The 57671-nt window shown below is 57.2% G+C and carries 52 protein-coding genes, 3 tRNA genes and 1 pseudogene (1 of these 56 running past the window's edge); 42 read left to right on the forward strand and 14 right to left on the reverse strand.

The window, feature by feature from the left end; genetic code table 11:
- Position 1: 1 nt before the first annotated feature.
- The 7 genes from K5E40_RS26370 (at position 2) to K5E40_RS26400 (ending at position 8051) form a co-directional block, all read left to right on the forward strand.
- Positions 2-78 (forward strand) — tRNA-Asp (locus K5E40_RS26370).
- Positions 79-605: 527 nt separating this feature from the next.
- Positions 606-1178: a TetR/AcrR family transcriptional regulator gene (locus K5E40_RS26375; protein ID WP_221733312.1), complete on the forward strand. Its 573-nt coding sequence runs from the start codon at positions 606-608 to the stop codon at positions 1176-1178.
- Positions 1175-2143 carry a DMT family transporter gene (locus K5E40_RS26380; RefSeq protein ID WP_221733313.1) on the forward strand — a complete coding sequence of 323 codons (969 nt, stop codon included), beginning with the start codon at positions 1175-1177 and terminating at the stop codon, positions 2141-2143. The genes K5E40_RS26375 and K5E40_RS26380 overlap by 4 nt, the downstream gene beginning before the upstream one ends.
- A 333-nt stretch (positions 2144-2476) precedes the next feature.
- Positions 2477-5308, forward strand: coding sequence for a xanthine dehydrogenase family protein molybdopterin-binding subunit (locus K5E40_RS26385; protein WP_221733314.1), 2832 nt, complete (start codon positions 2477-2479; stop codon positions 5306-5308).
- Complete coding sequence (locus tag K5E40_RS26390; RefSeq protein WP_221733315.1) at positions 5301-5840, forward strand: (2Fe-2S)-binding protein; 540 nt, start codon at positions 5301-5303, stop codon at positions 5838-5840. The genes K5E40_RS26385 and K5E40_RS26390 overlap by 8 nt, the downstream gene beginning before the upstream one ends.
- A 2-nt stretch (positions 5841-5842) precedes the next feature.
- Positions 5843-7078 (forward strand): cytochrome c, encoded by a 1236-nt coding sequence (locus K5E40_RS26395; RefSeq protein WP_221733316.1) that lies wholly within the window; start codon positions 5843-5845, stop codon positions 7076-7078.
- Between the two features lies 1 nt (position 7079).
- Complete coding sequence (locus tag K5E40_RS26400; protein ID WP_221733317.1) at positions 7080-8051, forward strand: XdhC family protein; 972 nt, start codon at positions 7080-7082, stop codon at positions 8049-8051.
- A gap of 113 nt (positions 8052-8164) precedes the next feature.
- Here the strand turns inward: K5E40_RS26400 and K5E40_RS26405 are convergent, their stop codons facing one another.
- Positions 8165-9448, reverse strand: coding sequence for an FAD-binding oxidoreductase (locus K5E40_RS26405; protein ID WP_221733318.1), 1284 nt, complete (start codon positions 9446-9448; stop codon positions 8165-8167).
- A gap of 182 nt (positions 9449-9630) precedes the next feature.
- Between K5E40_RS26405 and K5E40_RS26410 the strand changes: the two genes are divergently transcribed.
- Both K5E40_RS26410 and K5E40_RS26415 read left to right on the forward strand, forming a co-directional pair.
- Positions 9631-9707 (forward strand) — tRNA-Val (locus K5E40_RS26410).
- 546 nt (positions 9708-10253) lie between these two features.
- Complete coding sequence (locus K5E40_RS26415; protein WP_221733319.1) at positions 10254-10709, forward strand: DUF2214 family protein; 456 nt, start codon at positions 10254-10256, stop codon at positions 10707-10709.
- 226 nt (positions 10710-10935) lie between these two features.
- Here K5E40_RS26415 and csrA read toward each other — a convergent pair whose 3' ends face one another.
- Positions 10936-11130 carry a carbon storage regulator CsrA gene (csrA, locus tag K5E40_RS26420; protein ID WP_003179932.1) on the reverse strand — a complete coding sequence of 65 codons (195 nt, stop codon included), beginning with the start codon at positions 11128-11130 and terminating at the stop codon, positions 10936-10938.
- A gap of 250 nt (positions 11131-11380) precedes the next feature.
- On the opposite strand from csrA, the gene K5E40_RS26425 reads away from it, so the two are divergent.
- Entirely contained in the window at positions 11381-11749 is a 369-nt protein-coding gene (locus K5E40_RS26425) for an SPOR domain-containing protein (RefSeq protein WP_221733320.1), read from the forward strand.
- A gap of 238 nt (positions 11750-11987) precedes the next feature.
- Here K5E40_RS26425 and K5E40_RS26430 read toward each other — a convergent pair whose 3' ends face one another.
- The 3 genes from K5E40_RS26430 to K5E40_RS26440 all read right to left on the reverse strand — a co-directional run bounded on the left by K5E40_RS26430 (position 11988) and on the right by K5E40_RS26440 (position 14238).
- Positions 11988-12677 (reverse strand): endonuclease, encoded by a 690-nt coding sequence (locus tag K5E40_RS26430; RefSeq protein ID WP_221733321.1) that lies wholly within the window; start codon positions 12675-12677, stop codon positions 11988-11990.
- A gap of 4 nt (positions 12678-12681) precedes the next feature.
- Positions 12682-12972: a DUF1654 domain-containing protein gene (locus tag K5E40_RS26435; RefSeq protein WP_221733322.1), complete on the reverse strand. Its 291-nt coding sequence runs from the start codon at positions 12970-12972 to the stop codon at positions 12682-12684.
- Positions 12973-13149: 177 nt separating this feature from the next.
- Entirely contained in the window at positions 13150-14238 is a 1089-nt protein-coding gene (locus K5E40_RS26440) for an asparaginase (protein ID WP_221733323.1), read from the reverse strand.
- 349 nt (positions 14239-14587) lie between these two features.
- Between K5E40_RS26440 and K5E40_RS26445 the strand changes: the two genes are divergently transcribed.
- The 8 genes from K5E40_RS26445 (at position 14588) to K5E40_RS26480 (ending at position 22200) form a co-directional block, all read left to right on the forward strand.
- Positions 14588-15034: a hypothetical protein gene (locus K5E40_RS26445; protein WP_221733324.1), complete on the forward strand. Its 447-nt coding sequence runs from the start codon at positions 14588-14590 to the stop codon at positions 15032-15034.
- A 199-nt stretch (positions 15035-15233) separates the two neighbouring features.
- Positions 15234-16190, forward strand: a complete 957-nt coding sequence (locus K5E40_RS26450) for a sugar ABC transporter substrate-binding protein (protein WP_221733325.1) — start codon at positions 15234-15236, stop codon at positions 16188-16190.
- Positions 16191-16246: 56 nt separating this feature from the next.
- Positions 16247-17800 (forward strand): sugar ABC transporter ATP-binding protein, encoded by a 1554-nt coding sequence (locus tag K5E40_RS26455; protein WP_221733326.1) that lies wholly within the window; start codon positions 16247-16249, stop codon positions 17798-17800.
- Entirely contained in the window at positions 17797-18774 is a 978-nt protein-coding gene (locus K5E40_RS26460; RefSeq protein WP_221733327.1) for an ABC transporter permease, read from the forward strand. The genes K5E40_RS26455 and K5E40_RS26460 overlap by 4 nt, the downstream gene beginning before the upstream one ends.
- A 3-nt stretch (positions 18775-18777) precedes the next feature.
- Entirely contained in the window at positions 18778-19797 is a 1020-nt protein-coding gene (locus K5E40_RS26465) for a LacI family DNA-binding transcriptional regulator (RefSeq protein ID WP_221733328.1), read from the forward strand.
- Positions 19798-19821: 24 nt separating this feature from the next.
- Positions 19822-20739: a ribokinase gene (gene rbsK / locus K5E40_RS26470; RefSeq protein ID WP_221733329.1), complete on the forward strand. Its 918-nt coding sequence runs from the start codon at positions 19822-19824 to the stop codon at positions 20737-20739.
- Positions 20736-21140, forward strand: a complete 405-nt coding sequence (gene rbsD, locus K5E40_RS26475; protein ID WP_221733330.1) for a D-ribose pyranase — start codon at positions 20736-20738, stop codon at positions 21138-21140. Before rbsK ends, rbsD begins: the two co-directional genes overlap by 4 nt.
- A gap of 31 nt (positions 21141-21171) precedes the next feature.
- Entirely contained in the window at positions 21172-22200 is a 1029-nt protein-coding gene (locus tag K5E40_RS26480; protein WP_221733331.1) for a nucleoside hydrolase, read from the forward strand.
- A 33-nt stretch (positions 22201-22233) separates the two neighbouring features.
- Here the strand turns inward: K5E40_RS26480 and K5E40_RS26485 are convergent, their stop codons facing one another.
- Positions 22234-22446: a hypothetical protein gene (locus K5E40_RS26485; protein ID WP_221733332.1), complete on the reverse strand. Its 213-nt coding sequence runs from the start codon at positions 22444-22446 to the stop codon at positions 22234-22236.
- A 132-nt stretch (positions 22447-22578) separates the two neighbouring features.
- On the opposite strand from K5E40_RS26485, the gene K5E40_RS26490 reads away from it, so the two are divergent.
- Positions 22579-22884 (forward strand): hypothetical protein, encoded by a 306-nt coding sequence (locus K5E40_RS26490; RefSeq protein ID WP_221733333.1) that lies wholly within the window; start codon positions 22579-22581, stop codon positions 22882-22884.
- Between the two features lie 167 nt (positions 22885-23051).
- Entirely contained in the window at positions 23052-23369 is a 318-nt protein-coding gene (locus K5E40_RS26495) for an I78 family peptidase inhibitor (RefSeq protein ID WP_221733334.1), read from the forward strand.
- A gap of 72 nt (positions 23370-23441) precedes the next feature.
- Here K5E40_RS26495 and K5E40_RS26500 read toward each other — a convergent pair whose 3' ends face one another.
- Positions 23442-23654, reverse strand: a complete 213-nt coding sequence (locus K5E40_RS26500) for a cold-shock protein (RefSeq protein WP_003179963.1) — start codon at positions 23652-23654, stop codon at positions 23442-23444.
- A gap of 291 nt (positions 23655-23945) precedes the next feature.
- A complete protein-coding gene (locus K5E40_RS26505; protein WP_221733335.1) occupies positions 23946-24248 on the reverse strand; it encodes a hypothetical protein in 303 nt (100 codons plus the stop codon).
- Positions 24249-24619: 371 nt separating this feature from the next.
- On the opposite strand from K5E40_RS26505, the gene thrS reads away from it, so the two are divergent.
- From thrS to K5E40_RS26555, 10 genes are all read left to right on the forward strand, one after another.
- Positions 24620-26542: a threonine--tRNA ligase gene (gene thrS / locus K5E40_RS26510; protein ID WP_221733336.1), complete on the forward strand. Its 1923-nt coding sequence runs from the start codon at positions 24620-24622 to the stop codon at positions 26540-26542.
- Entirely contained in the window at positions 26542-27093 is a 552-nt protein-coding gene (gene infC / locus K5E40_RS26515) for a translation initiation factor IF-3 (RefSeq protein ID WP_221733351.1), read from the forward strand. The genes thrS and infC overlap by 1 nt, the downstream gene beginning before the upstream one ends.
- Before the next feature lie 59 nt (positions 27094-27152).
- The gene (gene rpmI / locus K5E40_RS26520; RefSeq protein WP_002553160.1) at positions 27153-27347 is read left to right on the forward strand and encodes a 50S ribosomal protein L35; all 195 of its coding nucleotides are present in this window, start codon (positions 27153-27155) and stop codon (positions 27345-27347) included.
- Between the two features lie 28 nt (positions 27348-27375).
- Positions 27376-27732 carry a 50S ribosomal protein L20 gene (rplT, locus tag K5E40_RS26525; protein WP_042558693.1) on the forward strand — a complete coding sequence of 119 codons (357 nt, stop codon included), beginning with the start codon at positions 27376-27378 and terminating at the stop codon, positions 27730-27732.
- 109 nt (positions 27733-27841) lie between these two features.
- A complete protein-coding gene (gene pheS / locus K5E40_RS26530) occupies positions 27842-28858 on the forward strand; it encodes a phenylalanine--tRNA ligase subunit alpha (RefSeq protein ID WP_003226365.1) in 1017 nt (338 codons plus the stop codon).
- A gap of 26 nt (positions 28859-28884) precedes the next feature.
- Positions 28885-31263 carry a phenylalanine--tRNA ligase subunit beta gene (gene pheT / locus K5E40_RS26535; RefSeq protein WP_221733337.1) on the forward strand — a complete coding sequence of 793 codons (2379 nt, stop codon included), beginning with the start codon at positions 28885-28887 and terminating at the stop codon, positions 31261-31263.
- A gap of 3 nt (positions 31264-31266) precedes the next feature.
- Complete coding sequence (ihfA, locus tag K5E40_RS26540; protein WP_002553164.1) at positions 31267-31569, forward strand: integration host factor subunit alpha; 303 nt, start codon at positions 31267-31269, stop codon at positions 31567-31569.
- Positions 31550-31906, forward strand: a complete 357-nt coding sequence (locus K5E40_RS26545) for a MerR family transcriptional regulator (protein WP_003179985.1) — start codon at positions 31550-31552, stop codon at positions 31904-31906. The genes ihfA and K5E40_RS26545 overlap by 20 nt, the downstream gene beginning before the upstream one ends.
- Positions 31907-31995: 89 nt before the next feature.
- Positions 31996-32072, forward strand: a tRNA-Pro gene (locus tag K5E40_RS26550).
- 383 nt (positions 32073-32455) lie between these two features.
- Positions 32456-33769: an integrase arm-type DNA-binding domain-containing protein gene (locus K5E40_RS26555; protein ID WP_221733338.1), complete on the forward strand. Its 1314-nt coding sequence runs from the start codon at positions 32456-32458 to the stop codon at positions 33767-33769.
- A gap of 415 nt (positions 33770-34184) precedes the next feature.
- Here K5E40_RS26555 and K5E40_RS26560 read toward each other — a convergent pair whose 3' ends face one another.
- From K5E40_RS26560 to K5E40_RS26570, 3 genes are read right to left on the reverse strand one after another with little or no spacing between them, the layout of a single operon-like run.
- Positions 34185-35609, reverse strand: a complete 1425-nt coding sequence (locus K5E40_RS26560) for an efflux transporter outer membrane subunit (RefSeq protein ID WP_057023563.1) — start codon at positions 35607-35609, stop codon at positions 34185-34187.
- Positions 35606-36757, reverse strand: a complete 1152-nt coding sequence (locus tag K5E40_RS26565) for an HlyD family secretion protein (protein WP_221733339.1) — start codon at positions 36755-36757, stop codon at positions 35606-35608. Before K5E40_RS26565 ends, K5E40_RS26560 begins: the two co-directional genes overlap by 4 nt.
- A 4-nt stretch (positions 36758-36761) precedes the next feature.
- Positions 36762-38360, reverse strand: a complete 1599-nt coding sequence (locus K5E40_RS26570; protein ID WP_060765601.1) for an MFS transporter — start codon at positions 38358-38360, stop codon at positions 36762-36764.
- Positions 38361-38553: 193 nt separating this feature from the next.
- On the opposite strand from K5E40_RS26570, the gene K5E40_RS26575 reads away from it, so the two are divergent.
- Positions 38554-39195 carry a TetR/AcrR family transcriptional regulator gene (locus K5E40_RS26575; protein ID WP_060765600.1) on the forward strand — a complete coding sequence of 214 codons (642 nt, stop codon included), beginning with the start codon at positions 38554-38556 and terminating at the stop codon, positions 39193-39195.
- Positions 39196-39382: 187 nt separating this feature from the next.
- On the opposite strand, the gene glgP is transcribed toward K5E40_RS26575, so the two are convergent.
- Both glgP and K5E40_RS26585 read right to left on the reverse strand, forming a co-directional pair.
- Positions 39383-41905 (reverse strand): alpha-glucan family phosphorylase, encoded by a 2523-nt coding sequence (gene glgP, locus K5E40_RS26580; RefSeq protein WP_184316118.1) that lies wholly within the window; start codon positions 41903-41905, stop codon positions 39383-39385.
- A 175-nt stretch (positions 41906-42080) separates the two neighbouring features.
- The gene (locus tag K5E40_RS26585) at positions 42081-42725 is read right to left on the reverse strand and encodes a TetR/AcrR family transcriptional regulator (RefSeq protein ID WP_221733340.1); all 645 of its coding nucleotides are present in this window, start codon (positions 42723-42725) and stop codon (positions 42081-42083) included.
- Positions 42726-43149: 424 nt separating this feature from the next.
- Here K5E40_RS26585 and K5E40_RS26590 point away from each other — a divergent pair, with 424 nt between their 5' ends.
- The 11 genes and pseudogenes from K5E40_RS26590 (at position 43150) to K5E40_RS26640 (ending at position 57486) form a co-directional block, all read left to right on the forward strand.
- Positions 43150-44220 (forward strand): HlyD family secretion protein, encoded by a 1071-nt coding sequence (locus tag K5E40_RS26590; RefSeq protein WP_060765597.1) that lies wholly within the window; start codon positions 43150-43152, stop codon positions 44218-44220.
- Complete coding sequence (rbbA, locus tag K5E40_RS26595; RefSeq protein WP_060765596.1) at positions 44217-46973, forward strand: ribosome-associated ATPase/putative transporter RbbA; 2757 nt, start codon at positions 44217-44219, stop codon at positions 46971-46973. Before K5E40_RS26590 ends, rbbA begins: the two co-directional genes overlap by 4 nt.
- 1 nt (position 46974) lies before the next feature.
- On the forward strand, positions 46975-48099 hold the full coding sequence (locus K5E40_RS26600) for an ABC transporter permease (protein ID WP_060765595.1): 1125 nt from the start codon (positions 46975-46977) through the stop codon (positions 48097-48099).
- 112 nt (positions 48100-48211) lie between these two features.
- Positions 48212-50101 carry a triacylglycerol lipase gene (locus tag K5E40_RS26605; RefSeq protein ID WP_221733341.1) on the forward strand — a complete coding sequence of 630 codons (1890 nt, stop codon included), beginning with the start codon at positions 48212-48214 and terminating at the stop codon, positions 50099-50101.
- Positions 50098-51102 (forward strand): DUF4105 domain-containing protein, encoded by a 1005-nt coding sequence (locus K5E40_RS26610; protein ID WP_060765594.1) that lies wholly within the window; start codon positions 50098-50100, stop codon positions 51100-51102. Before K5E40_RS26605 ends, K5E40_RS26610 begins: the two co-directional genes overlap by 4 nt.
- A gap of 142 nt (positions 51103-51244) precedes the next feature.
- Positions 51245-52282 (forward strand): zinc-dependent alcohol dehydrogenase family protein, encoded by a 1038-nt coding sequence (locus tag K5E40_RS26615; RefSeq protein ID WP_060765593.1) that lies wholly within the window; start codon positions 51245-51247, stop codon positions 52280-52282.
- A 32-nt stretch (positions 52283-52314) separates the two neighbouring features.
- On the forward strand, positions 52315-53547 hold the full coding sequence (locus K5E40_RS26620) for an acetate/propionate family kinase (protein WP_230961978.1): 1233 nt from the start codon (positions 52315-52317) through the stop codon (positions 53545-53547).
- Between the two features lie 59 nt (positions 53548-53606).
- On the forward strand, positions 53607-56102 hold the full coding sequence (locus tag K5E40_RS26625; protein ID WP_177081922.1) for a phosphoketolase: 2496 nt from the start codon (positions 53607-53609) through the stop codon (positions 56100-56102).
- Positions 56103-56151: 49 nt separating this feature from the next.
- Positions 56152-56883, forward strand: a pseudogene (locus K5E40_RS26630) (SLC13 family permease); the annotation flags it as partial.
- Positions 56884-56896: 13 nt separating this feature from the next.
- Positions 56897-57166, forward strand: coding sequence for an Rrf2 family transcriptional regulator (locus tag K5E40_RS35775; RefSeq protein WP_184316126.1), 270 nt, complete (start codon positions 56897-56899; stop codon positions 57164-57166).
- 164 nt (positions 57167-57330) lie between these two features.
- On the forward strand, positions 57331-57486 hold the full coding sequence (locus K5E40_RS26640; protein ID WP_155717229.1) for a hypothetical protein: 156 nt from the start codon (positions 57331-57333) through the stop codon (positions 57484-57486).
- A 139-nt stretch (positions 57487-57625) separates the two neighbouring features.
- On the opposite strand, the gene mobH is transcribed toward K5E40_RS26640, so the two are convergent.
- A protein-coding gene (mobH, locus tag K5E40_RS26645) for a MobH family relaxase (RefSeq protein ID WP_060765590.1) crosses the window boundary here: on the reverse strand, positions 57626-57671 show its 3' end. It continues 1676 nt past the right edge of the window; the window shows 46 of its 1722 coding nt (coding positions 1677-1722); its start codon lies off the right edge, out of view — the gene reads right to left on this strand; its stop codon occupies positions 57626-57628.

Genomic DNA, 57671 nt, shown 5'->3' on the forward strand with positions numbered 1-57671 from the left:
CGCAGCGGTAGTTCAGTCGGTTAGAATACCGGCCTGTCACGCCGGGGGTCGCGGGTTCGAGTCCCGTCCGCTGCGCCATATCTGCTTCAAGGACCACTGAACGCCTTGAAGCACCGAAAAAAGCCGCTGGCTGATTCGGAATCGATAGCAAATACCCTGGTCGAAAGACCGGGGTTTTTTGTGTCTGAAATTTGACCTTTCCCGTTTGACTTCTTTCAGTCGACCGATATTGAGCAAAGATCCCTGTGGCAGCGAGCCTGCTCGCGATAGCGCCAGTGCAGCCAATATCTTTGGAAGATGCACACCATCATCGTGAGCAGGCTGTAAGCGTACGGCCAGGTCGCCTTGCGAACTCCAGCATTCGCAACGTGCAAATGAAATTACTGAGTTGCTGTCGCATAAATGGGCGTCTGTTTAGCCATGCGGGGGCGGGGGGCGCTTATATAGCTTAGCGAAATTTCGGATAGGCCAAATCTTGCGATTTACTGCTGCGCTGGCATGTTGCGGTCTGTGTCGTAACGGCCATGATTCAGGTCGTATCTGGATGTGTCTCAACCTTACCGGTCAGTATAGTCAACTCCGTCCCGATGCCGGAGTACCTAAAATTGGACAATACCCGTGAGCGATTGATTGACTCAGCGCTGAAGCTGTTTCTGTCAGAAGGTATATACATTACTGGTGTGATGGCCATCGCCGCGATGGCGGGTGTTACCAAGATGACGCTCTACAGCCATTTCCCCTCAAAGGATGCGCTGATAGTGGCTTGCCTCGAGAAGCGTGACCTGCGCTGGCGTGAAGAGGTGGCGTGCACCTTGGCAAAACACCCTGATCCGGTCAGTGGGATGCTCGCTTTTTTCGATTTGTATCAACGCTTTCTTTTGAAAGATAGCGGGCGCGGATGTCTGTTCGTCAACAGTGCGGCTGAATTCCCCCAGTTTAGCCATCCTGTGCATTTGGCTGTAAGCAGGCATAAGCAAGGGGTGCGCGAAAATCTTGCTGCATTGGCCATGAGTGCCGGTCTAAGCGACCCTGACGTAGTTGCTGAGGGGTTGTTTATCTTGCTGGAGGGCAGTTTTGTCACCGGCGCCATGGGCCAGAACGCGCAGGTATTTGACACTGCACGGCACATAGCTCATTGCTGGATCCGGAAGCAGGCTGGGCAGGAGCAAAGCGTATGACGCTCGGCTTATTAGCAGCCATTACTGCCACTTTTTCTTGGTCGCTGCTCTACATCTTTCCGGGGCTTGTCGGCGATTACAGCCTTTTTGATCTGGCTGTGGTGAGCTATGCCTTTGCCGGTTTAGGTAGTCTGCTAGTGCTGTTTGTTTATCGTAGTGAAGTGCGGCAGTTGAGGCTGAGCGACTGGGCTTGCGCCGCACTGTTGGGCTTCTTGGGGTACATCGGTTACTTCTTTCTGATTACCACTGCGGTCTTGGCGGCTGGGCCGGTGATCCCTCCGGTGATGATGGGATCAGTCCCTATCGTGCTTGCGATTGCCGGCAACATGCGAAGCTCTAGCGTGCCTTGGCGCGCCATTTCCGGGCCTTTGTTGGTGGCGGCGTTAGGCATCAGTCTGGTCAACTTGAGCGTGTTTGATTTTAGTAGCGCCACGGTGGTGCTCCCGACAACCTCGATAATGTTTGGACTCCTGGCATCGTTGCTTGCAATCGGATTTTGGACGGGTTTTGGCCTGATAAATGAAAGTGCTTTGGCTCGACGCCCAAGTATGTCGCCGATGTTGTGGTCCGCCATGCTGATCTTCATGTGCAGCGTCGAAATGCTGGCCTTTATCCCCGCTGGGCTTTACTTGAAGTTGTCCCACTTCGCTAGCCATTCGGGCGGGTTGGCAGGTACTCAGGCGCTAATAGTCTGTGGGTTAATTCAGGGGTTGGGGGCCACCCTTGCAGGTGCTTGGGCGTGGTCAATCGCAACCCGGCGCCTACCTCTGGCGCTGAGCGGGCAATTGATCGCCAGCGGGACCATTTATGCGACTGCGATGGGTTTGCTCATCAACCAGCGCTGGCCCTCTCCTATGGAAGCGCTTGGGACAGGGTTGCTATTCGTTGGAGTGGTGTGGGCTATTCACGCCTTTTACCGCAGGAGAGCACATGTCGAGAGACATGGTTTAAAAACCAGCCTTTGAATAATGTGACTGCGCCGATACGGGTATTTCAGATACCTGCTTTGGATTGATTTGTACTGGGTGGACGATTACAGCAGGCTCACTCCTGCAGAAGCTGCACATCGATTTGTCCATTGACTTGCTGCGGTGCAATGCCGCAGTAATTTTGATTCTTTAGTCAGATTTTTGTAACTGCTTGTTTGCCGCAGCTACAGAAACCTTTAAAGTTAACCTTTCGGTCAGCTTTGCACTGTCAACACGGCTCTTGGCTTCGCCAGAAAGGGCTTCTGCAAGACTCGAGATTCCCAGTAGATAACCAGAAGGGTGGACTCATAACCGCCCAGAGGATGATCCATGTCCAACCGTGAAATATCCCGGCGCTCGTTCCTTCAGGGCGGGCTGGTGGCGGGGGTGAGCGTTACGCTCACGCCGCTCAGCAGTCAGGCGCTGGCTGCCTTGATGGAAAACAGCGTCACCGTGCCGTCCGAAAAGTGGCTCGGCAACAACGGCAAGGCGCGCCAGCGTAACGACGCTCTGTCCAAGGTCTGCGGCAGCAAGGTTTTTGCTCGCGACATCCGCTCCAAGGACATGCCGGGTTGGCCTGAGCAGCAAGGCCACGCCATGCTGCTCAAAACCATCAAGGCTGACCATATCTATAACGGATACGACCTGTCGTGGCTCGGCGCCGACTTGCAGCCTGACCGCATCGTCACCGCTGCCGATCTGGACAAGGACGGTATTGTCTTCCCTGAAGAGCACGCTCCAGACCCACTCTTGCCTGAGGGTAAAGTGCCGATGTTCATCGGCCACCCGGTCGCTATCTTGATCTGGAACGACTTCGAGCGTTTTCGTCAGGCCAAGAACAAGCTCAAATTCAATGACAAAGCGATTCGTTACGGCGCCAAGGTGCCGTACTACGAAGGCGACCCCTACGGCAGCTTCCGCTACGTACGTGTGGGTGGCCCGACGTCGGCAGACGAAGATGAATTCGCTAGCCTCAAGGACTCGATCCTGTTCCCGATGCTGAAAAACCGTCGTCCGGTGTGGAATTCCCAGCCGAACCTGCACGGCAACCTGAGCGAGCGCGGTTTGTTCTACGCCGACCGTATGAAGAAAGAGATCGATGCGCCGCCAGATAACTGGCTGGTGTTCGACGAGCGCTACAAGACCCCATCGATCGAGCCGGCCGCCATGGAGCCGGACAACGGTAACGGTTGGTACGACCCTGCCACCAAGACGCTGCACTTCGTGGTGGCGACCCAGTGCCCACTGGAAGCGGCGACCGAGACCGCGAAAATGATCGCGCCGTCGCGCTTCGGTCTGACGAACCTGAACATGCACCCCGGTTACACCGTCGGTTACGGCTCCAAAGACCACAACATCTTCGTTTACTACGCAGCACTCGCTGCGCTGTACGGCGCGGGTGTGCCGGTGCGCCTGGCCAACGACCGCTACGAGCAATTCCAGAGCGGCATCAAGCGCCACCCGTTCGACATCCGCTACCAACTGGCCGTGGACAAGAACGATTACACCTTCAAGATTTTCCGTGCCGAAATGAGTGTCGACGGTGGTGGGAGGGTCAACTACAGCCCATCCGTAGCGGCGGTTGGCGCCACGGCGGCGCAGTCGATCTATTACATGCCGCAGAACGACCTGCAGGTCACCGCCTATCATTCGCGCGCTGTTGAGGCGGGCTCGATGCGCGGTTACGGCACGCTGCAAAGCATGGCCTCGACCGAAATGATGGTTGACGAAATCGCCAATCGCCTCGGCGTTGATGCGATCGATTTGCGCCGCAAGAACGCTTTGCGTTCGGGTATGAAGAACACCCAGGGCGCGATCCCGGCCGGTGCTCTGCGCCTGCACGAGATTCTCGACAAAGCTGCGGTGCACGAAGTCTGGAAGAACCGCGACGCCATCAAGAAACAGCGCGAAGCAGCCGATCCGGACAACTGGTACGGCGTCGGTTTCGCCATTTGCCAGAAAGACTTCGGCACCGGCTCTGAAGCGCCGATGGCCAGTATCGAATTCACTGTCGACGGTCGCATCACCCTGCGTCATATCGGCATTGAAATCGGCACCGGCATGTCGACTTCGCAAGCTTTGGTCGTCGCTGATTTCCTCGGTAGCCCTGCCCATGAAGTGAAGACCGGCGAAACCGAATGGAAGGAAATGCAGCTGATTACCAGCGGCAACCCTTACATCATGAGCCAGGCCGAGCAGGACAATCTGCTGCGCAACCCGCGCTGGGTCGGCAAGTTGGCTTCGGCGTCATCTGCGACCAACTCGGCTTACTACTTCAGCCACGCAACCCGTGAGGCAGCGCGCGTGCTGTTCAACAACGGATTGTGGCCGGCGGCCATGGAAATCTGGCGTCAGGGGCCTTACGGCGGTCAAGCCAACCCTTACGTGGTGCGTCGTGAAGATGCGCATTGGGTCGACGGCAAACTCACTGCCAACGGCATGCAGCCGTTGAGCTTCGAAGAGCTGGCCAAGCGCGCTCATGAGCGCGGTCTGGTGACCGGCGCCACCGTTCATGCGTTCAACCGCTGGAGCTGGGCAGAGGCCGAATACAGCATCGACGGCGTGCGTGAGCGTCTGCCGCTTGACGGTTTGGCGGTGAAGTACGGCGATGGGGCGCCGAAGGCGAAGAAAGCGCTGATGAGCACGGCAGGTTTCCACCTGTTGGATCGCCAGAACATCAACTACCCGGTTGTTCAGTTGAACAACGCTGCTGTGACTTACTACAGCCCGGTCGCCACGTTGGTAGAGCTGAAAGTCAACAAGGGCACGGCGCAAGTCGAAGTGCTCAACCACCATTCTTGGGTCGAGTGCGGTCGGGTGTTGGTCGAAGAACTGGTCAAGGGACAGCTCGAAGGTGGGGTCGCCATGGGTATCGGTCATGCGCTGATGGAAGAGATGCCGCTTTACGAGGGCGGGCCGGGGGAGGGTGACTGGAACTTCAACCGTTATCGCCTGCCAATGGCCCGGCACGTCGCGGTGTGGAAACAGACGGCAGAGATTCTGCCGCCGCTGTCACCCAGCGACCCGTCCAAAGGCATCGCCGAAGTGGTGATGATTCCGGTGGTCGGTGCCATTGGTAACGCCGTGGCGCACGCCATCGGTAAACGTGTTCGCGATCTGCCTATCACTGCTGCGCGCATCAAGGAGGCCCTCAATGGCTAACCGTCCGCTTCAACTGACCCTCAATGGTCAATCCGTCGGCCCGGTGGAGATCCCTGATGACCTGCCGATGATCGACTACCTGCACGAATACAAAAACCTGACTGGCTCGCGTCTGGGCTGTGGTCAGGGTATCTGCCATGCCTGCGTGGTGATCGTCGACAACCCGGACGGCACCAGCGAAGAAGTGCGCACCTGCATCACCGGCGCGCATTACTTCGAAGGCAAAAAAGTCCGCACCATCGAAAGCCACGCCAAGCGTGATGAAAGTGGGCAGGTCACGGAACTGAATCCGATCCAGCAGCGCTTTGTTGATGAGTTCGCCTTCCAGTGCAGCTACTGCGCGCCTGGCTTCGTCAACGCCGCGACTGTGTTGGTGGAAAAGCTGCAACGCCAGCCGATCGTCCAAAGCAAGCTCGAACAAGTCATCGAGGACAGCCTCGGTCATCACATATGCCGTTGCACCGGGTACGTGCGTTATTACAACGCGACCCGCAACGTGCTGACCGATCTCGGCCTGGTCAAGGAGGGTTAAGCATGAAGCTATTAATGACCCGACTGACCTTGGCGGTCGGGCTGGCTGCGCCAGTGTTGTTTGCCCACGCCGATGATCAGGTCAAGCGCGGCGAATACCTCGCTCGCGCCGCCGACTGCATGGCCTGCCATACCGCGCCGGGTGGCGCGCCGTATGCGGGTGGCCTGCCGATTGTGTCGCCGTTCGGCACGATCTACGGCACCAATATCACGCCGAGCAAGGAGCACGGCATCGGTTTGTACAACGATGACGAGTTCTTCACTGCGCTGACCGCAGGCAAGCGTCGCGATGGCGCGAACCTGTATCCGGCGATGCCGTACACCTCGTATCACCTGGTGCCGCGCGAAGATTCGGATGCGATTCATGCGTACCTGAAAACCGTTGAGCCGATCGAGCGGGCAGCGCCGGTCACCAGCCTGAGTTTTCCGTTCAACGTGCGTCTGGGCCTGATGGGCTGGAACATGATGTACGGCAAAGACGTGAAACTGGAATCTGCCGACGGCAAAAGCGACGCCTGGAAGCGTGGCCAGTACATGGTCGACGTCCTCGGACACTGCGGCGAGTGCCATACGCCACGCGGGCTGTCGGGTGCAATGCAAATGGACAAGCGCCTGACTGGCGGTATTCTCAATGGCTATCTGGCGCCGAGCCTGCTGGCCACTGATCTGGCCGCTCGCGGCTGGAATCATCAGGACCTGAGCACATTCCTCAAGCTTGGCATGAGCGCGCAGGGCACGATGTTCAACGAGATGTTCCCGGTGTTCCACAACAGCACTCAGGGCTTGAACGATACCGATCTGGCAGCCATGGCGACCTTCCTGCTCGGCGATCAACCGCCGGCAGCCAAAGAGCTCGTCGCCGTGCCGGTCGACAAGCTCAGCGCGAGTGCCCAGCGTGGCCGTCAGGAATATTTGAATGTCTGCGCCGGTTGTCACGCGGCGGGTGGTGAAGGCAAGCCGCACATTGCTGTCGCGATGCGCGGCAACACCACGCTGCGTCTGGAAGATCCACGCAATCTGTTGCGGGTCATCGAGGACGGTATCGGCGAGCAGAAGTTCTCCGGGTTCGAACACATGCAACCGATGCCGGGTTTTGCCGACAAGCTCAGTCCTGAGCAACTGACCGATCTGCTCAACTACCTGCGTCAAGGGTGGGGCGGCCAGTCCGTTGAGTTGGCGGTAAGCGAGGTTCAGAAGCTGCAAGCTGACGCGCCGCCCATCGAGCACAAGGCGCACTGACATGCAGCATCTCGATCTGCAAGTGGTGCGGCGTGCATTGGAGTGGTCGGTGGCGGGGCAGTGCATCTGGCTTTGCACCGTGTTGACCACTTACGGCTCGGCGCCGCGTGCGCCGGGTTCGCTGCTGGCAGTGAATGACGGCGGGCAGTGGATCGGGTCGCTGTCTGGCGGCTGTGTCGAGGAGGATTTTCTCGAGCGCGTCGCCGAAGGTGCGTTTTTCGATGCGGTCAACGTCGTGCGTTATGGCGAAGGCGACGATCCGCGTTCGCGGGTCAGCCTGCCCTGTGGCGGTATTCTCGATGTACTGGTAGAGAAATTCGACGTTGGCTGCGACGTGCTGGCGCATCTGCGTGAACTGGAATCGGCGCTGCTTGGTCAGCGTCGGCTGATTCGTGAAGTCGATCTGGCCAGTGGTGCGCGCACCCTGTTTGCTGATCGAGAGCAGGGTGCTCGGATCGAGCGCGAGATTGATCGGGTGCGAATCCGTGTTGGCGCGGCTCAGCGTCTTTTGCTTGCCGGGTATTCCAGCGTGGCGCAGGCGTGTGCCGAGTTTGCGGTTGGCTTGGGTTTCGAAGTGATCCTCTGCGATCCGCGTGATGAGGTGCTCGAAGGCGTGGTACTCAATGGCGTAGAGATTCGTCGGCAATTGCCGTCGGTGTTCATTGCTGACGGTGGCTGCCATCGCGACACGGCGGTGGTGGCGCTGACGCATGATCCGCGTATCGATGATCTGGCAATGATGGAGGCCGTGCGCACCGAAGCGTTCTACATTGGCGTGATGGGCTCACAGCAGACGTCGCAGAAACGCTTTGAGCGTTTACGCCGGATTGGCGGATTAGGAGAGGGCGAGTTGGCGCGGATTCACGCGCCGATCGGGCTTAATCTTGGCAGCAAGACGCCGGCGGAGATTGCCCTGGCGGTACTGGCGGACATCCTGCGGATCCGTAGTGGGATTGCACGAGACCAGCTCTGACGCGCATTTCAAAATATGGAAGCGAGCTTGCTCGCGAAGGCGTCGTGTCAGTCAACTGAATCTTGAATGGCATACCGCATTCGCGAGCAAGCTCGCTCCCACTTGAGGGTTGTTTACATCCCGAATTTATCGCGCAACCCGTAATACCATGCACCCAGCGCAGCAAAAGGCGTACGCAGCATTTGCCCGCCCGGGAACGGGTAGTGCGGCAAGTCGGCAAACGCATCAAAACGCTCGGCCTGACCACGCAGTGCTTCGGCCAGTACCTTGCCTGCCAGATGCGTGTAAGTCACGCCATGGCCGCTGCAACCTTGCGAGTAATAGATGTTGTCGCCCAGGCGTCCAACTTGCGGCAAGCGCGACAGCGTCAGCAGGAAGTTGCCGGTCCAGGCGTAGTCGATTTTCACGTCCTTGAGCTGCGGGAAAGCCTTGAGCATTTTCGGGCGGATGATTGCTTCGATGTTCGCCGGATCCCGCGCGCCGTAAACCACGCCGCCGCCGAAAATCAGGCGTTTGTCGCCAGTCAGGCGGTAGTAATCGAGCAGGTAGTTACAGTCTTCGACGCAGTAATCCTGCGGCAATAGCGTTTTCGCCAGTTCATCACCCAGCGGTTCGGTGGTGATCACTTGCGTGCCGCATGGCATCGATTTGGCTGCCAGTTCCGGCACCAGATTGCCGAGGTAGGCATTGCCGGCAACGATGATGAACTTGGCCCTGACCTTGCCTTGCGGCGTATGCACGACCGGATTGGCGCCGCGTTCGATGCGCACGGCTGGCGACTGTTCATAGATGACGCCACCGAGGGATTCCACGGCAGCCGCTTCGCCCAGCGCGAGGTTCAATGGATGAATGTGGCCGCCGCTCATGTCGAGCATGCCGCCAATGTACTGATTACACGCGACGACTTCGTGGATGCGGCGTTGATCGAGTAGTTCGAGTTGTGAGTGCCCGAAGCGCTCCCACAGGCGCTTCTGCGATTCAAGATGCCCCATCTGTTTGGCCGTAAGGGCGGCGAATACACCGCCGTCCTTCAGGTCGCACTGGATGTTGTACCTGGCCACGCGCTCGCGAATGATCCGGCCGCCTTCGAAGGCCATCTCGCCGAGCAACTGCGCCTGTTTCGGGCCAACAGTACGCTCGATCACATCAATGTCGCGGCTATAGCTGTTAACGATTTGCCCGCCATTGCGTCCTGAAGCACCGAAGCCGACTTTAGCGGCCTCCAGCACTGTCACGCGAAAACCGTTCTCCAGAAGGAACAGGGCCGAGGACAGCCCGGTATACCCGGCGCCGATTACACAGACATCCGTCTCCACATCATCCTGCAAGGCTGGACGTGGCGGTACGGCATTGGCCGACGCAGCGTAATAAGACTCTGGGTAAAGGGTGTTCGCCATTCTGCCGCCTCTGTTTAATATATTTTACGAGTGCCCCGATCCTACCGGAGTTGAAAAACCTCCGCCAGCCACCGGAAAATCTTCTTCATTGGCCGCAAATTAAATATTTTGCATATTCATAGGGTTAGGTGAAAAAAGGTGTTGACACCCCTTCGGAATTCCGTAGAATGCCGCCTCACAGCAGGCACGTAGCTCAGTTGGTTAGAGCACCACCTTGACATGGTGGGGGTCGTTGGTTCGAGTCCAATCGCGCCTACCAAACAAAATCCGCTCTGCTGGGCGGTCTAGAAGGGCTCACCGAAAGGTGGGCCCTTTTTTGTTGTCTTCGATTTGCAAAGCCCAGCCTTAAGTCGCCAATTCGGCGCTCTCAAGGAGGGCTTTAATCCCTCTCGGGCGCATATGGGGGAGTGTGCAGAGCGGGCGTCCGGTCAGGCTCATTTTTTTGATGTCGAGTTTGAAATTTGCTGCATGGATCGCCTTTCGTCGCCAGCGGCCTTCTAAAATATGTGGATATTTAAGGGCTTACGATTTTATTTAACCAACCAGTTATCAAAAATACCTTGTGACAGGGTGGTAGTTTCAGTAACATTTGAGCCGCGTTCACCACCACGGTTTATGCATTTTTAAATCCCAAGCTTCCATCAGCTGCTTGGGATTTTTTTTGCCTGTAATTTGGCTTTTCGTGCTCTCTTTCTCCGTATTTTAGTCGCTCGATACGTCACCGGCGATGTCGCGCGAGCATGTCCTTTATTTTTCGACTACTACTGACTGGCGATTTCCATCTCTTTACAGAGGGAGTCTGGCGATGCTGGTTCACTGGTTTCTAGCGGCTGTTCACTTACTGGCTTTTGCGTTGGGTTTTTGGGCGGTTCTGACTCGTGGAGCGGCGTTTAGCCGCTTGGTTGCAGGCTCAGGGGATGCCAGGCGCGTTTTGCTCGCCGATAATCTATGGGGTATTTCTGCTTTGGTTCTGCTGGTGACGGGCGGGATGCGTGCCTTTGGTGGCTATGAAAAGGGCACTGACTACTACCTGCATCAGCCGCTCTTCCATTTGAAAATGACACTGTTTGTGCTGATTTTGCTGATAGAGCTCTCGCCGATGATCACGTTGGTCAAGTGGCGGATCTCATTAGTGCGAGGTGCGGCGCTCGATACTGGCCGTGCAAAGCTGTACGCACGAATCAGTCATGTCGAGGCGTTGTTGCTGGTGCTGATGGTGGTGGCGGCCACAGGTATGGCGCGTGGCGTGACGTTGTATTAGGCGGGCGAATTCTCTGCGCTCTATCGGAAACGTCCGACAGCCAGCCTTGGGAATGGCAGGTAGTATCGCTCGGCAACAGAGGATAGGGGCGGCAAGGAGTTGGAGTGAGGAGTTATGTGTCAGGCGCCGTGCCCAGCGAGTGGGGAGCGGATAGCAGTACGGCGCGTGAATCTTTAGCCAGTCATTACACGGGGCAAACGAACTGGCTACTGACTGCGAAAGCGGCTCAGGGCGTTTGTGGCTTGTCCGGGGCGGTCAGGCCAGCCTGGATACGCTGGTAAATCTCTTCGCGGTGCACCGCAACGTTTTTCGGGGCGTTGATGCCGATTCGGACTTGTTGGCCGCTAACGCCGAGGATGGTGATCGTAATGTCATCACCAATGTTTATGCTTTCACCGACTTTGCGGGTGAGTATCAGCATGGTCTTCTCCTTGATTGCTTTGTAGGGCACCTGATTCAGACAGTGCAGAGGTCGGTGGTACGTATAGATTAGTGCGAAGTCTCACGGTTTGGGTGCATCTTTCTGACGCGCAGATGCGGCATTAATTCCCAGGGCGTAACTATACAGAGGCTGCATTCATCAATCTCGTTGTTTTGTGCCCATTTTGCGGGGCTCGCGAAGTATTTATGAATGTTAAGATCGCCGCTTTGAGATTTTCGAGGAAGGCGTTGTGCGCAAATTGGTCTGGATGGTCGCGGCACTGGCATTGGCTGGATGTGGTGAAGGCAAAAGTGTGGACACACATAAGCCCAAAGTGGCAGTCGCAACAGCGCCTGCGGTGTCCTCTGCCCCTCAGTGGGATCTTGAGGTGCGCGGTGAAACACCTCAGGCCGTCAGCGATTTGAGTGGCTGGCTGATCGAGCACGCGTTCGTTCCGACGGTCATCAAGGACGGTAGCGGCAAAACGCGAATTCTGATTGGCCCTTTCAACTCCCAGGCCGAGGCTGAGGCGCGAAAGGTGCAGGTGGATGCTGCTTTGGTGAAGGCCAAAAAGCAGAACGTCGAGTCAGTGTTGGTTGAGCATCCTCTGACGCCTTAAACGATTGATTCGACGGAGCTGCTTGGCGGGCGACCGAGCTGGTTGATGTCGACATGGAAGAGGACAACCTTGGGGAAATCGTCGATGCCGGCACTGACGGGTTTTACGACGGAATTGCCTTGGGCTCTTTAATGGTGATGAGTTAATTTGATGGGGTCTTGGCGACACAGCAAGACTGCCGGTTAGCCATCAATAAAAAGGCTTCGAACATAACGTTCGAGGCCTTTCTACATTGCAATCAGCCGCAGGCTTTCATGTTTACGGGGCCGACAAATTCATTGCCACGCCCCATCACACACGCCACGCTCTGATTACGCTGGCGCTCCCAGTCCTGCACCGGGTAAGTCTTGTCCCAAGCCTCATACAGTTGCCGATCCTGTTTAGACAGGCGCAAGCCGTACTGCTTGCTCATGTAGAAATAGGTGCGTGCGATCATGCCGCGAATTGAAGGGCGGGGCATGACCTTCTTGGCCTTGAAGTCGACCTGGGTCAGGCATGAGCCGTATTGCCCGGATTGCGTCGGCAGCCATCCGTAGCTGAAGTTACTGCGGTCACCGTTGACCTCACCGATGCTCGGTACCAGGTTATGAAGATCCGCTTCGGCCTTCTGGTAGCTGGGGTCGTAGCGTGTGCAGTTCTTGCGTCCACCTTTCTGCCAGCATTGGCGCTGATGCCCGAACTGCCAGGCCGGCACAATGTGCTCCCACTCGATGCGCGAAGCGCGTTTGGCATTTTTGCGTGGTACGTAACCGCAAGCTTTCAAATCGACCTTGTTGCCGGTGTATTTGCAGCCGCAATAAAACTCAGTGGACTGCGGTGCGTAAAGCTTCCAGGCGACCTTTTTGGCTTCATTGAACGTACGAGGTGCGCCAGCCTGGGCACCCGTGGCGATGAGCAGCAACAGCAAAGCAAAACAGCGGACAATCATTGAATCAATCTTCCTTCGGCACAACCCAAAAAATCTGCACGCCGCCATCATCTCGATAGGCGAGGGTAACGTTATCGTTCTCGTCGATTTCCTCGAGCAAGCGCTCCCACTGATCCATCGGTTCGTCCGGCAAGCGGAAGATCAATGCGGCCTTGGCTTTTTGTGCGGTGGGAGAATTGATGATTTTCTGAACGCGCACGCCCATGCGTTCGTAAGTGTCAGGAGCGTCAAGAGAGGTGGCCACGAGGTTATCCTTATTAAGCTGTACGTGCATACAGTATTTAACTGTGGGCATTTTCGCAACTGCTTAAAATTCAAGAAAATCCTCTGACAGCGGTTTTCCGATTTTGGTGTGAGTCCTGTCGAATTTTTTGTAGGGAAAATGCAGGTGGGGTGTAGGCGACGTACCGCTCGCCAATCAGGCGAGTGGTACGAAGAGTGCCCGACGGAGAGTCGATCGGGCGAAGGTCGGTCAGTATTCCCAGAACATCCGTTGCAGTTCTTTGCTGTCGTTGGTTTTGGTCAGTGCAACCATCGCCAGGATGCGGGCTTTTTGTGGATTCAGGTCGTGAGCGACAACCCAGTCGTACTTGTCGTCAGGCTGTTCAGCGTTACGCAGCACGAAGCCACCGGCGTTGACGTGAGACGAGCGGATGATTTGCACGCCATCCTTGCGCAGAGCCTGAAGCGTCGGTACTACGCGGGACGACACGGAGCCGTTGCCGGTGCCTGCATGGATGATGGCCTTGGCGCCAGACTGGGCGAGTGCCTTGTAGGCGGTATCACTCACGTTGCCGTAGGAATAGGCGATTTCTACGTCAGGAAGGCTCTTGATGTTCTTGATGTCGAATTCCGAATCCATGGTGTGGCGCTTGGCGGGTAAACGGAACCAGTAGGATTTGCCTTCGACCACCATGCCCAATGGGCCCCAGGCGCTTTTGAACGCTTCGGTCTTGATGTTGATCATTTTGCTGACGTCGCGACCAGACTGGATTTCATCGTTCATGGTCACCAGTACACCTTTGCCACGCGCTTCTTTGCTGCTGGCCACAGCTACGGCGTTGTACAGGTTGAGCATGCCGTCCGCCGACATCGCTGTGCCCGGACGCATGGAACCTACGACGATGATCGGTTTGTCGGTCTTCTCGACCAGGTTCAGGAAGTAAGCGGTCTCTTCCAGGGTGTCGGTACCGTGGGTGATGACGATGCCGTCGACATCCTTGCTGTCGGCCAGTTCTGAGACGCGACGGCCCAGTTGCAGCAGGTTGTCGTTGGTGATGCTTTCCGAGGCAATCTGCATGACTTGTTCGCCGCGCACATTGGCGAGCTTGTTCAACTCAGGGATGCCAGCAATCAATTGCTCGACGCCCACTTTTGCGGCCTGATACGTCGCGCTATTGGCGGCACTGGCGCCAGCGCCGGCGATGGTGCCGCCCGTGGCGAGAACCACGACATTGGCAAGTTTGGTCTGGGTTTCGACTTCTTTTGCCTGAAGGGCGGTCGGCAGTAGCAGGAGGAGGGCCAAAGCGCCCGGAACCAAAGTGTTGAAAGCAGATTTCATTATTTTTCTCTCTAGTAGTGAGACGGTGCTGATGCAGGTTCATCTAGATGCGCCCCAGGCCGATCTGGATGCCCGGGGTGTGGTGAAGGGAGCAGGATCTATACCAGACGTACCTTGCGTTAGAAAAATGTTTAACCTTTTGATTTACATAAGTATTTTTCGAAAAAAAAGGGAGTGTGGCGAACCCTGTATCCGGGTTTCCGAACAAAAGAAACTTTCGCGTTCGGCTCTCCGAAAAGTACTACCGCTTCTGTCTTATGGATCGGGTTGTCAGTTTCGGGTTTTGTGCTAAAGAAACCCGCGCATAGGCCGATGCGTGTTCAATGAAACGAAATTCGAGGGAGTTCACATGTCACTCACGGTCGGTTTTTCCAATCCTGCTGCTGTCACCATCGGTGGCAAATCTGCAGCAACGATCAATGCATTGAGCGAGGCGTCAGAGGAAGCTGCTACCGAGGCGCTGGGCAAAGATGAGGGTGATGGCAATCAGGTCAGAACCGGTGGTGCCGCTCAGGAAGACAGCAAAGCTGATAGCAGCGACAGCCTGAGCATCGCCGCCAAGATGCTACTGAAGCGGATGCAGGAATTGCAGAAGCAATTGCAGGAGCAGCAACAGCAACTGGCGGCGGCACAGGCTGCGAGCTATCCCACTCCCGAGGCCAAGGCACAGGCAGTCATGTCCATTCAGGGGCAGGTCGCTGATACCAACGCCGCGCTGGCGGAGGTTTCGAACGCGTTGGTCAAAGAACTGGAAAAAAATCCTTCTGGTGGCAACCTGGTCAACACCACGGCATAGGCATCAAAGTGCGACTCTCGAGTTTTGCCCTGCAATAAATGACGGTTTCTGATTGTTGACAAATGTCGGCGGGATTCGCATAGTTCGATCTACGCAAACGTTTGCGCGGCTTCCCCGATGTGTTATCAGTCGGTCGGGGCGACGTAGCTTACGCCAGCGCAAGCGTTGCTCACAATAATCATAAGATCGGAGTGAACCCATGAAGCTGCCATTCGCTGGACGTCTTCTTGCTGTCGCTATGCTGGCTGCCACAGCCGCTGCACTGCCTGTCTCTTCGGCGTTCGCCGAATCCCCTGAAAAACCCAAAGTCGCGCTGGTCATGAAATCTCTGGCCAACGAATTCTTCCTGACCATGGAAGACGGCGCCAAGGCCTACCAGAAAGAACACTCCGCCGATTTCGACCTGATCTCCAACGGCATCAAGGACGAAACCGACACTGCGGGCCAGACGCGTATCGTCGAGCAAATGATCCTTGCAAAGGTCAATGCGCTGGTCATCGCACCTTCCGACTCCAAGGCCATGGTGCCGGTGATCAAGAAAGCCGTCGATGCCGGTATTACCGTGATCAACATCGACAACCAACTCGATCCGCAAATCGTCAAAAGCAAAAACATCAGCGTCCCCTTCGTAGGTCCGGATAACCGTAAAGGCGCGCGTCTGGTCGGTGAGTACCTGGCCAAGCAGCTCAAGGCGGGTGACGAAGTCGGCATCATTGAAGGCGTGTCCACGACGACCAACGCCCAGCAGCGTACCGCTGGCTTCAAGGATGCGATGGACGCGGCGCAGATCAAGGTGGTTTCCCTGCAGTCCGGTGATTGGGAGATCGATAAGGGCAACAAGGTAGCCGCTTCGATTCTCAGCGAATACCCGGATGTCAAAGCGTTGCTGGCAGGCAACGACAGCATGGCCGTTGGTGCTGTTTCCGCCGTGCGTGCTGCCGGCAAAGCTGGGCAAGTGCAGGTGGTTGGTTACGACAATATCAACGCCATCAAGCCCATGCTCAAGGATGGTCGCATTCTGGCGACTGCCGATCAGTTCGCTGCCAAGCAAGCTGTATTTGGTATCGAAACTGCGCTGAAAATCATCAAGGGCGAGAAAGTCGACAGTGGTGCCAATGGTGTGATTGAAACGCCGGTCGAACTGGTCACCCAGTAAATCCTCTGACGACACAATGGCGCTCGTCCGACCGGGCGAGCGCATGGAGAGTTTTTATGTCAGTTTCCGCCCCGAACGCTGTCCTCTCGGTCAGCGGTATCGGTAAGACCTATGCGCAACCGGTGCTCACAGGCATCGAATTGACGCTGATGCGCGGTGAAGTACTGGCGCTGACCGGCGAGAATGGCGCCGGTAAAAGCACCTTGTCGAAGATTATTGGCGGACTGGTCACGCCGACCACCGGCCAGATGCAATTCCAGGGCAAGGACTATCGTCCGGGCAGTCGTACCCAGGCTGAAGAGCTCGGCGTGCGTATGGTCATGCAAGAACTCAATTTGTTGCCGACACTGTCAGTGGCGGAGAACCTGTTTCTCGACAATTTGCCGAGCAACGGTGGCTGGATCAGTCGCAAACAGCTGCGTAAAGCGGCTATCGAGGCGATGGCTCAGGTCGGTCTTGATGCGATCGACCCGGACACGTTGGTCGGCGAGTTGGGCATCGGGCATCAGCAGATGGTTGAAATCGCCCGCAACCTGATTGGCGATTGCCATGTGCTGATTCTTGACGAACCGACCGCGATGCTCACCGCGCGGGAAGTCGAAATGCTCTTCGAGCAAATCACCCGTTTGCAGGCGCGTGGCGTCTCTATCATCTACATCTCGCATCGCCTCGAAGAGCTGGCCAGAGTGGCACAGCGCATTGCCGTGCTGCGTGACGGCAATCTGGTCTGCGTCGAGCCGATAGCCAACTACAACAGCGAGCAACTGGTCACGTTGATGGTCGGTCGTGAGCTGGGCGAGCACATCGACATGGGGCCGCGCAATATTGGCGCCCCGGCGTTGACGGTCAAGGGGTTGACTCGCTCCGATAAGGTACAGGACGTTTCGTTCGAAGTGCGCGCCGGGGAGATCTTCGGGATTTCCGGGCTGATCGGCGCCGGGCGTACAGAATTGCTGCGTTTGATTTTCGGGGCGGATGTCGCCGACAGCGGCACGATTGCACTCGGCTCGCCGGCGCAAGTGGTAAGTGTGCGTTCGCCTGTCGATGCAGTGCGTAATGGTATCGCGCTGATCACCGAAGACCGCAAGGGCGAGGGTTTGCTGCTTAGCCAGTCGATCAGCGCCAACATCGCCTTGGGCAACATGCCGGAAATTTCCAGTGGTGGTTTCGTCAACAATGGCGCTGAAATCTCTTTGGCGCAGCGCCAGATCGATGCCATGCGTATTCGCAGTTCGAGCCCCACACAGCTTGTGTCAGAACTGTCCGGTGGTAACCAGCAAAAGGTTGTGATCGGTCGCTGGCTGGAGCGTGATTGTTCGGTGCTGCTGTTCGATGAGCCAACCCGGGGTATCGACGTCGGCGCCAAGTTCGACATCTATGCCTTGCTCGGTGAGTTGACTCGTCAGGGCAAAGCGCTGGTGGTGGTGTCCAGTGACCTGCGTGAGCTGATGCTGATCTGCGATCGGATCGGCGTACTGTCGGCGGGGCGTCTGATCGAGACCTTCGAGCGCGACAGTTGGACCCAGGATGATTTGCTTGCCGCCGCGTTCGCCGGCTACCAAAAACGTGATGCGCGGCTCAACGAAGCCGCGCCTAGGGATCTCCCATGAAAACAGCATCTTCTGCCGGCAAACGTAGTGGCAACTTTTATGGGTTGGGCACTTATCTGGGGCTGGCCGGTGCTTTGCTGGCAATGGTCGCGCTGTTCTCGGTCTTGAGCAGCCACTTTCTGTCCTATAACACTTTCAGTACGCTGGCCAACCAGATCCCCGATCTGATGGTTCTGGCGGTCGGCATGACCTTTGTGCTGATCATCGGTGGCATCGACCTCTCGGTCGGTTCGGTGCTGGCGCTGGCGGCATCGACGGTCAGCGTCGCCATTCTTGGTTGGGGCTGGAGCGTGTTGCCAGCGGCGTTGCTCGGGATGGCGGTATCGGCGCTGGCTGGCACGATCACGGGTTCGATTACCGTAGCGTGGCGGATTCCGTCGTTCATTGTTTCCCTAGGCGTGCTGGAAATGGCTCGCGGGCTGGCCTATCAGATGACCGGGTCACGCACCGCCTATATTGGTGACGCTTTTTCCTGGTTGTCGAATCCGATCGCTTTCGGTATTTCGCCGTCATTCATCATCGCCTTGCTGGTGATTTTCATTGCGCAGGCCGTTTTGACTCGCACCGTATTCGGTCGCTATCTGATCGGCATCGGCACCAACGAAGAGGCTGTGCGGCTGGCGGGTATCAATCCGAAACCTTACAAGATCCTGGTGTTCAGTCTCATGGGGCTGCTGGCCGGTGTCGCCGCGCTGTTTCAGATTTCTCGCCTGGAGGCTGCTGATCCGAATGCCGGCTCCGGCCTTGAACTGCAAGTGATCGCTGCTGTTGTGATCGGCGGAACCAGTCTGATGGGTGGGCGTGGTTCGGTGATCAGCACTTTCTTCGGTGTATTGATCATCTCCGTACTTGCGGCGGGGCTGGCACAGATCGGTGCAACTGAGCCGACCAAACGCATCATTACCGGTGCGGTAATCGTCATCGCGGTCGTACTCGATACTTATCGCAGTCAACGCGCTAGTCGACGGGGCTGAGACATGGCAACGATCAAGGATGTGGCTGCCCTTGCAGGGATTTCCTACACGACCGTGTCGCATGTGGTGAATAACACCCGGCCGGTCAGTCAGGAGGTTCGGCTCAAGGTCGAGGCGGCAATCAAGAGCCTCGACTACGTACCCAGCGCAGTGGCGCGCTCATTGAAGGCCAAGACTACTGCAACCATTGGCTTGTTGGTGCCCAACAGTCTCAACCCGTACTTTGCTGAACTGGCACGGGGTATAGAAGATTACTGCGAGCGTAACGGCTACTGCGTCATCCTCTGCAACTCTGATGACAATCCGGAAAAACAACGCAGCTATTTGCGTGTGCTGCTGGAAAAGCGCATTGACGGTTTGATCGTTGCCTCGGCTGGCGGTGACAGTGGTTTGGCGCAGGGGCTGGCGGGTGTGAAAACGCCAATGGTCATCGTCGACCGTGGTCTGGATGGCGTGAACGCTGATCTGGTGCGTATCGATCATGAATACGGCGCTTACCTCGCTACCCGTCATCTGCTGGAATTGGGCCACCGCGACATCGCGACCATCGGCGGCCCGGCGAGCACTAGCGTGGCGCAGATGCGTCGTGCCGGATATTGCCGGGCGTTGAAAGAGGCCGGTATCGAGGTGCAAGAGGCGCGCATGCTGGAAAGTGACTTCACCAGCACCGGCGGCTACAACGCTGCGGCGATCCTCCTTGAGCGCAATCCGCCGAGCGCCATTTTTGCCGGTAACGACATGATCGGTATCGGTGTTTTGCGCGCGGCGGCAGAACGCAACGTGCGGGTGCCGACCGAACTGTCGGTGATTGGCTTCGACGATATTCAGATGAGCCGTTACGTGTACCCGGCGCTGACCACCGTCGGCCAGTCGATTCTGCAGTTGGGCGAAATGGCGGCTGAGGTGCTGCTGCGAAGGATTGCTACCCCGAATCTGGGCACTGATCAGCGGATCGTGACCCCGAGTATTGTTTTGCGCGAGTCGACTGCGCCGTTGTCCGGCGTGTTCACCGAATACCGCTGAAACCGAATTGACGAGTAGTGATGTATGCCAGCAAATGTAGTGGTAATAGGCAGCCTGAACATGGATCTGGTGACCCGGGCGCCTCGGCTGCCCCGGGGCGGTGAAACGCTGATCGGACATTCCTTCAAGACCGTGTCCGGCGGCAAGGGCGCCAATCAGGCCGTGGCTGCGGCGAGATTGGGTGCACAAGTGGCAATGGTTGGCTGTGTCGGTAATGACGACTATGGCGTGCAATTGCGTGACGCCTTGCTGGCCGAACAGATCGATTGTCAGGCGGTGAGCGTTGTCGAGGATTCAAGTGGTGTGGCGTTGATCGTAGTCGATGACAACAGTCAGAACGCCATTGTGATCGTTGCTGGAGCCAACGGCGCAATGACGCCAGCGGTGATCGATCGGTTCGATGCTGTAATGCAAGCGGCTGACGTTGTCATCTGCCAGCTTGAGATCCCGGATGCGACGGTCGGTCATGCGCTCAAGCGTGCGCGAGCGTTGGGCAAGACCGTTATTCTCAATCCAGCGCCGGCCAGTCGTCCTTTGCCGGCAGACTGGTTTGGGGCGATCGATTACCTGATTCCCAATGAGAGCGAAGCTGCCGCGTTGAGTGGCTTGCCGGTTGACTCGCTGGAAACCGCAGAACATGCGGCAAGTCACTTGATGGCAATGGGGGCGGGCAAAGTCATCATCACCCTGGGTGCCGAGGGGTCGTTATTCGCTAACGGTAAAGGTTTCGAACATTTCCCAGCGCCGAAAGTGAAAGCTGTCGACACCACGGCGGCGGGTGACACCTTCGTCGGTGGTTTTGCCGCCGCGCTGGCTGATGGCAAGTCCGAGGCCGAAGCGATTCGATACGGGCAAATTGCTGCGGCATTGTCGGTCACTCGGGCCGGCGCCCAGCCATCCATTCCAATAATGTCCGACGTACAGGCCTTTAAACCCGCATGAAAAAGACTCCTCTACTCAACGTCGCGCTGTCACGACTGATCGCGTCTCTGGGCCATGGCGACATGGTCGTGATTGGTGATGCCGGGCTGCCGGTGCCGCCGGGTGTTGAACTGATTGATCTGGCGCTGACCCACGGCGTTCCGGATTTCGTCAGCACCTTGAAGGTCGTGCTCAGTGAGATGCAGGTGGAAAGCCATGCGCTGGCCAAGGAAATCTTCGACAAGCAGCCGACTGCGCTGAACACGCTGGACGAGCTGAATGAAGAAGGCGCGCTGGGGCGTCGCGATCTGCTCAGTCACGAGCAATTCAAAGTACTTAGCCGACAGGCACGGGCGATTGTTCGTACGGGAGAATGTCAGCCGTACTGCAACATCGTGTTGGTCGCCGGAGTAACGTTCTAATTTTCGTTTTCACAAGCACAAGGAATGCGCCATGCAACGCTATGCTCAGAAACTGCATCAATTCATCCGGAGTCTGCTGCTTTTGTCCGTGATAACCGCAACCGGCGCTCAGGCGGCGGAAAAAATCGACCTGATCATCGACACCGATCCGGGCGCTGACGACGTGGTCGCGTTGCTGTTCGCTCTGGCTTCGCCGGACGAACTGAGTATTCGTGCGTTGACCACCGTGGCTGGCAATGTGCGACTCGACAAAACGTCGCGTAATGCGCGTCTGGCTCGCGAGTGGGCAGGGCGCGAGGAGGTGCCGGTTTACGCCGGTGCGCCGAAGCCACTGATGCGCACACCGATCTACGCCGAGAACATCCATGGCAAGGAAGGCCTGTCGGGTGTCAGCGTGCACGAACCGAAAAAAGGTCTGGCAGAAGGTAATGCGGTCAACTACCTGATCGACACCCTGAAAAAAGCCAAGCCACACAGCATCACTATCGCCATGCTCGGCCCGCAAACCAACTTGGCGCTGGCGCTGATCCAAGAGCCCGAAATTGTTCAGGGCATCAAGGAAGTGGTGGTGATGGGCGGTGCGCACTTCAATGGTGGCAACATCACCCCTGTGGCTGAATTCAATCTGTTTGCGGATCCGCAAGCGGCTGAAGTTGTGCTCAAAAGCGGCGTGAAACTGACCTATCTGCCACTGGACGTTACCCACAAGATTCTCACCAGTGACGCGCGCCTGAAGCAGATTGCTGCGCTCAACAATAATGCGAGCAAAATTGTTGGTGACATCCTCAACGAGTACATCAAAGGGGATATGGAACACTACGGCATTCCGGGCGGCCCGGTGCATGACGCCACTGTCGTGGCTTATCTGCTCAAACCGGAACTGTTCACCGGTCGTTCGGTGAATGTTGTGGTCGATAGCCGTGAAGGGCCGACTTTCGGTCAGACCATTGTCGACTGGTATGACGGCCTCAAGGCACCGAAGAACGCGTTCTGGGTCGAAAATGGCGATGCTCAGGGTTTCTTCGATCTGCTGACCGAGCGCCTGAAGCGCCTGAAGTAAATGATTGGCCCGCAGGTGCCAGCCTGCGGGTTTCTATTCCCTCTCGGCGTTTTCATGCTTGACCTGTTCGGTTGGGTAGCGCTCGAAAATCTGCTTGATGAATTGCTGGGCTGCTTCCGTTCCCAGTTCCTTGATCAATAGATCGATACCAATAAGCGCCAACTCTTCGGTGGTTCCCGGACTGTAAGAGCTATGTCCGTCTGCCCATTTGGCTTTGATATCGGCGTCGATGCTTACACTGGTCATGATCAGGCTCGAAAAGTCGGGAGGTCTGTGCGTCGAGTTAACCATTTTGTCGGGCGTTTGGCACTGCGACTTAGGCATGAGCGCAGCGCTATGCGACACTTGGTCTTTTCCGGCTTATCCAAGGATCGTGTTGTGCAGATCGATTTGAATACTCCTGATGGCCTCACGCTCGACGCTGTACGCCATTTGTTGGCATCGGCCAGCGATGATGAACACACGCAGTTGCGCGTGACCAAAGGCGGTATTGCCTACATCTCTTCGGGAGTAACTGGCGGGCAGGATATTGACGGCCTGCTGTTTCGACTTGAAACCTGGGCCAAGGGCTCGGGTTATGTGGGAAATATTGCGGCCAGCGACGAGGTGTGGGTGATGCAGATTTTCAATGCGCTCAAGGACAACTGGCCGAATCCGCCGTATGACTACATCGACGTCTACTGAGCTTCGTTAATATTAAGTCACGATTGATTGATGAGCAGGCTGAGCGTCGCTCAGGCACACTCGGCGTTTTCCTGTCGTGTGGCAGGGTGATGGCTGTTGTCATGAAACCAAACGCTGGATTGGCGGTCGCACGATCTCAGTTAACTATTTGAAAACAAGGAGGCTTCATGTCTTTGAAGTTCGCGTCACTGGGTGCACTTATGGCCGTTGCCCTGTTGGCCGGTTGCAGTACAACCTCCAGCGAGTCGGCAAAGGAGTCCGTGGAGACCGCAACCGGTCACAGCCGATGTGAAGCGACAGCGGCGGAGTTCGCCATTGGCAAGAAAGCTTCGCCAGAGTTGCTGGAGCAGGCCCGCGCCAAGGCAGGTGCGCAGAATGCGCGCTTCCTCAAACCCAATGACATGATTACGCTGGAATACCGCTCCGATCGGCTGAACCTGAACACCGACAGCAACCTGGTAATCACTCGCGTCAACTGCGGCTGATTACAAGCGGCTTTTGTTACAGGCATAAAAAACCCCGTCACATGGACGGGGTTTTTTTAGTGCGCCGAGAAATTACTCTGGGCGAACCTGTGCAGCTTGCATACCCTTTTGGCCTTTCTCAGCCACGAAGGAAACGGTCTGGCCTTCTTTCAGGCTTTTGAAACCGTCGGATTCGATAGCTTTGAAGTGTACGAACAGGTCGTCACCGCCACCTTGAGGAGTGATGAAGCCGAAGCCTTTTTCATCGTTGAACCATTTAACGGTGCCGGTTTGGCGATTAGACATGGTGTATCTCCAAGAAACATATATTTTCAGTAGTGCTGTGCTGCTCAGGCCAACTGGGCACACCCGGGTATCATAGTCGAAATGTTCGCTTTGGTAGCCCCCTGGACGTGCTGTTTGCCAATAAGTCGTGATTTCTTTAGTGTCCTTTTCGGCTGAAAGCCCCGGTTTAAAAGGCTTTTCGCGGAAAGTAAAGACAATAAAAAAACCTGTAAAACCTGCAAAAAAACGTCTAAAAAGGCTCAGATTCAGCCTTTTTTGCCAGTGTTGAACCGAGTCGGAACGTTTTTTTACTTACTTTTTCGCCGGGGTATTGGCTTTGCATTTGGCAATCAGGCCGAGTGCTTTCTGTTGCAGTTCAGGGGTCGCCTTGTTGTCCATTAGTGCCTGAATGTCGCTCGCCGGGTACGACTTGATTGCATCAGCACCACAGGCACAGTGAGATTTGGCCGCAGCGGCGCCGATCTGTGGGGTGGCTGCCTCGGTGCACTGCTTCATGTACTTCTGACGCTCGCCCTTCGGCCAGTCAGCGTGAGCACTCAATGGCAGCAGCAAAACAATGGGGGCGACTACAGCGAATAAGGTATTCAGACGCATGCGAGGATGCTCCTTGTGGGTCAATGTCTTTTTATCTGAGGGCTGAAGGGCCTATCAAGTTCAGCACTCTGGCATAAATACAGACGATATGCCTTCTGATGAAACAGAGGCATAAGTGACCGCTCATCTGTGCTAGCATGCCTGGCTCAAGCGTTCTCAGGCTCCGGATGACCTTTAGTCCCGGCAGCGGTCAACGTGCGAATATCCTGATTTGAATCCCAGTCACTCTGGTTCGGTTTTCCGGTTGGCCGCAAGGCTCCTGCCGCTGTAAGGCAGGCGTTCGTCATTGAATGGCCTGGATCGGATCTTGTACTGGCTCATCCCAACCCACGTGACCTTTGGTAGGGGTCACCACTAGGAGAGGAGGCGCCATGCCAACTATTACTCTTCCCGACGGCAGTCAACGTTCATTCGATCATCCGGTTTCGGTAGCCGAAGTTGCCGCATCTATTGGTGCAGGTCTGGCCAAGGCGACTCTGGCCGGTAAGGTCAATGGTCAACTGGTCGACGCCAGCGATATCATCAGCAGCGACGCGACCCTGCAAATCATCACGCCTAAGGATGAAGAGGGGCTGGAGATCATTCGCCACTCTTGCGCCCACCTGGTTGGCCATGCGGTCAAGCAGTTGTACCCGACTGCCAAAATGGTGATCGGGCCAGTCATTGATGAAGGTTTCTACTACGACATCGCCTTCGAGCGTCCTTTTACTCCGGACGACATGGCCGCTATCGAACAGCGCATGCAGCAGCTGATCGAAAAAGATTACGACGTCATCAAGAAGGTTACTCCGCGTGCCGAAGTGATCGAAGTGTTCAAGGCTCGCGGCGAAGACTATAAGCTGCGTCTTGTCGAGGACATGCCGAACGAGCAGGCCATGGGCCTGTACTACCACGAAGAATACGTTGACATGTGCCGCGGTCCGCACGTGCCTAATACACGTTTCCTGAAGTCCTTCAAGCTGACCAAGCTGTCCGGTGCCTACTGGCGCGGCGATGCCAAGAACGAGCAATTGCAGCGTGTTTATGGCACCGCTTGGGCAGACAAGAAGCAACTGGCAGCTTACATTCAGCGTATCGAAGAAGCTGAAAAGCGCGATCATCGCAAGATCGGCAAGCGCTTGGGCCTGTTCCACACCCAGGAAGAAGCGCCGGGCATGGTGTTCTGGCACCCGAATGGCTGGACTCTGTACCAAGTACTTGAGCAGTACATGCGCAAGGTTCAGCGCGATAATGGCTATCTCGAGATCAAGACGCCGCAAGTGGTTGACCGTAGCCTGTGGGAGAAATCCGGGCATTGGGCCAACTACGCCGACAACATGTTCACTACGCAGTCGGAAAGCCGCGACTACGCTATCAAGCCGATGAATTGCCCCTGCCATGTGCAGGTGTTCAATCAGGGCCTGAAGAGCTACCGTGAACTGCCGATGCGTCTGGCCGAGTTCGGTGCCTGCCACCGTAACGAGCCGTCGGGTGCGCTACACGGCATTATGCGTGTGCGTGGGTTTACTCAGGACGATGCCCACATCTTCTGTACTGAAGAGCAGATGCAGGCCGAATCCGCAGCGTTCATCAAGCTGACCATGGATGTTTATCGTGACTTCGGCTTTACCGATGTTGAGATGAAACTGTCCACTCGTCCGGAAAAGCGCGTGGGCTCCGACGAACTGTGGGATCGCGCTGAAGCTGCGCTGGCTGCCGCCCTTGATTCTGCGGGCCTGCCGTACGATCTGCAGCCGGGTGAGGGGGCGTTCTATGGTCCCAAGATCGAGTTCTCGCTGAAAGATTGCCTCGGTCGCGTGTGGCAGTGTGGTACCTTACAGCTCGATTTCAACCTGCCTGTCCGTCTCGGCGCCGAATACGTCTCCGAAGACAACAGCCGCAAGCACCCGGTCATGTTGCACCGCGCGATCCTTGGTTCTTTTGAGCGTTTCGTCGGGATTTTGATCGAGCACTATGAAGGTGCGTTCCCTGCTTGGCTGGCGCCAACCCAGGCAGTGATCATGAATATCACTGATAAACAGGCGGATTTTGTTGCTGAAGTTGAAAAAACTCTCAACGAAAGCGGATTTCGTGCCAAGTCCGACTTGAGAAATGAAAAGATCGGCTTTAAAATCCGTGAGCATACTTTGCTCAAGGTTCCCTATCTTTTGGTTATCGGAGATAAGGAAGTCGAGATGCAGACTGTCGCTGTGCGTACTCGTGAAGGTGCTGACCTGGGCTCGATGCCCGTCGCCCAGTTCGCTGAGTTTCTCGCGCAAGCGGTTTCCCGGCGTGGTCGCCCAGATTCGGAGTAATTACTATTAAGCGTGAAATGAGACAAGATAAACGAGCTGCACCGAAAGCCCCGATCAACGAGAATATCTCGGCACGCGAGGTTCGGTTAATTGGGGCTGAAGGTGAACAGCTTGGGATTGTGTCAATTGAAGACGCGCTTCTTAAGGCTGAAGAGGCCAAACTGGATTTGGTGGAAATTTCCGCCGATGCAGCACCCCCTGTTTGCAAACTGATGGACTACGGCAAATCGATCTTCGAAAAGAAGAAGCAGGTTGCCGCGGCCAAGAAAAACCAGAAGCAGATTCAGGTTAAAGAAATCAAGTTTCGTCCAGGGACGGAGGAAGGGGATTACCAGGTAAAACTGCGCAACCTGGTACGTTTCCTGAGTGATGGGGACAGGGCCAAGGTATCCTTGCGATTCCGCGGCCGTGAGATGGCCCACCAGGAGCTGGGGATGGAACTCCTCAAGCGGGTTGAAGCTGACCTGCTCGAGTACGGTTCGGTCGAACAGCATCCTAAGATGGAAGGACGCCAGCTGATCATGGTCATCGCCCCGAAAAAGAAGAAGTAATCAACAGGGCACGGCAGGCCTTCTGATTATGTTTATCAACTGAATGCGGAGTACCGAACATGCCAAAGATGAAAACTAAAAGTGGTGCTGCTAAGCGGTTTCTGAAAACTGCTAACGGTATCAAGCACAAGCACGCTTTCAAGAGCCACATCCTGACTAAAATGTCGACCAAGCGTAAGCGTCAACTGCGCGGTAGCAGCTTGCTGCATCCGTCGGACGTCGCAAAAGTCGAGCGCATGCTGCGCCTTCGTTAATTTTAGTCAAGAATAGAGGAAGTAACTCATGGCTCGTGTAAAGCGTGGCGTCATGGCGCGTAAGCGCCACAAGAAAATTCTGAAACTTGCTAAAGGCTACTACGGTGCACGTTCGCGCGTATTCCGTGTTGCCAAGCAAGCGGTTATCAAGGCTGGCCAATACGCCTACCGTGACCGTCGTCAGAAAAAACGTCAGTTCCGCGCTCTGTGGATCGCTCGTATCAATGCTGGTGCTCGTGTTAACGGTCTGTCCTACAGCCGTTTCATCGCTGGCCTGAAAAAAGCGTCCATCGAGATCGACCGTAAGGTTCTGGCTGATCTGGCAGTGAACGAAAAAGCGGTGTTTGCTGCGATTGTCGAGAAAGCTAAAGCCACCTTGGCTTAAGTACCCCCGACAATCACCCTGCCTCACTTTCGTGGGGCCAGGTGGTAAACGTCTTAAATAGGGGAAGAGCCTTCAAGCTCTTCCCCTATTTTGTATCTGGAGTCTGTACATGGAAAACCTGGATGCGCTGGTCTCTCAAGCACTAGAGGCTGTGCAAAGCGCTGAAGATATCAATGCCCTGGAGCAAATCCGGGTTCAATACCTTGGCAAAAAGGGCGAGTTGACTCAGGTGATGAAGACCCTGGGGAATTTGCCGGCAGAAGAGCGTCCGCAAGTCGGCGCCCTGATCAACGTTGCCAAGGAACGTGTCACAGGCGTTCTCAATGCGCGCATGGCTCTGTTTGAAGAAGCTGAACTGGCTGCCAAACTGTCTGCCGAATCCATTGACGTGACGTTGCCGGGTCGCGGTCAGACCTCTGGTGGTCTGCATCCGGTTACTCGGACTCTGGAGCGTGTCGAACAGTTCTTCACGCGTATCGGCTACGGTATCGCCGAAGGCCCTGAAGTCGAAGACGACTATCACAACTTTGAAGCGCTCAACATCCCAGGCCATCACCCGGCCCGGTCGATGCACGACACTTTCTATTTCAACGCCAACATGTTGTTGCGCACCCATACCTCGCCGGTACAGGTCCGCACCATGGAATCGAAGCAGCCTCCGATCCGCATCGTCTGCCCAGGCCGTGTGTACCGTAGCGACTCCGATATCACCCATTCGCCGATGTTCCACCAGGTCGAAGGCCTGCTGGTTGATCGCGATATCAATTTTGCCGATCTCAAAGGCACGATCGAAGAGTTCCTGCGGGTCTTCTTCGAGAAGGAACTGGCCGTACGTTTCCGTCCTTCCTATTTCCCGTTCACCGAGCCGTCCGCTGAAGTCGACATGGAATGTGTGATGTGCAGCGGTAAAGGTTGCCGTGTCTGCAAGCAGACGGGCTGGCTGGAAGTGATGGGCTGCGGCATGGTTCACCCGAACGTGCTGCGCATGTCCGGTATTGATCCAGAGGAGTTCTCCGGCTTTGCCTTCGGCATGGGCGTCGAGCGTCTGGCCATGCTCCGTTATGGCGTGAACGACTTGCGTCTGTTCTTCGACAACGACTTGCGGTTCCTCGCGCAATTTCGCTAGTCGTAACGAATTATTAGGAGAGCAGGATGAAATTCAGTGAACAATGGCTGCGTGGCTGGGTTAGCCCGCAGGTAAATCGCGACGAGTTGGTTGCTCGTCTATCGATGGCCGGTCTTGAGGTCGATAGCGTGACCCCGGCCGCCGGTGTATTCAGTGGCGTGGTAGTGGGCGAGGTGCTGAGTACCGAGCAGCACCCTGATGCCGACAAACTGCGTGTGTGCCAGGTCAGCAATGGCGCGGAAACCTTCCAGGTCGTGTGCGGAGCGCCAAATGTGCGCCCGGGCTTGAAGATTCCGTTCGCGATGATCGGTGCAGAACTGCCGGGCGATTTCAAAATCAAGAAGGCCAAGCTGCGCGGCGTTGAGTCCAACGGCATGCTGTGTTCGCAAGCCGAATTGCAAATCGGTGAAGGCAACGATGGTCTGATGGAGTTGCCGGCCGATGCGCCAGTGGGCGAAGACTTCCGCGTGTATCTGGACCTGGAAGACGCCAGCATCGAGGTCGACCTGACCCCCAACCGCGGTGACTGCCTGTCGCTGGCCGGTCTGGCCCGTGAAGTCGGCGCGCTGTATGCGGCTCCGGTCACCCGTCCGGTGGTCATGGCCATTCCTGCCGTGCACGACGAAGTGCGTTCGGTAGAAGTGCTGGCACCAGCCGCGTGCCCGCGTTACTTGGGTCGTGTCATCCGCAACGTTGACCTGTCCAAGCCAACCCCGCTGTGGATGGTTGAGCGTCTGCGTCGCGCTGATGTGCGTAGCATTGATGCTGCCGTCGACATCACCAACTACGTGATGCTCGAACTGGGCCAGCCGCTGCACGCCTTCGATCTCGCCGAAATCAATGGCGGCATCCGCGTGCGCATGGCTGAAGAAGGCGAGAAGCTGGTTTTGCTGGACGGTCAGGAAGTCAGCCTGCGCAGCGATACGCTGGTGATTGCCGACCATACCCGTGCCCTGGCGATTGCCGGTGTGATGGGTGGCGAGCACAGCGGTGTATCCGCGACCACTCGAGATGTGTTCCTTGAGAGTGCGTTCTTTGACCAGATCGCTGTCGCGGGCAAGGCCCGCTCGTACGGTCTGCACACCGATGCTTCGCACCGCTACGAGCGCGGTGTTGACTGGCAACTGGCCCGTGAAGCCATGGAGCGCGCCACTGGCCTGCTGCTGGAAATCACTGGTGGCGAAGCCGGCCCGATCATCGAGACCGTGAGCGAGCAGCACTTGCCGTCGATCGCCCCGATCACTCTGCGTGCGCAGCGCATCACCCAAATGCTGGGCATGGAAATGGATTCGGCACAGGTCGAGCGTCTGCTCAGCGGCCTGGGCCTGAGTATTTCCGCCGACGGAGCAGGGCAGTGGCGCGTTGAAGTGCCAAGCCATCGCTTCGATATCAGCCTGGAGGTCGACCTGATCGAAGAGCTGGCTCGTTTGTATGGATACAACCGTCTGCCGGTTCGTTACCCGCAAGCGCGTCTGGCGCCCCAAGCCAAGGCCGAAGCGCGGAGCGATCTGCCTGAATTGCGCCGTCTGCTGGTGGCTCGTGGTTATCAGGAAGCGATCACCTACAGTTTCATCGATCCGAAGCAGTTCGAACTGTTTAATCCGGGCGTCGAGCCGCTGTTGCTGGCCAATCCGATCTCCAACGATATGGCCGCCATGCGTTCGTCGTTGTGGCCCGGTCTGGTCAAGGCGTTGCAGCACAACCTGAACCGTCAGCAAGACCGCGTGCGCCTGTTCGAAAGTGGCCTGCGCTTTGTCGGCCAACTTGAAGGCCTGAAGCAGGAGCCGATGCTGTCCGGTGTTGTCTGCGGCAGCCGTCTGCCGGAAGGCTGGGCGCAAGGTCGCGATACTGTCGACTTCTTCGACGTCAAGGCTGATGTTGAAGCAGTGCTGGGCTTCGCCGGTGCTCTGGATTCGTTCACTTTCGCTCCGGGTAAACATCCGGCGCTGCACCCGGGTCAGACCGCGCGTATCGAGCGGGAAGGGCGTGAAGTCGGCTTCATCGGCGCAATCCACCCCGAATTGTCGAAAGCCCTCGGTCTCGACCGGCCAGTCTTCGTTTTCGAACTGGTTCTGGCTGAAGTGGCGCTCGGTAAAATGCCGAAATTCCACGAGTTGTCGCGCTTTCCTGAGGTGCGTCGTGACCTTGCACTGATTGCGCACAAAGACGTCGCAGCCTCGGCCGTATTGGACGTAATCCGTGAAAATGCAGGCGAATGGCTCACAGATCTCAGGCTGTTTGACGTGTATCAGGGTAAAGGTATTGATCCTGATAGAAAAAGCCTTGCAGTTGGCTTGACCTGGCAGCATCCATCGCGCACTCTTAATGACGATGAGGTGAATTCGACGACGCAAAATATCCTCACCTCGCTCGAACAAAGGTTGAACGCCACGTTAAGGAAGTGACGTATGGGGGCTTTGACGAAAGCTGAGATGGCGGAACGTCTGTATGAAGAGTTGGGCCTGAACAAGCGGGAAGCCAAGGAATTGGTAGAACTGTTTTTCGAGGAAATCAGGCACGCTCTTGAAGACAACGAGCAGGTCAAGTTGTCCGGTTTCGGCAACTTTGATCTTCGGGACAAGCGCCAGCGGCCTGGCCGCAACCCGAAAACGGGGGAAGAAATCCCGATCACGGCTCGCCGTGTGGTCACCTTTCGTCCAGGGCAGAAGTTGAAGGCCCGAGTTGAGGCTTATGCTGGAACCAAGTCATAACGACGAACTTCCCGTTATCCCGGGCAAACGTTACTTCACCATAGGTGAAGTCAGCGAGCTGTGTGCTGTAAAGCCACACGTGCTGCGTTACTGGGAGCAGGAGTTTCCTCAACTCAACCCTGTCAAACGCCGCGGAAATCGCCGGTATTATCAGCGCCAGGATGTGCTGATGATCCGGCAGATTCGTGCGCTCCTTTACGATCAGGGTTTCACCATCGGCGGCGCACGCTTGCGGCTGTCCGGCGATGAAGCCAAAGATGACACCACCCAATACAAACAGATGATCCGGCAGATGATTGCGGAGCTCGAAGATGTGTTAGTTGTACTCAAGAAATAAAAAGCAGCGTTTGAATACTTCCAGTTTTCAAACGCTTGCGATATATTCTTGATCGCTCTTCGAGGCGAAGAGCGAGTTACAAAACCAGTCGGGGCGTAGCGCAGTCCGGTAGCGCACTAGCATGGGGTGCTAGGGGTCGAGTGTTCGAATCACTCCGTCCCGACCATATTTTTCAATGACTTAGCCCAATCTGAAAAGGTTGGGCTTTTTCATGCCTACAAAATTACTCCCACATTTACTCCCACGGATATCATGGATCTTGGTAGCGCTGCCATCTGAGAGGCGTATTTGTGTTCGAGTCTCGTCCGCTGCGCCATATTTGCTTCCACTAAGGCCCACTGAACGCCTGGAAGTCACGGAAATAGCGGCCTTGAGCCGCTTTTTTCGTTTTCTGAATTCCACTGGAATCCATCTCCAGCCACGGTTTTTAAGTACACATTTAAGTACACCGCTGGCACAGCCTTTTACGATTCCTTGCGCATCAATTTTCGTATTGGTTCGTCTACCGCTGGGTTGTATTCCCCTCCTTGATGCAAAAGGAGGTGTCTGATGGCTCTGACAGATACAGCGATCAAGCAAGCCAAGCCCGCCAGCAAGCCTTATACGTTAACTGATGGGGATGGCTTATCGCTGCAAGTGCCCACGACGGGTTCGAAGCGCTGGCATTTCCGTTTCTATTGGCATGACAAGCAATTGCGTATTTCCCTTGGCACCTATCCCGACGTGAGTCTCAAGGAGGCTCGCCAGCGAAGAGGGGCTGCACGTGCGCTGGTGGCCAACAATATCGATCCACGATCACATCGTCGCGCCGAGCGCCAGAAAGCCTCTCACGCCGCCAGCAACACATTTGAAGCGGTTTCTGATCGCTGGCATGAGTTCCGAAGTAAAAAACTGACGAAAAGTAAGAAGGGCAGTGCAGGGCAAGCCAGCAAATACCTGAAGAAGGACATGCTGCCGTGTTTGGGCGATCTTCCGATCGCGGATATTTCTCGTGGTGACGTGCTGGAGCTCATTAGGCGAATTGAGCGCAGAGGCGCGCTGGTCTCTGCTCGAAAGGTGCGCACCTGGCTCAACCAGATCTTTCGTTTTGCTATGGCGGAAGGGCTTATTGATGTGAACCCAGCATCAGACCTTGATATCGTTGCCGAGACGCCGCGGCCAGTCCGCCATAATCCCTTCCTCCACGTAAGTGAACTTCCAGGATTGCTCAGGACCGTCACCCACTATGAGTGTGCAGAAAAGACACGGCTTGGTATTCGTCTATTGCTGCTGACGGGCGTGCGTACAGGAGAGCTACGGGCGGCGACGCCAGACCAATTCGACTTCGACAAGGGGATCTGGCTGGTGCCACCGGAGGGCGTGAAGCAGCTCCGAAGTCGTGTGCGAACACAGGGAAATGAGATCCCGCCTTATGTGATTCCGCTGTCTACTCAAGCAATTGCACTTGTGCAGCGGCTAATGCAGTTAAGGACGCGCGGTGCGCGGTATCTGCTGGTTCACCGATACGAACCGCAGGAAATGATCAGTGAAAATACCCTTAACACCGCGATTAGCCGGATGGGTTACAAAGGGCGGCTCACCGGTCATGGCATCAGGGCCACCATCTCAACGGCGCTCAACGAGGTTGGCTTTGTAGAAGAGTGGATTGAGGCGCAGCTTTCCCATGCTGATGCCAACCAAATTCGGGCTGCGTACAATCACGCGGAATACGTCGAACCGAGACGTAGGATGATGCAATACTGGGCGGACTTATTAGATGCACTAGAGGTCGGCGTTCCGCCCCCTGCGCCTGAAGCTTACATGCCGCAAATCGGGCGACCTTCAACGGATTTTCTGAGCGCGCAGCGGGTACCTGCTGATTAGCAGTCCGAAGTCAGGCTATGCGATCAAGGTCGGACAGGATAGATTTGAGGAGACCAAGGAGTGACGCACCTGCGGCATGACTCCTTCGATCACTGATCAGGGAAGAAGGGCTTTGAGAAAGCCAAAGTGAGGAACAACGGTGAGTGCGACTAAAACGACAAGGGTGCGAGCTGCTCGGCCAGGAATGCCGACTCCACTGGAGTGCCGACCAGAAGCTGGCCATGTTCGATAGGTCCTGAATCCGGGCAAAGAGTGTCATTGGTAGCCCGGCGCAACGGCATCAACGCCAACCAGCTATCCCTACGGCACAAGGCTTACCAAGATGGAAGCCTGTCTGCGGTCAGTATTAGCGAGGCTGTGACACTTGTGTCGGAGATGAGCGATGCGCTACAACAAATGCACGCCGCCCATCGATTCAGTTTGCATCCCTCGCCGCTGTTGCGGCCTGGTTCAGATTCGAGCCAGGCCAACCTCCTCCGAGTGCCTGAAATAGCGAAATAACGTTGTTGAGTTGACTCTCTCTGACCTGAATCGCCGCTAACTCGGTGTTGAATAGATTGCGCTGGGCGTCGAGCACCTCCAGGTAGGAGGAATAACCACCTTGATAACGATCTTGAGCGATATCCAATGAACGGCCCAGCGTGTGTATCCGGGTGCGTGTCCATTCGATTTGTTCTTCAAAGCGCTTGACCGCCGACAGCGAGTTTTCCACTTCGCCGAATGCGTTGAGCGCGACAGCGCGATAGTTGTAAGCGGCCTGATCTCGTTGCGCCGTCGCCACCCCAACCTGTGCTTCAAGCCGTCCGGCACTGTAGATTGGGGCCAGTACGCTGGCGCCCAGATCCCACACCTTGACCGGATCGAAGTCCAGAGCGTTGACGTAGAGTCGACCGAAGCCTGCCGAGAGTTGCACTTGAGGCAGGTACTCATCGCGACGTGCCTCCAGGTTGTAATCCGAAGCCGCCACCATAAGCTCCGCTTGCTGGATATCCGGACGGCGCCGTAGCAATTCTGCTGGCAGCATCCCTGGCACTGAAGGAGGGACGACGTTCTGGAACAGGCTGCCGCGGGACACATAGCCCGGCAGCGTTCCTGTCAGCAGGCGGATGGCGTTTTCCTGCTGGCGTATCGATTGTTCCAGTTGCGGAATCATCTGCTGGGCGGATTCATACTCGGACTGCGCCTGGGTCAGTTCCAACTGCGAGGTATAGCCCTCATTGGCGCGGTCCTGAGCGACTATCAGTGCATCGCGGCGCGACGCGGCAGTATCGCGAGTGACCTTGAGCTGGGTGTCCAGCGACAGCAGGGTAATGTAGGCGCGTGCAACCGTGCTCGCGACCGACAGATGAATATTGTCCAGGTCTGTGCGGGTGGCCTGGTATTGCAACTGAGCCGCCTTGTCCAGGTTGCGCAGGCGCCCCCAAAGGTCTAACTCATAGGCCACCTGGATTTCCGGTTGCACCGATCGGGTGTGAGTCACGCCGGTCAGACCAAGGTTACGTGTCGTCTGAGCGCTCAGTGTCCCGTCAAGCGTAGGCAACAGCGCCGAATGAGCCAGGCCGATCTGCTGACGCGCCTCCTCAACGCGTGCGACCGCTGTGAGCACGTCGTTGTTATGCGTCAACGCCTCATCGACCAGTTGGCTCAGGACGGGGTCATTAAAGGCTTGCCACCACTGCGCCGAGACAGGCGCCGGGGCTTGGGTTTGACCTCGCCACTGCGAAGGGGGGAAGACCTTGGATTGCGTTGGCGCAGGTGCCTTGGCGGGTGCGCAACCTGCCAGCGCGACAAGGGTTGCGAGCGCGAGGTGTTGCCACGGGCAGGAGGCTGACCGACTCATGGCGCGCTACCTTCGTCGCCTACGCTGGCCGTATCGACATGAGCGACGACCGACATTCCGGGCCTGAGGCGCCGGGCCATCGGTTGGTTGGTGTCCAGCTCGATTCTTACGGGAATGCGTTGAGCGACTTTGGTGAAGTTGCCGGTGGCGTTGTCGGGCCGCAAGACGCTGAATTCCGAACCTGTGGCCGGAGCGAACCGCTCGACGCGCCCGCTCAGTCGCGCGCCGTCCAGGGCGTCCACGTCGAGGGTTACGGCTTGCCCCGCCAGCATGCCATTCACTTGGGTTTCCTTGTAATTGGCCACCACCCAAAGCTGTTCGGGCACCAGATACAGCAATTGCGAGCCGGCGCTGACGTATTGTCCAAGACGGACCGAGACCTCGCTGAGCACACCATCACGCGGAGCGCGGATACGAGTGTTTTCCAGATCGATCTGCGCCAGGTGCAGGGCGGCCTGCGCGCTCCTGACGGCAGCCTCCAATACCCCTCGCGAAACCTGGGTGGATTTCACCGTCTCTTTGGCGATGTCGATTGCGGCTCGCGCTTTTTTTACATTGGCGCCCGCAGCACGGGCGGTAGCGCGGATCTGGTCACGTTCGCGGATAGACACCGAACCTCGCGAGGCGAGTTCATTGACCCGCGCTTCGTCGGCTCTGGCACGATCAAATTCGGCCTCCACCGAAAACATCTCCGCCTGCCTGGACGCCAGCGTCGCCTGATCCGACGCCTGGGTTTGCAGCGAGTTTTCCAGATCCGCCTTGCGAGCGTCCAGATCGGCTGCCGCTTGTTCAACCCGCTGCTGATAAATACGGTCGTCGATTTGTATCAGCACCTTTCCCTGCTTGACCACCTCGAAGTCCCGCACGAGCACTTGCGCTACGTAGCCATTGACCTGCGGCGCCATGACGGTGATCTGCCCCCGAACATAGGCATTCTCTGTGGTCATCACTGCGCTGTTGAACGGCCAGAACTGCCAGGCATACAGAACCAGGACGATGCCAACGCCCGCCCCGCCCGCCATCAACCACAGGGTCGTACGGCTCGGTTTGATGATTTTCGGCGGATCGACCGACGCGCCACCTGCATCGGCTGCATCGCTGGGAGGGGTTGAGGTTTCGAGGTTTTTCGTCGGATCGGTCTGGCTCATAAGGTCACACAACTGCGGAGGAGGGAGTGGCGGGCGGCGGCGGTGTCGCTTTACGCGCAGCACGGGCGGTGTGCACCAATGACCAACACAGGAAACTGATGGTCAGCACACCCAGTACCCGGAAGACGTCATTGAATGCCAGTACGTTGGCTTCTCGGGTAGCGGCCTGGCTTAGCTGGGATATGCCCTGCGCATTGCGTAGGGCGGGATCAGGCTGAGTCGCGGCATAGATCTGTCCCTGAATCTGCAGACGCTGCGCGATTACGGAATTGGTGGGGTCGATGTGCGCGTTGATCTGGCTGGAGTGAAACTTTTCCCGCAGGACCTGAAACGAGCCTAAAGCTGCTGGCCCCGCCAGCCCCCCGATACTTTGAGTGAGCGAGAAAAGCACAGCGAAGCTGACCATGTAATGAGGCCCATTCTTCAGCGCACTCATCACGCCTATCAGCAACAAAGGCCCCATGAACATCCCTGCGGCCACCGACAACAGGAATTGACTGAGGAACATATTTTGCGGACGTGTCAGGTTGGTGGCATCGGCATCCATGAAACTGCCCACCGCGACCAGCACGATAGACACCAGAATCTGCGGTACGGCAGCTTTTTCGCTGAACGTCAGGGCGCTGACGAGTATCCCCGCCACAAGCCCTGCAAGCATGACTGCATACAAGGGCTGCAATTGATCGGCTGCCATGCCCAGATTCTGTAACAGGCCAACCGCGCCATAGGTTTGTTCGGAAAGGATGAAGCGCAACATCAGCGCGCCCAAGGCAAAACGTATCGTTTCGAGCGAAGCCAGCCAGCGGGTTTGCAGCAACGGGTTCTTGCGCTGGTGCTCGATCATGACGGCCACGGTCAGCAATACAATGGCCGCGATGAGGGCATAGCCTATCCACGTTTGGGTATTCCACCACTGGACGCGGCCCTGGGTCAGTACCGCAGCAAACAAACCCAGCGCAGGGGCGAGCAGGAAAAAAGTGAGAAAGTCCAGTGGTTCGAAAGCTTTGATCTGCACGCCGGGCGGCAGTTTGAGCGCCACTACGGCGGCCAGGCAGCACAGCGCCAAGCCCGCCTCGAAGACATAAAGACGATGCCACTCGCCCATGTCGAGCAAGGCGGGGGAGATCAGCCAGGCGAGCGGCGTGGCCAATTGAGAGATACCGATGCCAAGGACCAGGGCGCTCCCCATTGCAGCCTTTTTAAATGCCTGCAACATGTACATCACGGCCAGGGTGCTGACGGTCGCCCCGGCAAAACCGCTGGCGGCCCTGACGAATACCGCCATGGTGAAGCCGTCGATGAATACATGCGCAACCGTGAGCACGACATAGGCGAGCAGACCAATTTCAGCGAAACGTCGCAGACCATACTGTTGGCGAAACTTAACCAACAGCAATGCGGTAGAGATGTTCACCATCAGGTAGGCAGCCGGCAACCAGGCCGCTTCGGAGGGGGTCAATCCCAGATGCCCCTGGATATTGGCAAGGTTGGCGCTGATCAGTGCGTTGCCTAATCCCCCTGTAATGCCCAGCAACGTCGCAACAAGCGCATAGGCCAATCGCACGAGCGGGCTGTGATAGGGGGTGGAAGGAGAACCTGGCATCGATGGCCGTTCATGCGCTTCCCATTTTGGCGTCGGTTCAAGGTACTCAGCCAAGCGCAGTAATCTCGATAAACCGTTATGGGCGAAGGTGCCGTTCAGTTTGCGGGATACTAGACGGGTGAGTCGAGTATTAGTTCATTTTACGACGATATCAAATCGGTCATAATGGACGGCCAAATCATGTATCTCTCCCATGACTGACAAGAAACCCTCTTCATCCCGTCCCCCTCAGCAAGCCCGCGGCCGCGAGCGGGTATCGGCGATATTGGACGCTTGCGCCCGTTTGATCCTGCTCGAAGGTGCCGCCCAGGTGACGATGCATGGCATTGCCCGAGAAGCTGGAACATCGATTGGCTCGCTCTATCATTTCTTTTCAGACAAGCAGCGAGTGCTGGAAGCGTTGGGTGAACGCCATATACAGTCGCTGGCGGTCATTACGGACGAATTGATGGCCATCGACGACAGTGTCTGGGTCGACGAAAGCGTAGAGGGCGTTATCGCTCGACTGATCGTTCCGATCCTGCGCTATACCGAGCAGCATCGGGACCTGGTTTCATTAATCTTTCCGCTCGATGGCACTTATCGTTTGAGTAACCCTGATCTGCGCCTGCGGATCGAAGGCATCTACGCACGGGTGCTTCAGATCCGATTGCCAGATGTGACTGCCGAGGCACGCCAAACTTACGTCCTGGCATTGATAGGGCTGCCCATGGGCGCCTTTCAGATCGCGCAGGAAAATAATGCGTTGTCCAGGCGTATCTTGATTGAAGAGCTTCCGAGAGCTCTGACCGCTTACCTGAAAGCCCTGGAAGGACTTCATAAAGTAACTGGGTAGATGTGCGCCCAAAACATGGGTGTACCGAATGCCGTCGTGAGTCTGATGTGTGCCGCAATCCCGGAAGGTGGATTGTCCCGTACAGGCATACGGTGAATAGAAGACCATCGGCGGAAACCGTAATCCAACGATTCGTGCTTCGGTCGGGCCTTCTCGGAGAACTGCAGTACCGCGTCGTTGCCTGGTGTCAGCTTGCCCAGTGAACCCGTTGACTTTCCAATGGCACCGCCAGGCCATATTCGCTGCCGGGAATGATGCGGACAGTGAAGTCTTCTATCTCCCGGTCACCGCGCGCCTCCACAACGTAGAGCCGCGTCTGGGCATGCTCATCGGCCGGTTTGAGCGTCATGTCCAGCACTTGCGCGGGCGCATGACCGCGTTGCTCCGCATACAACTGTACGCATAGAGCATTTACGGGTAGAGCGCCAGTATCGATTGCCACTTCCACCTTGTACGTCAGTGCCGGCCCGCGGGTGATCCGAGTGTCGAGTATCTTAATCTCGTCCCAATGTTCATCCAGGGACGTGAGTCGATCTCTCAACAGGTTCGCCACGGCACTACGCTCTTTCGTCCGCTCACGGTAGCGGAGGGCGCCTGGCAGATAGTAGCGCTCGGTGTACTCGCGTACCGCCCGGTCGGCGGAGTATTCCTGCACCAGATTGCTCATGCTACTGCGGATGTGCTGGATCCAGCGCCGAGGCAGTCCATCGGCGTCGTGCTCATAGAAGGTCGGAATGATCTCGTTTTCCAGCAGTTGATATAGCTGTTCAGCGTCCCTGGCATCTGCACCCGGATCGGCTTCGGGCTCCTCGCTACCATCGCCAATGGCCCAACCCAGCCCTGGCTCATAGGCTTCTGCCCACCAACCGTCCAGTTGCGACAGGTTCAGACCCCCATTGGCCAGGATCTTCATGCCGCTGGTGCCGCTGGCCTCCCATGGACGCCTTGGGGTGTTAATCCAGACGTCCACACCGCTTACCAGATGCTGTGCCACACGCATATCGTAATCGTCGAGAAAGGCGATGCGCCCCTGGCTGTCGGTGTCGCGAATGAAGGCATGCCATTGAGCGAGCATTGCCTGGCCCTGCAGATCTGCAGGATGCGCCTTGCCTGCTACCAGCAACTGGACCGGCCATCGTGAATGTTGGATCAGATTGAGCAAGCGTTGTGGATCATGCAGCAACAGGTTGGGGCGTTTGTAGGTGGCGAAGCGGCGGGCAAAACCCAAGGTCAGAACATCGGGGTCGAACCACTGCTGACACGCGTCGATCTGTTGCAGCGATGCTCCATGAATCGCTCGCTGACGAGCCAGATGATCACGGCTATAGTCCAGCAATGCACTCCGGGCCCGGCGGCGGATATTCCAGAGGTCCTGATCACTGAAGCTGCTCAGCGCCTGCTCGGCGCTCAGTTCCGGTTCACCCCCGCTGGGTTGTCCCTTATGCCAGTGTTTCCAGGCCTCCAGTGCATCGGCGCCTATCCAGGTCGCCAGATGAATGCCGTTCGTGACATGGCCGATGGGTACCTCCGCCGCTGGCCAACGCGGATACAGCGGTTCGAAGATGCGTCGGCTGGTGGCGCCATGCAGTTCGCTCACTGCATTGATCGCCCCCGCGGCACGACTGGCAAGCCAAGCCATGTTAAATGGCGAATCAGGCACTCCGGGCTGTTCCTGACCAAGACTGATCACTCGTGCCACGGGCTGTGCCAGCTCCTGCTGGATGTAATGGCCCAGGTACTTTTCGATCAGCGCTGGCGGAAAACGATCAAAGCCGGCGGTGACCGGCGTATGGGTGGTGAACAGGTTGCCTGCACGAGTGGCTGTCAGGGCTACCTCGAAGTCGACATTGTGTTTGCGCTGATAGCTGAGCGCACGCTCCAGCACTGCAAATGCGGCATGGCCATCGTTAAGGTGCAGCACGTCCGGTTCGACGCCGGCGGCCTCCAGCAGACGCCAGCCGCCAATGCCGAGAACCAGTTCCTGGCGCAGACGCATTTCCAGATCGCCGCCATAGAGTTCGCCGGCGATCAAGCGCACTGGCGGCGGATTGGCCGGGTCATTGGTGTCGATCAACAGCAGGCGGTTACGTCCGACATTGACTTGCCATCCACGTAACCAGATGGTCCAACCGGGGAAATGGCAGGCCAGCCGCACCGGGTTTCCGCTGCCATCGAGCAACGGCCTTACGGGCATCTGTCGGGTGTCATTGACCGGGTACAACGCTTGCTGATGTCCCTGGCTGTCGAACTCCTGACGAAAGTAACCGTGCTGCCAGAGCATGCCTACCGCCGTGACCGGCACGCCTAGATCGCTGGCCGCCTTGAGCTGATCCCCGGCCACGTTTCCCAACCCGCCGGAATAAATGGGCAGTGCATCGCTGAGCATGAACTCCATGGAAAAGTACGCGATGCAGCAGGCTTGTTCTTGCCGATGGCTTTGGTGAAACCAGCCTGGCGTGTTCAATTCGTCGTAGCGGGTCTGCGAAAGCGGCTGCAAATGCGCACGAAACGTCGGCTGTCGCAGCAACCCCTCAATGTGATCGTCACTGACACTGGATAGCACCAGGCAAGGATTGCGGCTGAGCAGCCATAGATCATTGTCCATTAGCCGCCAGATCATGTCGTTCAAACTCGACCAGGTAATGCTCAGGTCGAATGCCAGCTCATCCAGGTCCATGCGCAGCTTTTCGATACTTTTTTCCAGCGCCATAAAGCCTCTCCGGTGCGTGTCACTAGCTTGGTAAAGGGCGGTTACGCGTGTTGAACTATTTCTCCTGTCTCACGGCTCGGAAGAACCGAATGCACGCCGTTGCATTGACGGCGTAAACGCCTGAGTGTGTCGCCTGTGATGACCGACGATTAGGTTGCACATGCAGCTTGCGTATTCAAATTTCCCGCTGAAGAAGTGATCTCCATAGCGATTTCATGCCGGGCAAAAAATGTTCAGAGCTGAATGCATTACCGTCGAGCTGTCCGACCAAAGAGCGCATCGAAACTGTCAGGGCAATAGCACCGGAGACATTATAGAAAAACAGCTCGGGATCAACGTTTTCAAGAAAGCCATCAGCGATTGCGAGCTCAACGGTTGGCAGCAAGACCTCTTGTGCGGGCCTGATGAGGCGCTCATAGACGTAGTGGAATCTTTCATCCCTCTGGGCGATTTCCTTTATGACGAACATCGACATTTCCGGTGCATCTGCTGAAAAGTCGATCATCTGGTCAATCGCAAGCTGAAGTCGGTCCATGGACGTTCCATCGGCGAATTCGGCGGGACTTCGTGATCGACTCAGTTCCAGGACAAATTTACTTGCTATGTCATCCACGACTGCTTTCCACAGATCCAGCTTTGCGCCATGGCGATGCGCGATCAAGGCCGCGTCGACGTCCGCCGCGGTAGCGATACGCCGCAGGCTGGCACCTTCGAAACCGTGCGTTGCAAAGCACGTCAATGCCGCCCGCAGAATGGCATCGGGTTTGACCTCGTCGGCTTTGGGCGGCCTGCCTCGGCGTTTGGTGAGCTCGTTGGGCATTCGGTGGATATACCTGATCTAGACGGATTGGTTGACATGTGCGTCGAAGCGACGCTTTAATCAACGCTCGATGAATTAATTTTCATGGTGGGCTAATCCTAGCACCGGATCGTGGGGGCGTCTCACTGTTGAGGGCCCGAAACGAGGCTGACCCGCTGTCGTTTCAGGGGCAGCCAACTCCCGACCTGAATTCGCAGCCACATTCGCTCGTTGCAGCTGGAAACGGATATTGCTTGAGACTTGCGCGTTGCCGTTGCGCGAATCGAACACTTTTGAACTCGCTAGGGGATTCAGTGGGCGGACCTATTCCCATGCATTGCAGCCGAGTCGCTTTGTACGCCGCACAAGCGCAGACCAGGCCACTTCGCTATGGCTGCCGAACGCCTGAATTGAACGTAAAGCCCAAGGACTAAGGTCGTTATTCATGAAAGTACCTGGCAATAAGCTGTTAGTGCCCCTGGGCGTCGTCGTTGTGTTGGTTGCAGGCTGGTTTATGTGGAAGGCCTTGAACCCTGTCGGGTTTGGCGATGGGTTTGTCAGCGGGAACGGGCGTATCGAGGCCACCGAAGTGGATGTCTCGGCAAAACTTGCGGGTCGTGTGGATGACATCCTGGTGCAGGAGGGTGACTTCGTCGAACGCGGACAGATGTTGGCAAGCATGCAAATCCAGACGCTTACGGCTCAGCGTGACGAGGCTGTCGCTCAGCATCAGCAGGCGATCAACACCGTGTTGGGCACCAAGGCACAGGTATTGGTACGTCGAAGCGACAAATTGGCTGCCGAGGCGCTGATCGCTCAACGCGAAAGCGAACTTGACGCCATGAAGCGCCGACTGAAACGTTCCGAAATGTTGTCCCGTGAAGGCGCTTTGTCGACTCAGCAATATGACGATGACCGAGCGAACGTACGAAGCGCCGAGGCGACACTGAAGGCGGCTCAGGCTCAGGTGGCAGCGGCTCAAGCCAATATTGAGGCTGCTCAAGCCGAGGTCGTGGGCGCGCAATCGGCGGTGACGGCGAGCCTGGCCACGATTGCTCGAATAGAGGCCGACATCACCGATAGCCAGCTGGTCGCGCCACGCGCCGGGCGCGTTCAGTACCGCGTCGCTCAGCCGGGCGAAGTGTTGGCGGCGGGCGGCAAGGTACTCAACCTGGTCGATCTTTCCGACGTGTACCTGACGTTTTTTCTCCCGGAAAGTGTGGCAGGGCGGGTCGCGCTGGGCAGCGATATCCGCATCATTCTCGATGCCGCACCTCAGTACGTCATACCGGCGAAGGTCTCGTTCGTCGCTAGCGTTGCACAATTCACCCCGAAGACCGTTGAAACGGCCAGCGAACGTCAGAAGCTGATGTTTCGTGTCAAGGCGCAGATCGATCGGGACCTTTTACTGCGCAACCTCACACAGATCAAGACCGGTCTGCCCGGTGTGGCCTGGGTCAAGCTTGACCCGCAAGCCGACTGGCCAGTTGAACTGGCTGTGAAAGTTTCTAAATGACGGACGAACCCCAAGGCGATCCGTTGCCTGGCGTCGCCAGCGTCAGGGACGTAGTGCTGACCTACGGTAAGACCCAGGCATTAGCCAACATTACTCTGGATATTCCCGCAGGCCGAATGGTCGGGCTCATCGGCCCGGACGGTGTCGGTAAATCCAGCCTTCTGTCGCTTCTGGCGGGAGCCAAGGCGATACAGCAGGGCCAGGTCAGCGTGCTGGGCGGCGATATGCGCCAGGTTGCCCATCGCAATCGGGTCTGCCCACGTATTGCCTATATGCCACAGGGATTGGGCAAGAATCTCTACCCGACGCTTTCGGTCGAAGAAAACCTGCAATTTTTCGCCCGCCTGTTTGGCCATGACGCCGCGGAGCGCCGTCGCCGTATTGATGACCTGACCCGCAGCACAGGGCTGTACTCATTCCTCACCCGTCCAGCCGGCAAGTTGTCAGGCGGCATGAAACAGAAGCTGGGCCTGTGCTGCGCGTTGATTCATGACCCTGATCTGCTGATTCTGGACGAACCTACCACCGGCGTGGATCCTCTGGCGCGGGCCCAGTTTTGGGACCTGATCGGTAGCATAAGGCAGCAACGGGCAGGAATGAGCGTCATTGTTGCCACCGCATACATGGATGAGGCGCAGCGCTTTGACTGGCTGGTCGCGATGGACGCCGGCACGGTGTTGGCGACCGGTTCGCCCGAGCAATTGCTGGCCAGTACCCAATCCCGGGATCTGGAAGCGGCGTTTATCGCCTTGCTGCCGGAGGAAAAGCGTCGCGGTCACCAACCGGTGCATATCGAACCGTTGGAGAACGTCGCTGAACCCGAGATCGCTATTGAAGCCCGGGATCTCACCATTCGCTTCGGTGATTTCGTGGCGGTGGATCATGTCAGTTTCCGTATTCGCCGCGGCGAAATCTTTGGTTTTCTTGGCTCCAACGGCTGCGGTAAATCCACCACCATGAAGTTGCTGACGGGGCTGTTGCCGGCCAGTGAGGGCACGGCAAGTCTGTTTGGACGCGAAGTCGACCCCGACGACATCGGTACACGACGTAGAGTCGGTTATATGTCGCAGGCGTTTTCGCTCTATAGCGAGCTTACCGTTCGGCAAAACCTGGTACTTCACGCGCAGCTGTTCCAAATGCCTGAAGAGCAGATCGGCCCGCGGATCAACGAGCTTGCCGAACGCTTCAGCCTCGGCGAGGTGCTGGGCAGTCTTCCAGAAAGTCTGCCGCTGGGGATCCGCCAGCGCCTGTCTCTGGCGGTTGCGACGGTTCATCGGCCCGAGTTGCTGATTCTCGATGAGCCGACTTCAGGCGTCGACCCGATTGCGCGCGACGGCTTCTGGAACCTGCTGATCGAGCTGTCCCGGCGCGATCGCGTGACCATCTTCATTTCCACCCACTTCATGAACGAGGCTGAACGTTGCGATCGCATTTCGTTAATGCACGCGGGCAAGGTGCTGGTCAGCGATACGCCTGGCAATATCGTTGAGCAGCGTGGAGCCAGCTCACTGGAGCAGGCCTTCATCGCTTACTTGCAAGAGGCAGCAGGCAAGTCGGAAGAAGAGCCGGCGAAGGCCCCTTCACCTGCGGTCAATCTCAAGCCGTCCAATTCCGCGGGTCAGCCGAGTTTCAGCGTCAATCGCATGTTCAGCTACCTGTGGCGCGAAGCATTGGAACTGCAACGTGATCCCGTGCGTGCGACGCTGGCCCTGATAGGGTCACTGGTGTTGATGCTGGTGATGGGTTTCGGTCTGAGTATGGATGTGGAAAACCTCAGTTATGCCGTGCTGGACCATGACCAGACCGAACTGAGCCGCAACTATGCGCTCAACCTTTCCGGCTCGCGGTATTTCAAGGAGATGCTGCCGTTGGCCGACTATCAGGATCTGGACCAGCGCATGCGCAGTTCGAAGATCACGTTGGCCATCGAGATACCGCCAGGTTTCGGGCGCGATCTGCAGAGGGGAGCACCGGTGCAGATTGCGGCGTGGATTGACGGCGCGATGCCGTCCAGGGCCGAGACGATACTGGGCTATGTACAGGGCATGCACCAGACATGGCTGCAGGATCAGGCCTTGCATCGCCTGGGCACAGCGGTTAGCGACAGTTCGTTCAGCATCCAGACCCGGTTTCGCTATAACCCGGATGTCAAAAGCCTGCCCGCCATGGTCCCGGCCATCATTCCGCTGTTGCTGCTTATGCTGCCCGCCATGCTTACGGCGCTGTCGGTCGTCCGGGAAAAAGAGCTGGGATCGATCATCAATTTATATGTCACGCCGGTGACGCGAACCGAATTCTTGGTGGGTAAGCAGCTGCCGTATGTGGCATTGGCGATGATCAACTTTCTGCTGATGACATTGATGGCGGTCACGCTGTTCGATGTGCCCGTCAAAGGCAGCTTCATGACTCTGCTGCTGGCCGCGTTGATTTATAACGTCATCGCCACCGGGATCGGCTTGCTGGCCTCGACACTGACCAGCAGCCAGATCGCTGCGATGTTCTTCACCATGATTGGCACCATGATCCCGGCTATCCAGTTGGCCGGACTGCTCAACCCGGTGTCGTCGCTGGAGGGCGCGGCCAGATTCGTGGGTGAAGTCTATCCGGCGACGCACATGCTCAATATCAGTCGCGGCGTATTCGGTAAATCCCTGGGTTTCGATGACCTGCATAACGAGTTCTGGCCGCTGCTGGTCGCCGTGCCGTTGATTCTGATGCTGACGGTTGCCCTGCTCAAGAAACAGGATCGCTGACATGCAGTCGCTCAAGAATGTCTACCGGCTGGGAATCAAGGAGCTGTGGAGCCTGGCCCGGGATCCGACGATGCTGGTGTTGATCATCTACACCTTTACCTTTTCGGTCTACACCGCCGCAACTGCTCAGCCGGACGTGCTGCACATGGCACCCATAGCCATCGTCGATGAAGACCAATCGCCATTATCCGGACGCATTGCCTCGGCTTTTTTTCCACCGCAGTTTACTACGCCGGTGATGATCTCCCTGGAGCAGGTTGATGCCGGCCTGGACGCAGGTGACTACACGTTCACGCTCACTATCCCGCCAAACTTCCAACGCGATGTGCTGGCGAACCGGGAGACGGAAATCCAACTCAACGTGGATGCGACCCGCATGTCCCAGGCCTTCACTGGCAGCGGTTATATCCAGCAAATGATCAATGGCGAAATCACCGAGTTCGTGCAGCGATACCGCGGGGCTCAGGCCCTGCCTGTGGAGTTGGTCACCCGCATGCGGTTCAATCCTTCTCTTGAACACGCCTGGTTTGGCGCGTTGATGCAGATCATCGACAACGTCACCATGTTGTCCATTGTCCTGACCGGCGCAGCGCTGATTCGTGAGCGTGAACACGGCACCATCGAACATCTGTTGGTCATGCCGGTGACACCTCGGGAAATCATGTTGGCCAAAGTCTGGTCGATGGGCCTGGTGGTACTTACCGCCGCTGCGCTGTCGTTGATATTCATCGTGCAGGGCGTGCTGCATGTGCCGATCGAGGGCTCCATCCTATTATTCCTGGCCGGGGCCGCGTTGCATCTGTTCGCGACTACGTCCATAGGCATATTTCTGGCGACACTGGCGCGAAGCATGCCTCAGTTCGGCATGTTGATGATTTTGGTACTGCTGCCGCTCCAAATGCTCTCAGGCGGCAGCACGCCACGCGAGAGCATGCCCGAACTCGTCCAGAACATCATGCTGATAGCGCCTACCACCCATTTCGTTGAGCTCAGTCAGGCGATTCTTTATCGCGGGGCAGGGGTGATGGTGGTGTGGCCAACATTCGTGACGTTACTCATCATCGGCTCGGTGTTGTTTGCGATTTCGCTTTCGCGCTTTCGCAAAACGATCAGCCAGATGGCGTGATAGCTACGTTTACCCAAGCAGAGCAGACACTCGGATTGTCGTTTTCACCAGTAAGGGTTTTTTTGTGTCGTTGCATCATTTGAAGGGTTCGGCTCGCGTTTGGCCGGGCGCCATGTTGGTCTTACTCGTGATGGCTGCGGGTGGTTGTGCCGGGGTTAAGGTCAACACCATCGATAATCGCGATTATCTCTCGCTTCGGCGTGGCGACGTGCTGACGTCAGGGCAGCTCAGCGCGGCAGCGCGCACCGCTTTGCAAGTTGCTGGTGTCGAAGAAAAACACTGCGACGAGGCCCCACAAGACTGCCGTGAACAGGTGCGTAATAACACTGGCTTGGGTGAGGAACAGCGTCTTGCCACGCTGTCTGAATTGTGGCTACAAGAGGCCCAACATGCACACAGCTCGTTAAGTGCCGAACGGCGTACCGACGCATTTCTGGAAAGCGCGCGTTATGCCTATGCCTATCTGTTCATGACCGCAAGAACACCCAGTCAGAGAGCATTGGAGGATCGTCAGTCTCAGGTCCGCGATTACTACAACTTCTCCGTTCAGCAAGCGCTCAGCGAGTTGTTCGAACGGTATCGGGGGCATCCGCCGAAGGCCGAAGACGACCAGGGGAATTTCCGACTGCGCGCAGGTCGCTGGACGGTGTTCGGGCGAATGGAAAATGTACGTCTGGCCAACGAGCGTTCCTTGCCTCAGGGACTAATTCCGGCCTCGTCCCTGTCATTTGCCGGGCTGCGCAATCAGTATCGCCGTGACGGGGTCGGAGCCGAACTGGTGGCGGTCACCGCGAAAAAGGTGGTGAACAGCGACAGTGACGAACAGCCCTGGAGCGAGACGCCTTTTCCGGCCCTGACCGCCGTCGCTCGCTTTCCCGGTCAAACCCTTGAGCAAGTCTTGACCACCGACGAGGTCGAGCTGCTGGCCTATGACCCGTACCGGCAGGACGCTGTGAAGCTTGCCGGCAACGAAACGCCGTTGGCGGCTAATTTCACCTCGGGCTATGGTTTGTGGCTTGCGCGCTCCGGGTTTGCCCGCCAGTCATTGCTCACGCTGGTGGGCAAGGGGGAGGTCCTGAAAAAGCCTCATCTATACCTGTTGCAGCCCTACGACCCCGACCGCCATGTCGTGATCATGTTGCACGGCCTGGCAAGCAGTCCCGAGGCGTGGATCAACGTTGCCAATGAAGTGCTCGGTGATGAAAACCTGCGGCGCAATTATCAGGTCTGGCAGTTGTATTATCCGACCAACCTGCCTTTGGCGCTGAACAACGCCACGATCCGTAATGTCATTGAGCAGACGCTGCAGCATTTCGATCCCGATCAAACCGCACGGGCCAGTCACGATGTGGTCCTGGTAGGCCATAGCATGGGCGGTGTTCTGTCCCGTCTTATGGTGTCGACGTCGGGCACGGGGGTAGGGGATGCCTTGCTCTCCAAGTACAAAATGAATGACCAACAATTAGCGGCCGCGCACAGCAACCTCGACCCGTTTTTGCAATTCACCCCTTTGCCGCAGGTCAGCCGCGCGATTTTCGTCGCCGCACCGCACCGAGGGACGCCATTTGCCGAGAACCGCATTTCGCGATGGGCTGCAGGGCTTGTGCAGTTACCGGTGTCGGTGCTTGACCGGTTCAAGCAGCTCGCGCAATTGCTGGTGGTGCCTGGTAGCGCATCCTCTGCGGCCATGGCCCGGCCGCTGAACAGCATCGATAACTTGAGTGACCGCGATCCATTCGTAATGGCGGTTGCAGACTTGCCCATCTCACCTGGGGTGCAATATCACAGCATCATCGGTAACCACACGCCCTCTCTGGCACTGACCCTGTCCGATGACGGTGTGGTGCCCTACAGCAGCAGCCATCTGGCGGGCGCCCAATCGGAAAAGATAGTGCCCTCGGGGCATAGCGTTCAGGATACCCCCGAGGCAATTATCGAGATCCGGCGTATTCTTCAGCAGCATCTTCAAAACCTGCAAGAGCCGGTGGGGGTTCGAAAATGAGCGTTGCACGCAAGCTTATCGGCATACTGCTGCGCAGCCTGGCGACCCTGGCAGGCGGGGGCTTTCTCGCCTGGGGTACATTAGCGCTGAGTTATCGACTTGCACTGCCGTCGTGGGCCTGTAACGCCTTGATCTTCGTCTGGTGTCTATGCGGCGTCGGTTTGGTCGTACTGACGTGGAGCGCACGGCCGTTGCGCGCCGTTCTCGGTTACGTCGTACTGCTGGCCAGTATTGGCGTTTGGTGGAGCACGTTCATACCGTCGAACGAGCGAATCTGGGCAGATGACGTTGCGCGAATGACCTCCGGCAAACTCAATGGCAACACGCTCACCATGAGCAATGTGCGCAACTTCGAGTGGCAAACGGATGACAATTACCAGATCCGTTGGGAGGCACGTGAGTACGACCTGGATCACCTGGCTTCGGTGGACGTGATCACTTCGTACTGGGGAATGCCCGCTATCGCTCACATCATGGTGTCGTTCGGTTTCGATGACGGTCGATTTTTGTTATTCAGCGTCGAAACCCGAAAAGAGAAGGGCGAGAGTTATTCTGCGATCGCCGGTTTTTTCAAACAGTATGAAGTCAGCATTCTAGCGACTGACGAACGTGACGCGCTGCGGGTCAGGACCAATGTGCGCGGGGAGGACGATTATCTCTATCGCGTTGCGTTGTCAGCCCCTCAGCGCAAGGCCTTGTTGTTGTCGTACGTTGAACAAACCAATGATTTGCTGAATCACCCGCGCTTCTACAATACCGTGACTGCCAATTGCACCAGCATTGTCTTCGACATGATGAACACCATCGTCGCAGGCTTGCCGATGGACTACCGTTTGCTTCTGACCGGTTACCTGCCGGGCTACGTTTACGATGTTGGAGGCTTGCAGCCAGGTTATTCGCTTCAGGCGTTGCGTGATGCCGGTCGCATCACCGAGCGGGCGAAGTCCGAATCGGACACGGCTTTTTCCCTGCGGATCCGAGAGGGCGTGCCGGGTTGGTAACCCTTTGATTTATTCAACGGTCGATGATTTAATCGGTCCGGCCTTTACTTTGCGGGGCAGGGAATAATCAGCGCCTCGAAGAAGGCCACCGGTCCAGCACGTGCGTCCCATACTGATGGCCCATCGGATAAAGGAAGACATTGTGAAAGCCCTCGTCTATCAAGGCCCTGGCGTTAAAGTCTGGACTGACAAACCTACCCCGCTCATCGATAAACCTACTGACGCCATTATTCGCCTGCTGCACACGACGATATGTGGCACTGACTTGCACATTCTCAAGGGCGATGTCCCTGCGGTAACGCCGGGCCGAACGCTTGGCCATGAAGGGGTGGGCATTGTCGAGACGGTAGGTTCGGCCGTACGTAATTTCAAGCCCGGCGACCATGTGCTGATTTCCTGCGTCACCTCTTGTGGCAGTTGTGCCAATTGCCGCCGCCAGATGTATTCCCACTGCGCGGACGGTGGTTGGATTCTTGGCCATATGATCGATGGAACTCAGGCGGAATACGTTCGCATTCCACACGCCGACAACAGTCTTTATCCGATTCCCGCCGGTGCCGATGAGGAAGCCCTGGTGATGCTCAGCGATATCTTGCCGACCGGGTTTGAAATCGGCGTGCTTGCCGGCAAGGTCAAGCCTGGCGACAGCGTGGTGATTGTCGGGGCAGGCCCAGTGGGCATGGCTGCATTGTTGACGGCTCAATTTTATTCACCGGCTACGCTGATCATGGTCGACGGTGATAGCAATCGCCTTGAGGTGGCACAGCGTTTTGGTGCCACCCACGTGATCGACATCAAGACCGAAAACGCCATCGAGCGTATCTTTGAATTGACCGATGGCGTCGGTGTGGACGTCGCGATTGAGGCGGTGGGTATTCCGGCTTCGTTCGATACCTGTCAGTCGGTGATCGCGCCCGGCGGCAATATTGCTAATGTTGGGGTACACGGCAAGAGCGTGGAGTTGCACCTGGAGAAGCTATGGATTCAGAACATCAACATCTCCACGGGGCTCGTTAACACCAACACCACGCCGATGCTGATCAAGACCGTGCAAGCCGGCAAGATCGACGCCAGCCAGTTGATCACTCATCGCTTTGCCTTGAATGACATCCTTCAGGCATATGAAATCTTCGGCAATGCCGCCCAGGAGAAAGCGATGAAGGTCATCCTCAGCCAGTAAGACACGCCCACCCAGGATTTCAGGAGCTGCGAATGGCAACCCAGGCTTTCCCCGCTGCGATGGGCGGTTCCTTATTGGTGCTCAATGCCGGCTCCTCGAGCTTGAAGTTCTCTCTCTATCACGGTAACCCCGATGAGCAGGGCGAACCACTGGCTCAGGGGCAGGGCAGCCTGGAACGGCGGGAAGAGCAGTGGGTGCTGTCGTTTACCGACAGGTCGGGCAAAGCCGCTGAGGAACGCTGGCCGTTGCCTGCGAAAGATGGCGACGCCCTGGAGCGTTTACTGCCGTGGATCGAAGCTCGCACCGGCGCGCCGTTGGTTGCCGCCGGACATCGCGTGGTGCATGGCGGCCTCCGTCAGGAAGTCGCCGCACTGGTCGATGAGACCTTGCTGATCGAGCTACAGGCGCTCACCCCCATCGCACCGCAGCACCAGCCGCTGTGCCTGGCGCCGATTCGCTTTCTCGCGTCCAAATACCCTGGATTACCTCAGGTGGCCTGCTTCGACACGGCTTTCCATCACACCCTTGACCCGCTTGAAACTCTTTATGGCTTGCCTCGACGAATGACTGAGGAAGGCGTGCGCCGTTACGGCTTTCATGGGCTTTCCTATGAGTACATCGCTGGAGTGCTCGGCGACTATGACAGTGCTGCTGCTGCGGGACGAACCATTGTCGCGCACCTGGGCAACGGCGCCAGTCTGTGTGCACTGCATAATGGGCGCAGTCGTGCCACCAGCATGGGGTTCACGACGCTGGACGGACTGCTGATGGGCAGCCGACCGGGCCACCTCGACCCTGGCGTCTTGTTGTACCTGATGCGCGAGCGCGCAATGTCCGCGCAAGCGCTTGAACACTTGCTGTATCACGAGTGTGGTTTGCTGGGCGTATCAGGCGGCATTGCCAGCGACATGCGGACCCTGTTGGCCAGTGATCAGGTGGCCGCTCGTGAGGCAGTGTCGCTGTACATTCACAACGTGGTCCGGGAAATAGGCAGCTTTGCCGCCGTGCTGGGCGGGCTGGACGCATTGGTCTTCACCGGCGGCATCGGTGAACACGCAGCACCGGTGCGCGCCGCTATCCTGCGCGGGTGTGCCTGGCTGGGGCTCGAACTCGACGAAGAGGCCAATCAAGCATCCGCTTCGCGTCTTTCGCGATCCCACAGCCCGGTCAGGGCCTGGATGATCCCTACCGATGAAGACCGGGTAATCGCCCGGTACACCCTGAAGCTTTTACCGACACCGTTGCTCGACAGCAACCCGGATTGACCGCGAGCCTCTGGCGTTTTGCCGGGCGCTTTCCATCGTCATATTTTCGTGGAGTCGCTATGTATACCTTCAATCCAGCGTTTTCCAGCGCCGATGATTCAAACCACGTCAGCCCGATAACGCCCGAGGCGGGCGGTCCGCTGGCGCCAGAGTTGCTCGACCGGATGCATCGGTATTGGCAAGCCGCAAATTACTTGTGTGTCGGGCAGATCTACCTCAAGGCCAACCCGTTGTTGCGCGAACCCTTGCAGGCCGAGCACATCAAGCCACGGCTGCTGGGGCACTGGGGAACGTCAGCAGGGCAAAACTTTATCTATGTTCACCTGAACCGGCTGATCAGCGAACAGCGAGTGTCCATGGTGTACATATCGGGGCCGGGCCACGGCGGGCCGACACTCAACGCCTGTGCATGGCTGGAGGGGACTTACAGCGACGTTCATCCGGACATCACCCCGGACGAGCCGGGCATGCTGCGCTTTTTCCGCAGTTTTTCCACGCCCGGCGGGGTCCCCAGTCATTGTGGCCCGCATACGCCCAACTCGTTGCATGAGGGCGGCGAACTCGGCTACTCACTGGTGCATGCATTCGGTGCCGTATTCGATAATCCGGATTTGTGGGTGGCTTGCGTTATTGGCGATGGCGAAGCCGAAACCTGCCCTTTGGAGGGCAGTTGGAAGAGCGTGCGCTTCCTCGACGCTCGCCGCGACGGGGCGGTATTACCCATCCTGCACCTCAATGGCTACAAGATATCCGGGCCTACGGTGGAGGCGCGTACCACCGATGCGGACCTCATCGAGCTGTACCGTGGGCGTGGCTACGAACCCCTGATCGTCGCCGGGGAAGACGTGCCTGGCATGCACCAGCGTTTTGCGGCAGCGCTTGATGCGGCCTATGCAAAGGGCCGGCATATTCAACAGCAGGCCAGGGAGCAGGGCGACACTTCGCCCCAGCGCTGGCCGATGATTATCCTGCGCAGCCCCAAAGGCTGGACGGGCCCGAAAGTCGTTGATGGCCTGCCGGTGGAAGGCACGTTCCGCGCGCATCAGGTGCCTCTGGCCAATGTCGTGCAGAATCCTGACCATCTGGCGCAGTTGGAGGCGTGGATGCGCAGCTACCAGCCGCACACGCTGTTTGATGATAAGGGCTGCCTGGTCGCTGATCTGCAGGCGCTGACGCCACCCGCGCCGTTGCGCCTCGGCGCGGTGCCATACGTCAATGGCGGTCGACTGCTCACGGCGCTGGATTTACCTAATTTCGCCGACTACGGCCTGCACGTCCCGGGGCCAGGCCAGGTGATCGCCGAGGCGCCTCGCAAGCTGGGCGAGTATTTGCGCGATGTCATTCGTACCAACCCGCATAATTTCCGGATCTTCGGCCCGGACGAGACCAACTCGAACCGCTTGAACGCGGTCTTCGAGGCCACCGATCGAACCGCCGCGGGTCCGTTGCTGGGCATCGACGACCACTTGGCGCGCGACGGCCGAGTCATGGAGGTACTCAGCGAGCATCTGTGCGAAGGTTGGTTGGAAGGCTATTTGCTGACCGGCCGCCACGGCATGTGGTCGACCTACGAAGCCTTTGCGCAAGTGGTCGACTCCATGGTGACGCAACACGCCAAATGGTTGCAGCAATGCCGCGATTTCGCCTGGCGGCGGCCGCTGGCCTCGCTCAACATCCTGCTGACCAGCCATGCGTGGCGCAACGATCACAACGGCTTCAGCCATCAATCGACCGGTTTCGTCGACAACGTCCTGCAACGCCGCTCCGACGTCGTGCGGGTCTATTACCCGCCTGATTCCAACTGTCTGGTCAACGTCTTCGACCATTGTTTGCGCAGTCGCAATTACGTGAACGTCGTCACCTGCGGCAAGCAGCCGGATTTCCAGTGGCTGAATTTCGATCAGGCTCTCAAGCACTGCTCGCAGGGCGCATCGATTTGGGATTTCGCCACCAATGACGGCGCGGCGGAGCCGGATATCGTGCTGGCCTGCGCCGGAGATGTGCCAACGACAGAAGCGGTAGCGGCCTCGTGGCTGTTGCAGAAGCACGTACCCGGTATTCGCGTTCGTTTAGTCAACGTGGTCGATTTGAGCATTCTGGCCAGTCCCGACGATCGCCCACACGGCATGGACCATGTTTCATTCGAAGCGCTGTTCACCCGCGAAGTGCCGGTGATGTTTGCCTTCCACGGTTCAACCTGGGTGATTCATTCCATGGTGCACGGGCGGGCGAATGAAGCGCGCTTTCACGTGCGGGGTTTCTCTGATCGCGGGACCACTACAACGCCGTTCGACATGGTCGTTCTGAACAATATGAGCCGGTATCAGCTGGCAATCGATGCGTTGTCACATGTGCCCCGGCTGCGGTCCAGCAGCCTGGACGCGATGAGTTATTTTGAAGACCAATTGCGTCGTCATCACACTTATATCCGCGAGCATTTCGAAGACATGCCCAAGATCCGCAACTGGCACTGGACCGCCGACTTCACGCAGCCACAGTCCCCATCGCCTTTGGCCAAAGGCCAGGCGCGCGGGCAGACTTTCACCGATGCGTGACCCTGTTCAGAGTCATTTAATTCCATTTTAGAGCTTATGCGAGAACGCTATGAATGAAGGTGCCTCACCGGTTACCCCGCCGCCGCCTTTACACTTTCCGCCAGGATTGATTGTCGCCGTCCTAGCCATGGTGATCGTGCTGTTCTTGCCGTTACCTGCGGCGTTACCGGTAGCCGGACATCGAATGCTGGCCATCCTGGTGTTTGCGGTCACGGTGTGGGTGACCGAGGCGGTTTCTTACGAGGCCAGCGCCATCATGATCACTTCGCTGATGGCGACATTGATCGGCACGGCACCGACCTTGTTAGATCCGTCACTCACCTATGGGTCATCGGCCGGCATTTCAATGGCACTTGGCGGCTTTTCCAATCCAGCGCTTGCTTTGGTGGTCGGGGCATTGTTCATTGCTGCCGCGATGACCCATACGGGCCTGGACCGTCGCATAGCATTGGTGACCTTGACGAAGGTTGGGGCCAGCACAAGGCGGATTCTGTTCGGGGCGATGCTCGTGATCGTGCTGTTGAGTCTGGTAGTGCCCAGCGCCACAGCTCGTAGTGCCTGCGTGGTGCCGATCATGATGGGCGTGATCGCCGCCTTCGGCGTGGCCAAACGCTCCAATATCGCAGCGGGTTTGATGATCATTGTTGCCCAAGGCACCAGTATCTGGAACGTGGGTATTCAGACGGCTGCCGAACAGAACCTGCTGACTGTGGGTTTCATGGACAAGATGCTGGGCCAGAGAGTGTCTTGGATCGACTGGTTGATCGCAGGCGCAGCTTGGCATGGGCGGCGGTATGCAATTGGCCAAAAAACCGGGAAAGATAAGCCTGATCGACGTCTACCGTGCTGTTGAAGACCCGGAAATCTTCGCCTTGCACCGAGGCAAACCCGACCAGAAATGCTTGGTCGGGAAAAACATTCAACGCGTACTAAGCCCGCGTTTTGATAAAGCGCAGCAAGCTCTGGAGGATGAACTCGCGACAGTCACTCTGGAAGACATCGTCAATGATATTAATCGGTTCGAGCCAGCCTCCCTTGACGCGGTTCGGGAGCCAGGCCTATAGCTGCCGCAATGAAGGTGTATGCTCGCGCTGGGTCTATGGGGCTGAACCTGGCTCTTACAGCGCGCGGCTGATCGTCGTGGTGGGAGACGATGTGTCCTGGGGCTGGCCGGTCGTACGAACGACTCAGCAGTGGGCGCGCCAACCTCCAATGGTAGGTTGGCGCGATGCACCTTTTTATTGTGAGGCTCAAGCGCTTGATCCTGCTTCATCCTGCGCAACCGGACCTGAGCACCGGACAACAGGATCGCAAGCTCGACGACGTTGCGACGATAGGGGGCTGCGCGCCGGTCGAACTTGGACATCTCGATGCCGAGCGTTAAATGTCGTCGCCCCAGAAAAGCATACGTGTGTTATGCGGGAGCGCAAATCATCATCACGGGGGCTTCCTCCTAAGGCCTAAGGCGTCCATAGGAACAAACTCACCAAGCCTTACGTCGGATGTCGCCCTCATGCTAGGTATTAAGATTCTGCGATTTTAAGAAAAGGATTGTCGGGTGGTATCAAC

Origin of the sequence: Pseudomonas baetica (genome assembly GCF_019733355.1) — a bacterium.
GTDB lineage: Bacteria > Pseudomonadota > Gammaproteobacteria > Pseudomonadales > Pseudomonadaceae > Aquipseudomonas > Aquipseudomonas baetica_A.

Coding starts and splice junctions, on each gene's coding strand:
- K5E40_RS26625 (WP_177081922.1), top strand. CDS start 53,607: ATGTATACCTTCAATCCAGCGTTTTCCAGCGCCGATGATTCAAACCAC.
- K5E40_RS26605 (WP_221733341.1), top strand. CDS start 48,212: ATGTTGGTCTTACTCGTGATGGCTGCGGGTGGTTGTGCCGGGGTTAAG.
- K5E40_RS26590 (WP_060765597.1), top strand. CDS start 43,150: ATGAAAGTACCTGGCAATAAGCTGTTAGTGCCCCTGGGCGTCGTCGTT.
- rpmI (WP_002553160.1), top strand. CDS start 27,153: ATGCCAAAGATGAAAACTAAAAGTGGTGCTGCTAAGCGGTTTCTGAAA.
- K5E40_RS26405 (WP_221733318.1), bottom strand. CDS start 9,448: ATGGCGAACACCCTTTACCCAGAGTCTTATTACGCTGCGTCGGCCAAT.
- thrS (WP_221733336.1), top strand. CDS start 24,620: ATGCCAACTATTACTCTTCCCGACGGCAGTCAACGTTCATTCGATCAT.
- pheS (WP_003226365.1), top strand. CDS start 27,842: ATGGAAAACCTGGATGCGCTGGTCTCTCAAGCACTAGAGGCTGTGCAA.
- K5E40_RS26570 (WP_060765601.1), bottom strand. CDS start 38,360: ATGCCAGGTTCTCCTTCCACCCCCTATCACAGCCCGCTCGTGCGATTG.
- glgP (WP_184316118.1), bottom strand. CDS start 41,905: ATGGCGCTGGAAAAAAGTATCGAAAAGCTGCGCATGGACCTGGATGAG.
- K5E40_RS26450 (WP_221733325.1), top strand. CDS start 15,234: ATGAAGCTGCCATTCGCTGGACGTCTTCTTGCTGTCGCTATGCTGGCT.
- K5E40_RS26430 (WP_221733321.1), bottom strand. CDS start 12,677: ATGATTGTCCGCTGTTTTGCTTTGCTGTTGCTGCTCATCGCCACGGGT.
- K5E40_RS26500 (WP_003179963.1), bottom strand. CDS start 23,654: ATGTCTAATCGCCAAACCGGCACCGTTAAATGGTTCAACGATGAAAAA.
- K5E40_RS26610 (WP_060765594.1), top strand. CDS start 50,098: ATGAGCGTTGCACGCAAGCTTATCGGCATACTGCTGCGCAGCCTGGCG.
- K5E40_RS26445 (WP_221733324.1), top strand. CDS start 14,588: ATGTCACTCACGGTCGGTTTTTCCAATCCTGCTGCTGTCACCATCGGT.
- K5E40_RS26385 (WP_221733314.1), top strand. CDS start 2,477: ATGTCCAACCGTGAAATATCCCGGCGCTCGTTCCTTCAGGGCGGGCTG.
- K5E40_RS26455 (WP_221733326.1), top strand. CDS start 16,247: ATGTCAGTTTCCGCCCCGAACGCTGTCCTCTCGGTCAGCGGTATCGGT.
- rbsD (WP_221733330.1), top strand. CDS start 20,736: ATGAAAAAGACTCCTCTACTCAACGTCGCGCTGTCACGACTGATCGCG.
- K5E40_RS26435 (WP_221733322.1), bottom strand. CDS start 12,972: ATGCCCACAGTTAAATACTGTATGCACGTACAGCTTAATAAGGATAAC.
- K5E40_RS26495 (WP_221733334.1), top strand. CDS start 23,052: ATGTCTTTGAAGTTCGCGTCACTGGGTGCACTTATGGCCGTTGCCCTG.
- K5E40_RS26440 (WP_221733323.1), bottom strand. CDS start 14,238: ATGAAATCTGCTTTCAACACTTTGGTTCCGGGCGCTTTGGCCCTCCTC.
- K5E40_RS26560 (WP_057023563.1), bottom strand. CDS start 35,609: ATGAGTCGGTCAGCCTCCTGCCCGTGGCAACACCTCGCGCTCGCAACC.
- K5E40_RS26460 (WP_221733327.1), top strand. CDS start 17,797: ATGAAAACAGCATCTTCTGCCGGCAAACGTAGTGGCAACTTTTATGGG.
- K5E40_RS26505 (WP_221733335.1), bottom strand. CDS start 24,248: ATGCGTCTGAATACCTTATTCGCTGTAGTCGCCCCCATTGTTTTGCTG.
- rbbA (WP_060765596.1), top strand. CDS start 44,217: ATGACGGACGAACCCCAAGGCGATCCGTTGCCTGGCGTCGCCAGCGTC.
- K5E40_RS26555 (WP_221733338.1), top strand. CDS start 32,456: ATGGCTCTGACAGATACAGCGATCAAGCAAGCCAAGCCCGCCAGCAAG.
- ihfA (WP_002553164.1), top strand. CDS start 31,267: ATGGGGGCTTTGACGAAAGCTGAGATGGCGGAACGTCTGTATGAAGAG.
- pheT (WP_221733337.1), top strand. CDS start 28,885: ATGAAATTCAGTGAACAATGGCTGCGTGGCTGGGTTAGCCCGCAGGTA.
- K5E40_RS26485 (WP_221733332.1), bottom strand. CDS start 22,446: ATGACCAGTGTAAGCATCGACGCCGATATCAAAGCCAAATGGGCAGAC.
- K5E40_RS26565 (WP_221733339.1), bottom strand. CDS start 36,757: ATGAGCCAGACCGATCCGACGAAAAACCTCGAAACCTCAACCCCTCCC.
- K5E40_RS26640 (WP_155717229.1), top strand. CDS start 57,331: ATGCACCTTTTTATTGTGAGGCTCAAGCGCTTGATCCTGCTTCATCCT.
- K5E40_RS35775 (WP_184316126.1), top strand. CDS start 56,897: ATGCAATTGGCCAAAAAACCGGGAAAGATAAGCCTGATCGACGTCTAC.
- rbsK (WP_221733329.1), top strand. CDS start 19,822: ATGCCAGCAAATGTAGTGGTAATAGGCAGCCTGAACATGGATCTGGTG.
- K5E40_RS26390 (WP_221733315.1), top strand. CDS start 5,301: ATGGCTAACCGTCCGCTTCAACTGACCCTCAATGGTCAATCCGTCGGC.
- K5E40_RS26600 (WP_060765595.1), top strand. CDS start 46,975: ATGCAGTCGCTCAAGAATGTCTACCGGCTGGGAATCAAGGAGCTGTGG.
- K5E40_RS26545 (WP_003179985.1), top strand. CDS start 31,550: ATGCTGGAACCAAGTCATAACGACGAACTTCCCGTTATCCCGGGCAAA.
- K5E40_RS26395 (WP_221733316.1), top strand. CDS start 5,843: ATGAAGCTATTAATGACCCGACTGACCTTGGCGGTCGGGCTGGCTGCG.
- K5E40_RS26465 (WP_221733328.1), top strand. CDS start 18,778: ATGGCAACGATCAAGGATGTGGCTGCCCTTGCAGGGATTTCCTACACG.
- K5E40_RS26575 (WP_060765600.1), top strand. CDS start 38,554: ATGACTGACAAGAAACCCTCTTCATCCCGTCCCCCTCAGCAAGCCCGC.
- K5E40_RS26400 (WP_221733317.1), top strand. CDS start 7,080: ATGCAGCATCTCGATCTGCAAGTGGTGCGGCGTGCATTGGAGTGGTCG.
- rplT (WP_042558693.1), top strand. CDS start 27,376: ATGGCTCGTGTAAAGCGTGGCGTCATGGCGCGTAAGCGCCACAAGAAA.
- K5E40_RS26380 (WP_221733313.1), top strand. CDS start 1,175: ATGACGCTCGGCTTATTAGCAGCCATTACTGCCACTTTTTCTTGGTCG.
- K5E40_RS26480 (WP_221733331.1), top strand. CDS start 21,172: ATGCAACGCTATGCTCAGAAACTGCATCAATTCATCCGGAGTCTGCTG.
- K5E40_RS26415 (WP_221733319.1), top strand. CDS start 10,254: ATGCTGGTTCACTGGTTTCTAGCGGCTGTTCACTTACTGGCTTTTGCG.
- csrA (WP_003179932.1), bottom strand. CDS start 11,130: ATGCTGATACTCACCCGCAAAGTCGGTGAAAGCATAAACATTGGTGAT.
- K5E40_RS26620 (WP_230961978.1), top strand. CDS start 52,315: ATGGCAACCCAGGCTTTCCCCGCTGCGATGGGCGGTTCCTTATTGGTG.
- K5E40_RS26585 (WP_221733340.1), bottom strand. CDS start 42,725: ATGCCCAACGAGCTCACCAAACGCCGAGGCAGGCCGCCCAAAGCCGAC.